The organism is Shewanella livingstonensis (assembly GCF_003855395.1).
GTDB lineage: Bacteria > Pseudomonadota > Gammaproteobacteria > Enterobacterales > Shewanellaceae > Shewanella > Shewanella livingstonensis.
This window is the reverse complement of record NZ_CP034015.1, coordinates 630,001-687,671: the sequence shown is the minus strand read 5'-3', so window position 1 is coordinate 687,671 and position 57,671 is coordinate 630,001. Positions and strand designations below refer to the sequence as shown.

39 protein-coding genes, 2 rRNA genes and 3 pseudogenes (2 of these 44 only partly in view) are annotated in these 57,671 nt (G+C 42.0%); 19 read left to right on the top strand and 25 right to left on the bottom strand.

The genetic code is table 11. The annotated features are described in order from the left end of the window. The 13 genes from EGC82_RS03100 to EGC82_RS03040 form a co-directional block, all read right to left on the bottom strand. Positions 1 to 891: the 5' portion of a GspE/PulE family protein gene (locus EGC82_RS03100; RefSeq protein ID WP_124729451.1), read on the bottom strand. It extends 870 nt beyond the left edge of the window; 891 of the gene's 1,761 nt are visible here — the first part of the coding sequence; its start codon is at positions 889 to 891; the stop codon falls past the left edge of the window. Further along, complete coding sequence (locus EGC82_RS03095; protein WP_124729450.1) at positions 888 to 2,261, bottom strand: tetratricopeptide repeat protein; 1,374 nt, start codon at positions 2,259 to 2,261, stop codon at positions 888 to 890. Before EGC82_RS03095 ends, EGC82_RS03100 begins: the two co-directional genes overlap by 4 nt. After that, positions 2,258 to 3,202, bottom strand: a complete 945-nt coding sequence (locus tag EGC82_RS03090; protein WP_124729449.1) for an ExeA family protein — start codon at positions 3,200 to 3,202, stop codon at positions 2,258 to 2,260. The genes EGC82_RS03095 and EGC82_RS03090 overlap by 4 nt, the downstream gene beginning before the upstream one ends. 51 nt (positions 3,203 to 3,253) lie before the next feature. Continuing rightward, a complete protein-coding gene (gene mshL / locus EGC82_RS03085) occupies positions 3,254 to 4,924 on the bottom strand; it encodes a pilus (MSHA type) biogenesis protein MshL (RefSeq protein WP_124729448.1) in 1,671 nt (556 codons plus the stop codon). 13 nt (positions 4,925 to 4,937) lie between these two features. Further along, positions 4,938 to 5,240 (bottom strand): MSHA biogenesis protein MshK, encoded by a 303-nt coding sequence (locus EGC82_RS03080; protein ID WP_164839082.1) that lies wholly within the window; start codon positions 5,238 to 5,240, stop codon positions 4,938 to 4,940. Between the two features lie 4 nt (positions 5,241 to 5,244). Then, positions 5,245 to 5,901, bottom strand: coding sequence for an MSHA biogenesis protein MshJ (locus EGC82_RS03075; protein ID WP_124729446.1), 657 nt, complete (start codon positions 5,899 to 5,901; stop codon positions 5,245 to 5,247). Continuing rightward, positions 5,898 to 6,518: a fimbrial assembly protein gene (locus EGC82_RS03070; protein ID WP_124729445.1), complete on the bottom strand. Its 621-nt coding sequence runs from the start codon at positions 6,516 to 6,518 to the stop codon at positions 5,898 to 5,900. Before EGC82_RS03070 ends, EGC82_RS03075 begins: the two co-directional genes overlap by 4 nt. Then, complete coding sequence (locus tag EGC82_RS03065; protein WP_124729444.1) at positions 6,515 to 7,396, bottom strand: biogenesis protein MshI; 882 nt, start codon at positions 7,394 to 7,396, stop codon at positions 6,515 to 6,517. Before EGC82_RS03065 ends, EGC82_RS03070 begins: the two co-directional genes overlap by 4 nt. A 297-nt stretch (positions 7,397 to 7,693) precedes the next feature. Beyond that, entirely contained in the window at positions 7,694 to 9,604 is a 1,911-nt protein-coding gene (gene csrD, locus EGC82_RS03060) for an RNase E specificity factor CsrD (RefSeq protein WP_124729443.1), read from the bottom strand. 195 nt (positions 9,605 to 9,799) lie between these two features. Next, on the bottom strand, positions 9,800 to 11,047 hold the full coding sequence (locus EGC82_RS03055; protein WP_124729442.1) for a malic enzyme-like NAD(P)-binding protein: 1,248 nt from the start codon (positions 11,045 to 11,047) through the stop codon (positions 9,800 to 9,802). A gap of 431 nt (positions 11,048 to 11,478) precedes the next feature. Continuing rightward, positions 11,479 to 11,691 carry a 50S ribosomal protein L31 gene (gene rpmE, locus EGC82_RS03050; RefSeq protein WP_124729441.1) on the bottom strand — a complete coding sequence of 71 codons (213 nt, stop codon included), beginning with the start codon at positions 11,689 to 11,691 and terminating at the stop codon, positions 11,479 to 11,481. A gap of 145 nt (positions 11,692 to 11,836) precedes the next feature. Beyond that, a complete protein-coding gene (locus EGC82_RS03045; RefSeq protein ID WP_124729440.1) occupies positions 11,837 to 13,087 on the bottom strand; it encodes a FimV/HubP family polar landmark protein in 1,251 nt (416 codons plus the stop codon). 286 nt (positions 13,088 to 13,373) lie between these two features. Then, positions 13,374 to 14,186 (bottom strand): FimV/HubP family polar landmark protein, encoded by an 813-nt coding sequence (locus EGC82_RS03040; protein WP_124729439.1) that lies wholly within the window; start codon positions 14,184 to 14,186, stop codon positions 13,374 to 13,376. Between the two features lie 82 nt (positions 14,187 to 14,268). Between EGC82_RS03040 and priA the strand changes: the two genes are divergently transcribed. The 8 genes from priA to EGC82_RS03000 all read left to right on the top strand — a co-directional run bounded on the left by priA (position 14,269) and on the right by EGC82_RS03000 (position 23,256). Then, positions 14,269 to 16,464 (top strand): primosomal protein N', encoded by a 2,196-nt coding sequence (gene priA / locus EGC82_RS03035; protein WP_124729438.1) that lies wholly within the window; start codon positions 14,269 to 14,271, stop codon positions 16,462 to 16,464. Between the two features lie 180 nt (positions 16,465 to 16,644). Continuing rightward, positions 16,645 to 18,390, top strand: a complete 1,746-nt coding sequence (argS, locus tag EGC82_RS03030; RefSeq protein ID WP_124729437.1) for an arginine--tRNA ligase — start codon at positions 16,645 to 16,647, stop codon at positions 18,388 to 18,390. A 2-nt stretch (positions 18,391 to 18,392) separates the two neighbouring features. Continuing rightward, the gene (locus EGC82_RS03025; protein WP_415837610.1) at positions 18,393 to 18,992 is read left to right on the top strand and encodes an SPOR domain-containing protein; all 600 of its coding nucleotides are present in this window, start codon (positions 18,393 to 18,395) and stop codon (positions 18,990 to 18,992) included. Between the two features lie 180 nt (positions 18,993 to 19,172). Then, positions 19,173 to 19,697, top strand: a complete 525-nt coding sequence (gene hslV, locus EGC82_RS03020; RefSeq protein WP_124729435.1) for an ATP-dependent protease subunit HslV — start codon at positions 19,173 to 19,175, stop codon at positions 19,695 to 19,697. 25 nt (positions 19,698 to 19,722) lie between these two features. Further along, positions 19,723 to 21,048 carry an HslU--HslV peptidase ATPase subunit gene (hslU, locus tag EGC82_RS03015; protein WP_124729434.1) on the top strand — a complete coding sequence of 442 codons (1,326 nt, stop codon included), beginning with the start codon at positions 19,723 to 19,725 and terminating at the stop codon, positions 21,046 to 21,048. Between the two features lie 152 nt (positions 21,049 to 21,200). Next, positions 21,201 to 21,587, top strand: a complete 387-nt coding sequence (locus EGC82_RS03010; RefSeq protein ID WP_124729433.1) for a gamma-butyrobetaine hydroxylase family protein — start codon at positions 21,201 to 21,203, stop codon at positions 21,585 to 21,587. A 127-nt stretch (positions 21,588 to 21,714) separates the two neighbouring features. Beyond that, entirely contained in the window at positions 21,715 to 21,936 is a 222-nt protein-coding gene (locus EGC82_RS03005; RefSeq protein ID WP_124729432.1) for a hypothetical protein, read from the top strand. 825 nt (positions 21,937 to 22,761) lie between these two features. Next, positions 22,762 to 23,256 carry a super-infection exclusion protein B gene (locus EGC82_RS03000; protein ID WP_164839081.1) on the top strand — a complete coding sequence of 165 codons (495 nt, stop codon included), beginning with the start codon at positions 22,762 to 22,764 and terminating at the stop codon, positions 23,254 to 23,256. Positions 23,257 to 23,835: 579 nt separating this feature from the next. On the opposite strand, the gene acnB is transcribed toward EGC82_RS03000, so the two are convergent. Continuing rightward, positions 23,836 to 26,433 (bottom strand): bifunctional aconitate hydratase 2/2-methylisocitrate dehydratase, encoded by a 2,598-nt coding sequence (gene acnB / locus EGC82_RS02995; protein ID WP_124729430.1) that lies wholly within the window; start codon positions 26,431 to 26,433, stop codon positions 23,836 to 23,838. A gap of 402 nt (positions 26,434 to 26,835) precedes the next feature. Between acnB and hxpB the strand changes: the two genes are divergently transcribed. After that, positions 26,836 to 27,495, top strand: a complete 660-nt coding sequence (hxpB, locus tag EGC82_RS02990) for a hexitol phosphatase HxpB (RefSeq protein WP_124729429.1) — start codon at positions 26,836 to 26,838, stop codon at positions 27,493 to 27,495. A gap of 271 nt (positions 27,496 to 27,766) precedes the next feature. On the opposite strand, the gene EGC82_RS02985 is transcribed toward hxpB, so the two are convergent. From EGC82_RS02985 to ampD, 8 genes and pseudogenes are all read right to left on the bottom strand, one after another. Then, the gene (locus EGC82_RS02985) at positions 27,767 to 30,031 is read right to left on the bottom strand and encodes a patatin-like phospholipase family protein (protein ID WP_124729428.1); all 2,265 of its coding nucleotides are present in this window, start codon (positions 30,029 to 30,031) and stop codon (positions 27,767 to 27,769) included. A 108-nt stretch (positions 30,032 to 30,139) separates the two neighbouring features. Then, complete coding sequence (locus EGC82_RS02980) at positions 30,140 to 34,603, bottom strand: EAL domain-containing protein (protein ID WP_124729427.1); 4,464 nt, start codon at positions 34,601 to 34,603, stop codon at positions 30,140 to 30,142. A gap of 401 nt (positions 34,604 to 35,004) precedes the next feature. Then, positions 35,005 to 36,435, bottom strand: coding sequence for a dihydrolipoyl dehydrogenase (gene lpdA / locus EGC82_RS02975; RefSeq protein ID WP_124729426.1), 1,431 nt, complete (start codon positions 36,433 to 36,435; stop codon positions 35,005 to 35,007). A 199-nt stretch (positions 36,436 to 36,634) separates the two neighbouring features. After that, positions 36,635 to 38,617: a pyruvate dehydrogenase complex dihydrolipoyllysine-residue acetyltransferase gene (aceF, locus tag EGC82_RS02970; protein ID WP_124729425.1), complete on the bottom strand. Its 1,983-nt coding sequence runs from the start codon at positions 38,615 to 38,617 to the stop codon at positions 36,635 to 36,637. 11 nt (positions 38,618 to 38,628) lie between these two features. Continuing rightward, complete coding sequence (gene aceE, locus EGC82_RS02965; protein ID WP_124729424.1) at positions 38,629 to 41,295, bottom strand: pyruvate dehydrogenase (acetyl-transferring), homodimeric type; 2,667 nt, start codon at positions 41,293 to 41,295, stop codon at positions 38,629 to 38,631. 72 nt (positions 41,296 to 41,367) lie between these two features. Continuing rightward, positions 41,368 to 42,119 (bottom strand): annotated as a pseudogene (gene pdhR / locus EGC82_RS02960) (pyruvate dehydrogenase complex transcriptional repressor PdhR). Positions 42,120 to 42,789: 670 nt separating this feature from the next. Continuing rightward, entirely contained in the window at positions 42,790 to 43,641 is an 852-nt protein-coding gene (ampE, locus tag EGC82_RS02955) for a beta-lactamase regulator AmpE (protein ID WP_124729423.1), read from the bottom strand. Between the two features lie 137 nt (positions 43,642 to 43,778). Beyond that, entirely contained in the window at positions 43,779 to 44,333 is a 555-nt protein-coding gene (ampD, locus tag EGC82_RS02950; protein ID WP_124729422.1) for a 1,6-anhydro-N-acetylmuramyl-L-alanine amidase AmpD, read from the bottom strand. A 528-nt stretch (positions 44,334 to 44,861) separates the two neighbouring features. On the opposite strand from ampD, the gene nadC reads away from it, so the two are divergent. The 10 genes and pseudogenes from nadC to EGC82_RS02900 form a co-directional block, all read left to right on the top strand. Then, on the top strand, positions 44,862 to 45,740 hold the full coding sequence (gene nadC, locus EGC82_RS02945; protein WP_124729421.1) for a carboxylating nicotinate-nucleotide diphosphorylase: 879 nt from the start codon (positions 44,862 to 44,864) through the stop codon (positions 45,738 to 45,740). Between the two features lie 991 nt (positions 45,741 to 46,731). Next, positions 46,732 to 47,175 carry a pilin gene (locus EGC82_RS02940; protein WP_124729420.1) on the top strand — a complete coding sequence of 148 codons (444 nt, stop codon included), beginning with the start codon at positions 46,732 to 46,734 and terminating at the stop codon, positions 47,173 to 47,175. Between the two features lie 103 nt (positions 47,176 to 47,278). Then, positions 47,279 to 48,985, top strand: coding sequence for a type IV-A pilus assembly ATPase PilB (pilB, locus tag EGC82_RS02935; protein WP_124729419.1), 1,707 nt, complete (start codon positions 47,279 to 47,281; stop codon positions 48,983 to 48,985). Between the two features lie 132 nt (positions 48,986 to 49,117). Then, positions 49,118 to 50,380, top strand: coding sequence for a type II secretion system F family protein (locus EGC82_RS02930; protein WP_124729418.1), 1,263 nt, complete (start codon positions 49,118 to 49,120; stop codon positions 50,378 to 50,380). Between the two features lie 32 nt (positions 50,381 to 50,412). Beyond that, positions 50,413 to 51,339 (top strand): prepilin peptidase, encoded by a 927-nt coding sequence (locus tag EGC82_RS02925; RefSeq protein ID WP_124729417.1) that lies wholly within the window; start codon positions 50,413 to 50,415, stop codon positions 51,337 to 51,339. After that, positions 51,336 to 51,965: a dephospho-CoA kinase gene (coaE, locus tag EGC82_RS02920; protein WP_124729416.1), complete on the top strand. Its 630-nt coding sequence runs from the start codon at positions 51,336 to 51,338 to the stop codon at positions 51,963 to 51,965. The genes EGC82_RS02925 and coaE overlap by 4 nt, the downstream gene beginning before the upstream one ends. Next, positions 51,958 to 52,692 carry a cell division protein ZapD gene (zapD, locus tag EGC82_RS02915; RefSeq protein WP_124729415.1) on the top strand — a complete coding sequence of 245 codons (735 nt, stop codon included), beginning with the start codon at positions 51,958 to 51,960 and terminating at the stop codon, positions 52,690 to 52,692. The genes coaE and zapD overlap by 8 nt, the downstream gene beginning before the upstream one ends. Before the next feature lie 42 nt (positions 52,693 to 52,734). Then, a complete protein-coding gene (gene yacG / locus EGC82_RS02910; protein ID WP_124729414.1) occupies positions 52,735 to 52,947 on the top strand; it encodes a DNA gyrase inhibitor YacG in 213 nt (70 codons plus the stop codon). Positions 52,948 to 52,983: 36 nt separating this feature from the next. Beyond that, a complete protein-coding gene (mutT, locus tag EGC82_RS02905) occupies positions 52,984 to 53,382 on the top strand; it encodes an 8-oxo-dGTP diphosphatase MutT (protein ID WP_124729413.1) in 399 nt (132 codons plus the stop codon). Positions 53,383 to 53,566: 184 nt separating this feature from the next. After that, positions 53,567 to 54,100, top strand: a pseudogene (locus EGC82_RS02900) (IS630 family transposase); the annotation flags it as partial. A 67-nt stretch (positions 54,101 to 54,167) separates the two neighbouring features. Here the strand turns inward: EGC82_RS02900 and EGC82_RS02895 are convergent. The 3 genes and pseudogenes from EGC82_RS02895 to EGC82_RS02885 all read right to left on the bottom strand — a co-directional run. Continuing rightward, positions 54,168 to 55,139: pseudogene (locus EGC82_RS02895) on the bottom strand (IS630 family transposase). A gap of 230 nt (positions 55,140 to 55,369) precedes the next feature. Then, a 5S ribosomal RNA gene (rrf, locus tag EGC82_RS02890) occupies positions 55,370 to 55,485 on the bottom strand. 147 nt (positions 55,486 to 55,632) lie between these two features. After that, positions 55,633 to 57,671: ribosomal RNA gene (locus EGC82_RS02885) — 23S ribosomal RNA — on the bottom strand (it continues 866 nt past the right edge of the window).

Sequence of the window (57,671 nt, the reverse complement as noted above, 5' to 3'; positions counted from 1 at the left end):
ATCTAGCGTGCGCAGTCCGGTGGTTTGATCTAATAATCGCATTACCACAGATTCACCATGGTAAATCGGCATAGTCGACATTCGCACATCGATTTTATGACCTTTTATTTCCATACGAAAACGGCCATCTTGTGGCATACGCTTCTCTGAAATATCCAAACCCGCCATCAATTTAAGCCGTAACACTAAGGCCGAGGCGATATTCACTTCACTTAATGTATTTTCATGCAATTGGCCATCAATACGCTGACGGATCCGCAACACTTTCTCACCAGGTTCAATATGAATATCTGACGCACGCATTTGCACTGCATCTTCAAAAATAGACTGTAATAACTTAACCACTGTGGTTTCGTTATCACTGTCACTTTGAGTCAAATTAGCTAAATCGAACATGTCATCGGCGGCATATTCTTCATCTAACTTGCCGGCAATCTCTGCAATTTGCCCGGTACGGCGATAAAGATTGTCAAATGCATCGAGTAATTGTTGTTCTGGCGCTACCGCAATCATTAACTGTTTCGGGGCAACTAATACTTCAATATTATCGATAGCCTGCAAGTCGGCAGGGTCGCTCATAACCACTAACACATGGTCCGCATGGCTCTCAACAACTAAAGCACGATAACGTCGCGCCTGCACTTCAGGGAGAATATTGACCACTTCGGCGGCAATAGGTCGACGACTAATATCCAGGTACGGTAAATTAAGCTGATGAGATAAAAACTTAAGTAACTGATCTTCAGTAATACTGTTTAAATCAATTAATGTACGGCCGAGCTTTTTACCCGAATTGCGTTGTTCCGCTAATGCTTGTTGTAATTGATCGTCAGTAATAATCAGCTCTTGAACAAGAAGATCTCCTAACCGCATCTTTAATTTAGGTTTCATCGGTTTTCTCCTAGCTGATCTAAACGCTTTTCAATAAATGTCATGGCAGAAGTGGATAACCCTTCATAACTTAATGCTGATCGGTAAGCCTGGGCAGCTTGTGAATATTTTTTCTGCGAATCTAAGGCATAACCTAAACCCATCCACCAGCGAGACTGAGTCGACTCGGATACCAATAGGTTACGGTAAGCCGCTTCTGCTAAAGCAAAGTTTTTCGAATTTTGGGCCAAATCGGTTTGGGCGATCCATTTATCACGAGCCCACGACGACTTATCGGGGATCATTGCCACTGTCGACAATGCTTCATTATAGGCTTTTATCTCAATTTGAATCCGCGACAGAATCACATAAAACTCCCATTGTTGCGGAAACATACTAATGCCACTTTCGAGCAATCGCATCGCCGTTGTGGGATTATTTTGCGCATAATAAATTTCAACCAGTTGCTTACGGGCATTATGTAAACTCGGTTGTAAAATAATCGCTTCTAAATAGTAACCCGCGGCATCATCAAGTCGCTGTGCTTGCTCGGCATCCATCGCTTTGCGGTATTGCAACTGTGCCATTTGCGCCTTGGAAAGAACCACTTCTTTTATCGTCATATCCACAGGCTTTTGACTAACAACAGCGGCTTGCGCTACTGAACCTGAAAATTCTGCTGCTGTTAATACTGGATTAGTTTCAAGGCTATTTGAGGCACGGTTAAGTGGTGCAGTATTATTAGCTATCTGATTAGATGTTGCCTCGTTAGCTGCAGGCGCATTCGAACTTGAAATACGGGTTTTGTCGGTGGCAGTTTCGGTGGCGACTAATATCGGTTGTGCTTTAACTGTTTTAGGCTCTTTAACGCTAGCTTGTTGTTCAGGCATATCATTTGTTACGGCTTTAGCCACTAATGCAGTGCTCTTGACTGGTGTATCGAGCTTGGATATTTGATCCTCTGTCTGAATGCTGCTGTCTTGAATTATTGCAGCCGTATTCACTTCAGTTGATGCTTGAATGGGTTTTTGAATTGGCGTAGGTGTTGAGCTTAGAGCCTGCTGAGGTAGAACAATCTCACCGCTATTATTATTTTGTGGCGGACTCAGCACTAACGATTTAATGTTATTTTCTGTTGCTGTGTCTATGGCCGCTGAGTCACTGGCTATTTGTAGGTTACTTTGGCGGTACATAGACACACCAAACCATAATGTAGGGATCAAGAGTACTGTAACAATAATAAGGCCAATGAGTGGTGAACGAGATTGAGTAACAGATTGATACTGAACTTGTGGACGCACGAATTCACCCACTGGTGGTGTCGATGAATTTTCAGTTCCTGGTTGCTGACGCTGCTCTAAATCATTCAGCATCTTAATAATAACGCTCATTTAATCTCGCTTATTTGTGTCATCCATTCACCACAACAATTATCGTCATTCAATCCGATAATCAACATCACAGCCGCGAGCAGCATAATTATCAGCATACTGACACGAGAGAACCTCACTTTGTGTTGTAAGTTAATATCTTCAGTATCGACTATTGCAGCAAGACAATGTCGAGGTAGTACCTTTTTTTGACCCTGGCCATAACATAGCAATAAACTCTTATGTGCCAATATATTAACCAAGCGCGGAATGCCTCGAGCCGCTTTTGCAATGCGTTTAATATCCGCAGTGCTAAACAGTTCAGGCCCTTGATAACCGGCTATAGCAAGTCGGTAACCAATATAAGCTTGTATCTCATCCCATGTTAACGGGCGTAAATCATAACTAAAGGTAATGCGTTGTCGTAATTGTCTAAATTTAGGTTGGGCTAAACGCTCATCTAATTCTGGTTGACCAAATAGTACCACTTGCAATAATTTACGACTTTCGGTCTCTAAATTAGTAAATAATCGTAACGCTTCAATACTTTCATCAGGTAATGATTGCGCTTCATCCAGCACTAACACCACATGAAAACCTTGATGATTTAATGCTAATAAACGTTCATGGATAAGCCTTGTTAGTTGTTGCTGATCGACTTTATTGGGTAATGCTAAGCCAAGCTCTCCTGCTACGGCCCAACGTAATTCTTTAGGATTCAAATAGGGATTGGGTAAATAAGCACAGTGATATTGAGTCGGCAAATCGTTCAACAACTTACGACAAACTAAGGTTTTACCAGTACCCACTTCACCAGTAACCTTGATAAAACCTTCACCGGTTTGTAATGCTGTTTGCAGCACTTGCAACGCTTCCACATGCGGCGACAACCCAAAAAAGAAACTCGTATTTGGGGTAAGCGTAAAGGGCAATTGACTTAAGCCAAAGTGCTGCAAATACATAATTACTGGCTATCCCTTATCAATTTCAACCGCCACACTTATCAACCGCGACTACTTAGAAGGGTACCAACGTTCGATTAAATCTTGCGAGCGCTTTAATTCATCCTTCCATGTGTCACCACCCACAACCGTTGGCTTTAACATAATAATCAATTCTGTTTTCTTTTTAGATTTAGTGCGACTAGTGAATGCTTCGCCCAGAAAAGGTATATCACCTAGTAAAGGTACTTTAGACACGGTTTCAATATTTTCACTCTTCATCAAGCCACCAATCACCACCACATCACCAGAAGCGGCGCGGATAACAGTATCCGATTCACGGATCTCACTTTGTGCTAACGGTAGCTCTAAAGTTGAATCACTGATTTTAATTTCTTTGGTTTGTGAGGTCACGTCAATCACTGAAGGATGGACATGCAATATTACGTTGCCATATTCATCAATCTGAGGCGTCACATCTAAAGCAATGCCTGAGAAAAATGGCGTTAGCTCAACCTGTGGAGTGGTAACCGGAGTCGTACCGGCTACCGTTGTTGAAGATACATCGGTGACAAAGTATTCGTCATTGCCGACTTTAATAACCGCTTTTTGGTTATTAGAAGCCGTCACTCGAGGGCTTGAAAGTACATCAACATCACCTTGAGTATCGAGCAAATTAATAATGGTACTGAAATCGCTGCCGGTAAAGTTAATCGACGTTACACCGCCTATCGCAGATGTAATGGCATTACTTAACCCTTGTCCTGCTGAGGTACTAAAATCAACGTTGGTACTGCCAGCATGACCTAAGACATTTTCCCATTGGATCCCTTGCTGGTAACCATCCGATAAGGTCACTTCTATAATTTTTGCTTCTAAAATCACTTGGCGCTGTAAATGGCTTTCTGCAATTTGTAAGAAACTACGAATTTGACGTAATTCATCAGGGAAAGCGCGAACGGTTACAAGTCCTGCTTGGGGGGTCACTACAACTTGTCGGCCACCACCGGTTTCCCCCATAATGGACATTAATGTGGCTTGTAATTCGCCCCAAAAATCAGTCTTGGTTGTTGAACGAATAAACGTGCCATTGGTATTGTCACTACTGTTGGAATTACCATTGCTACTATTGTTACTCGAACTACTGTTATTACTCGAGCTACCATTGCTGCTACTGCCATTACTTGAATTACTATTTTGATCTGAAATTCGACCAGAGCTAACCGAAGTTAATGACAACCCTTCACGCTGCATGTAGATATAATTTAGAGGAAAGGTTTCTGTTCTCATTCCCGAGGGGAATACGCGTAAAATACGACCTTCTCGATTCACTTCGTAACCGTAAATGTCCTCAACAACTTGAATGGCTTCTGCCAAGGTCACCGCTTTTAATGATAACGATATTTTACCTTGCACATCAGGATGTACCGCCACGCTTAATGGCGTGTCTTTTACCAAGCTTGGAAAAAACACTCTAGCATCAACTTCGTTTGCTGACACATCAAAACGACGCTCCGCAGGTAAGGCCCTTGCTGATTGGTTCAACACATTCGTGCCATTAAGCTCACGTTGAACATCATCAGGCATTGCCGCTGGAGGTGGCACTACAACTTGGCTAGCTTCAGCTTGCTGTCTTGACTCATTCAAAGCCGCTTTTGCGTTTTGTGGATCCGGCCTGTCCGTCGTTTGGCAAGCAACTAAGCACAGCGACATCAGAGGAGTAACGTATTTAATCACATTCATTTTTATTCTTATCCTATCGCTCTGTTATCGACTGAAATAGCTGAAGTTTTCTTCCATCTGACAAGGTAACATAGTCTTTATTAATCTTTGATACTCGTAATCCACTACCGCTAACAGTGTCACCTACCGATAAAATAATATTATTAATGACTGCGTAGCTATGTTGACCACTAACAATACTGTTTAATACTAAAGATTGATTATCGGTTTTAGCCATAACAGCAATAAAACCCTGACCTGGTAAGGTTGGATCACGTAATGTTTGTGCGTTAGCGACCGACATTAATAGCATCATTAGGCAGGATGCATACGCCATAGAATTAATCTTGTTTGGCAACACTGATAAAGTCCTTATTCACACTCAGTGTGTAAAGTTCTAATTCAACTAACGCACCGGGATGAGATTCAACACGGTAATCCAAACGCTTCCAATACAGTTTATCTGGCATACTCTCAACGGCTTTTATAAACGCTAAAATCGAAAAGTAATCGCCTTGTAATATCAGCTTAATACCATGACTGTAAAGATTAACTTTACTGCCATCACCCACCTGTAATAAGGCTTTAGGCGCTATAGAAGCAAACGAAAGTAACGAGACACCTTTCACATTACCCAGTAAATTCGCTAATACCGTTGGCATATAGTCGGCGGGCACCATATCAACCATTTGGTTAGTTAAATCGGTATCAATCAATTGCATCTGCTCGGTAATCAACTGTAACCGTTGCTGATAATCTTGATTAGGATCAAGTTGCAAACGTTCTTCATAGAGCGCCACTTGTTGTATAGAAATCGAATTTTCCTGCTGCACTGCCTCAAGTTGATTTTGCAAACCTTGTTGCTGTTTCCAAAGCGACTCTAATGGCATATATAACAACATTCCCACCACAACGAATAGAGCGAGCGCAATCAATATCCGCTCTCGTTGACTTAACTCATTAAACTTTGACGACCACACCTGCCATTGCTGCTTCATTGTGCCGGCTCCTTAGCAACGGGTTGGCTTATCAATTTAAACGCCAATGGTTGTGCTTCGCCGCGATCCATTGTCATCGCTGAAAAAGCATAACCCTTTAGCGTTGAAGTGGTTTTGAGTTTATCTATCCAAAGTGGAATACTTTGTGGATTACGACCATAACCTTCAAACTCAATGCGCTGAATATCAGAGTTTTGTTGTTCAATAGTAATGTGACTTAACCACACACTAGAATCCGCCACGGCAGCCAAATCGGTCAACATTGGCGAGTAGCCTTGGCTAATCAGAGTATTGCGCTGACTAAGCTCATCCTTTAACATTTTTTTAAGATCTAAACGCTGTTGTTCAAGCTCGACCTTCGCGACTAAATCTGCATTAGGCTTACGTTCAGCGATACTTTGCTCTAACTGCACTTTCTGATTATTGAGACGATTTTTATCACTACTTGCCTGCTGACTTAAGGTTTGCAATTCATTAGCATGCCAAAATCCTGCAGCATAAAGTAGCGCGCTACACACGGTGAAAAAAGCCAATGCAAGCATCATTCTTAAAAAGGTTAGCCTTTGTTTTTTCGGCAATAGATCGAGGCTATATAAATTAACGCCAGTTTTTATCACGTTTCACCTCGAGCTAATTCCTGCAACGCTAACTGAGCCAGTAAACTCGGCACGCCACTATGAGCAACGGCAAGCACTTTTTGATTAAAGTTAGCGCCGACGAGATTGGCCAATGATGAACTATCACCCTCTGCCAGAATACTAATCGACCCCACTGGGGCTTGACGCAGTTGGCTTTCAAAATAGTCCATAGACCGTTGAATCTCCAAACTAAGATTATCGGCTAAGCCTTGCTTTAACTCTTCTAAAGTCGCTTTATTCAGGTGATTAAAACCTCTCACACGACGTTGCATTAACACTTCACCAGCCTTAACAACCAGCAACAGTAATTCTTGTTGCGGCAAGTGAGCTACCAGCATATGAGCCATATTGTCGTGGGCTAACACATGGCTTAATGCCAGTTCCTCAATGCTGATGCCGGCGACCTGTAACCCATTGTCGTCACAAGCACTCGCCAGCTGAGTTAAAAACTGACGGCTACTAACCACCACATTCACTTTGGTACTGGAGATAAAACTAGATTCAAAATAGTCCAAATAGATATTAGTAACCGGCTCCGACACCATATCTTTAACAGACCAGATCAATGCTTGGGTTACTTCACTAGGCTCAACATTAGGTTTTTCAACTTGTAACAATTGATAATATTGTTGCGACAGTACTAATTGCACCCGCACTCTACCAAACTGGCTTTTCAGTGCATCAAAGGCTTGAGACCAATTATTTTTTTGTACTAAAAACTCACTGATGACAGGTGCTAATTGTCCTTGCTGGGGTTTACACGCCCACAAGGAATTACCGGCGATAAATACGCCTACCTCACCCGTCAACTGCGATGTTTGCCAAAAGGCTAGTTTACTCAAAAAACCATTGTCCATTGCGTGGCCCATATTCGCTAACTTATTAAGTATTTAAGATTATTAATTGGAGATATATCATCAAAAAGAGACATTATTAATCTAATGTACAAACATATAATATCAACACCACTCGCTTAAGGTTCACTGTCTTTTTTAGTATTACCAGTCAAATTTATCACAATTAAGCTTTGTTACTGATTAGTTAATACTGTAACTCATCATTAATATAACGCACATTAGTTTAAGATAGAGAGCAATCTGTTGATAAACAAGGTTTAAGGTAAATTAATTACTGTAAACATAGCACTTTAACACTTAAATTTCAGATCTTTGGCCTAAAAAGTCACCCTGTGCAGCACTCACACCGAGAATTTTTAACGTTTGCCATTCTTCGAAACATTCAACGCCTTCAGCAATCACCTTCACTTCGGCTCGATAAAGGCCACCAATTAAACTGCGTATAAATAATTGATTTTCTGAACGTTGATGTACCCTGCGCACGATAGAGCGATGCAGTTTAACTAAATCGAAGTGATACTCCTGAATATAGTGAGTCCCTACAACAGATTGGCCAACATTATCTACAGCCAATTTAGCCCCCATTTTTCTTAGCATATCGAGAGTTTTAAGTAATGAAGTATTTTTCTGATTTTTGACAATAATATCTTCCGACACTTCAAAAATAAGTCGAGCCGCTAGAGGTCGATGTTCTAATAAGGTCGATTGCAACCAACGAACAAACGCCCTACTGGTTAAACTATCAAGACTTAAATTAATACTGTAAACCGATAAATTATAAGACATTAACCTGAAAAGCACTTGTTCCAGTACTTGCCGTTCAATCTGTGGCATCAATCCACATTTATTAGCCATCGGAATAAACAATGTTGCGCGTACATCGTTACCTTGCAAATCACGGGCACGACTAAATATTTCATAATGCATTGTCTGGTTATCACTGTCGACAATAGCTTGCTGTAAGGTAAAAAATCGTTTTGATACCAATGCATTCTCAATAAAACTGCGCCATCTAACTGAGCCTTTGGCTATTTGCTCATCCAATGCGCCTTTATCGTACATAAACCAATTATTAACACGTTGTAATTGTGCTGCACGAAGGGCCATTTCAGCTTCTTCAATCAGCTGGACTTGTAAGTCTGCCGCTTTAAAGAAAGCACAGCCCAAATGTAAAAAATTATCTGGATTACCAATGCCATGAAAAGGTAAAGCAAGGCAGGTTTTGAGTATTCGCTGCGCTAATTGATCGGCTTCTAACTGCGACAGCTGTGGTACTATAATGACTAATTGCGAATAACTACGTCGTGCAAATATACTGTCAGTGTATTGAGCTAGGGCAGCTGTAATAGCTTCCGTTGTTAGTGAGAGCATAGCCTTAACACCACTTTCACCGTATTGGTCTTCGACTAAATCAACGTCATCAAATTCAATTAACATCAATACACCATGAGCCACCATTTTTTGATTATGGCTGAGTCCATCAAGGCGATTTTGAAAGAATATCGGATTACCGATTTGGGTTTGTTTATCAAGAAAAGTATCTTTGCGGATAAATTGATCTAAGCGGCCGCGCTCTTTATGAGCATCATCAAGATCGGCGAGCAATTTACTGATCGCACGATTAATCATCCGCGGTTTACCGTTTGTTGGTACATCAGCAGCTTGCTTTAAATGGCCATCTAAAATGAGCTTGCTGCGCTGTGCAAGCTGCTCTATTCCATCTAACTCTCTTGAGTACCAACCATAACCAAAACGGACAAAAATCCCAATACTACTAAAACCAATCACAAGAATAATTAACTCATGCCAGCCCAAATTATGTAAAGAAAATGGCGGTGGTAAAGTCAACGACATTAATAATTTACCATGACTTAACTGGCTCTGATAAAGAGTCAAACTGTTTTTAGATGTATCGGCTTGATCGTGATGAAATTGATAAACGACTTGAGGGCCTTGCGACAGAGAAAAATCAACTGCTTTATAAGCCGTCAGTAAAGGAGGTAACCAAGTAGAAAATTGATTACTACCATGTTGTTGATAATCAGCCACTAACATGGTCTCTAATTCGGCCACTTTTTGTTGCTGAAAAGTGTAGGTCAACTGAGTAAAGCCCATCACCGCACACAGTAAAAATACAAAAGCCACTGCAGCTAATGAAAGCAGCCAAAAGCTAGTTAATTTTTTAGTAAGGATCTTGGTGAGTTTCATTTATCCGCTATCCTGCTGGATTTATTTATTTTATTAATGACTCAAATAATATTCAGTATAACGATTGTGCTCGACAAGTTCACTAATCGTTTTTAATCACCTTTATCTAACACTAATAAAAAAGGGGCAAAAGCCCCTTCGGTTAACAATAACATAGCTCATTAATCTCTATTTTTGATTAATAAGCACTACCGCCTACACCTGATATTCAGCCGGCAAAGTGATTATTTTTGCCACACCAGAATCAATGGCGGCTTGCGATACCGCTCGAGCAACCAGCGATAATAATCGTGGGTCCATTGGTTTTGGTAACACATACTGTGAACCAAAGCTCAACGATGAAACATTAGGATAGGCAGCTAACACCTCGGCAGGAACTGGCTCTTTAGCCAAATTAGCGATGGCATATACAGCAGCCAGCTTCATTTCATCATTTATGACCGAGGCGCGAACATCGAGTGCACCACGAAAAATAAACGGGAAGCACAACACGTTATTCACTTGATTTGGATAGTCACTACGACCGGTTCCCATGATTAAGTCTTTACGGATATTATGAGCTAATTCAGGTTTAATTTCAGGATCGGGATTTGAACAAGCAAAAATAACTGGGTTTGGTGCCATTAACGCAATATCGTCAGCAGTTAATAGGTTCGCACCTGACAGCCCTAAAAACACATCGGCATCCTTCATCACATCTTGCAAGGTGCGTTTGTCCGTGTTGTTGGCAAATAATGCTTTATATTCATTAATATCTTCACGGCGAGTATGGATAACACCTTGCCTGTCGAGCATGTAAACATTTTCACGTAATGCACCACACTTAACAATCATTGTCATACACGCAATCGCAGCTGCGCCCGCGCCTAAACAAACAAATATAGCATCGTCAATTTTTTTACCTTGAATTTCCAGAGCATTTAACATACCTGCAGCGGTAACAATAGCAGTGCCATGTTGGTCGTCATGAAACACCGGAATACTACAACGCTTAATAAGCTCTCGTTCAATTTCAAAACATTCTGGCGCTTTAATGTCTTCTAAGTTAATGCCACCAAACGTATCGGCAATCGATTCAACGGTATTAATAAAGTCTTCCGTGGTGCGGTGTTTCACTTCAATATCAATCGAATCAATATTCGCAAAACGCTTAAACAGCAACGATTTGCCTTCCATAACAGGTTTTGACGCTAACGGACCTAAATTACCGAGTCCTAAAATAGCGGTACCGTTGGTTATCACCGCAACCGTATTACCTTTATTGGTGTATCGATAAGCGTTTTCAGGGTTAGATGCAATCTCTCTAACAGGCTCTGCCACACCAGGACTATATGCCAAAGCAAGATCATGGCTTGATTGAGCGGATTTTGTTAGGCAAACAGCTGTTTTACCTGGTACTGGGAATTCATGATAATCGAGAGCTTGTTGACGAATATCTGACATTTTATACATCCTGAAATGCGCTATTTAATAAAGAAAAGTATGCCTATCAGCAGACCACTGCTGATAATGCTAATCACCGAAAATTTTAATAACGATACGCTAATCCAGTCATGATATGAATCAAAAACTTATAGTGGGATAGGTTGGAGGCAGATAAGCACGCTAAGTTTTGTTAATCTAACTAACTGAACATGAATATATATAAATCAATAAGTTAAAAATGTAGGAAAATAACAAGATTTAAGAGGATAAAGGGTTTCTAGCAGCGTTATTTGCAATTTATTTTGCTTAAATAACAATAAATAGACTTTTAGGCTTTGTTGAATTGTTTACTACCAAAAAATAAGTTTCCACTACAGCACAATGTTATTCATCGGCTTTAAAAACAAAAAAGGTGCCATAGGCACCTTTTTAGAGTCATTACAGTGTAATTACTTTTTACCAAGAACACCAAAACGCTTGTTGAACTTGTCAATACGACCACCAGTATCAACAATTTTCTGAGTACCAGTGTAAAATGGGTGACAAGCACCACATACGTCCAAATGCAAATTTTTACCTGCAGTTGAATTTACTTTGATGATGTTACCACAAGTACAAGTTGCAGTAATTTCAGCGTAATTTGGGTGTATATCTTTTTTCATTTGGAGTTACCTTAGATTGAAGGCCATGTCGCTCTCCCAACCCGAAGTTGAGTACCACATGCAGTTAATAACAATATGTTTTAGGCGCAAGATAATACAGGGTCTCATGTATACAAACAAGTAGAACTTCTAATCGATACTATGATTACCGATGAGTACGCTCTAGTGCCTCATAAGTAGCTCGAGCTTTGGATGGACTTTGATATTGCTTCAAAATCACACCGGATGGGCATTTTAATTTGCTATCTGACATTAATAAGTAAATTTTCTTATCGGCAAACGCATTTGGGTTTGCATCATAAATAGCCAGCATTGCACCATAGACACTGATTTGCCATTGTCGATAATACCGATCAGCCACTCGCCATAAGGTATCTTGAGGATATTTATCCATTAAACATGCTTTGCCCTGTTCAGTAACTTGCATGTTTGCCTTGGTAAGTAACGCCGTCTTCTCTAGGGTTTTTACTGGTGTTAGTTGAGGCAGTATCTGGGTTTTATGAATAGCCGCTAATAGTTGATCGCTTTCAGATATTTTATTGTCGCTTGGATTAATAGAGTCATAATCCGTTACTGGCTCAGGCGCGGTAACAGCTGAATTAACGGCTAATGCAAAGGAAGAGTTTTGTTGAGGTTGCCCCCGTTGACTGGCTACTAAATTATCAAATGTTACTCTATCAACCATTACATTTTGATAGCGGGACAGTGTCTCTATTGATGGGCAGCTTAATATACTGTCTAATTGTAATAGGCTAATTTTATGTTGATAAAATGCTGATGGATTCGTTTGATAAAGAGCTAGCATTGCGCCATAAATGTTTGAATTCCATTGCTTACGATAACGAACGGCTATTTTCCATAACGAATCATCGGGTAAGTGGATAATCTTGCAATTGCTCAGTACCGCTTGTGTTGGCGCCATGTTAACTGGAGAGATGGGCTTACGATTGATTGGTGTAGGTATTGATGTCGATAATGTCGCAGCCGATTTCATCGTTTTTATGGCCACTGGCTGATAACGACTCTGAGCCACTGCTTGAGTAAATAACGGTACGGGTGAATATTGAAGCCATTTAGCATTACGGTATTCCGATACAATTAATGCTGCATCAGGATCGCGGATTTTTTCTGTTCCGCTCAACACAAAAACATCACTATTACTTTGTTCAACAGTAAGCTTTTCTAGCACGATATTATCGCGATAAATTTGACGTAAATAAAAAGTTAACCGCGATAAATCATGATGATCAGTTATAATGTTAACGGTTAACTTAGGTGTTTGACCACTTTCAAATGGAGTAGTATCAATACTGATATGACTAACTTCAGCAATAACAGTTGAAACACTGCTAACAGCGAGTAATGCTAATATTGCTAGCATTTTAAAGCTTTTCATCAAATCAATCCTTTCGCTTATAAACCGCTTCAACACAGCGTAAAATCACGCCCAAAATCCATTGTACTCAATACACTTCTTATTAATATTATTATGTCTGCTTAATCTTAACTGGCTGTAATTTATGGTTATTACTTGCATTTTTACTCTTACCATTACTCTAATGTAAAAAAATTAACGCAAACAACTATATAAATTAACATGATCAGCTGCAACCAATTACTGACAAACAAGAGTAATTACTCGATCTAATGCTGTCTTTAATCAATATTTATGATCAATCGCACTATTTAGCAGCATGTTTAGCTTCAATCGCCTCAAATACTTTTTTATCGACCGCTTTATTATCATATTCAACTAAAATAGCGGTTGATGGGCAATTTAATGGTACATCTTTAAGTAATAAATGAATTTTTTGCTTAGAAAAAGCTAATAAATTTGCTTCGAAAATAGCTAGCATGGCTCCATAAACACTGGTATGCCATTGTTGTTTATAACGATTCGCAATTCGCCATAAGGTATCGCTATTATCTCGCTCAATAATACAACTAGCCTGTTGAGTCGATTCAACGATTAATGCTGACGTTGCTGTTTGTGTTGGCTGTGATGGAACTTGAGGCAATTGTTTATCCGCTTGTCGACTTTGAGCGGTACTCGCCACAGGAGTATTTGAGACTGGCGAACCACGTTGATCATCCATATTAGAGATTAAAGTAGCACTCTTAATCGAATACTGTGCTTCGAAAACAGCCATTACCGCTAATGTCACCGCTCCTGCCGTGGTGTCTTCTGTAATAATTAACTGCGCATTTGGGTCGCTGATAATATCAGTGCCATTAAGTTGCAATAGAAAACGATTAATCCCTTGCACCGCTAACTTCTGCTGCTTAACGTTACCATTATCTAATTGGCGAATATAAAAACCGAGTCGCGACACATCATCATTTTGTGCCACAAGATTAACTTTTAATTGCGGTAGTGTATTTAACTCAAATTGGCGACTGTTGATACTGACATGATTCACTTGAGCCGATACGGCTGCAATATAGCCCAATAATCCAAAGACTAGGATGATGACCTCAATAAGTCCTTTACGCATGTATGTTGCCCTATCTCTTTGATGACACTTAGAGGTAAACTGATTAACAATCCACTATAGAATTGAACAATGATGAAACCTTATGCCCGTGTTTGTTGAAGTCGCCCTACCTGTTCCATTGCGCAGAAATTTTAGTTACCGCGTAAAAGAGCAACAACAAGCGGGATTACAAATAGGTCTTAGAGTTAAAGTTCCTTTTGGCCCTCAACAACTTATCGGCTTAATTACTGCTATTACTGATAGCTGTGACTTAGCACCACATCAAATAAAATCTGTCACAGCTGTATTAGATGATGCCCCATTGTTACCTGATTCGCTATATAAATTAACCCTGTGGGCAGCCAGATATTACTTTACCACTCAGGGACAAATGCTTAGCCAAGCGCTGCCTGTAGCATTGAGGAAAGGCCTGGAAGCAACGCCTCAAGCGGTGATTGAATATCACTTAAGCCAACAAGGACGCAGTGCCGATGTAAGCGTACTAACCCGTGCTCCAGCACAGAAAAAGCTTTACCAACTTTTGCTTGAAAAGCCGATTAGCCACGATGAGTTTACCACCCAACAATTAAGCAAACCGGCGCTAAAGGCATTAGAGCAAAGAGAGTGGATTAATAGACAAGAAAAAGTGCTCAGCCATGATTTAAGTTGGCGTCAACAGCTAATCATGAATGAATCGCCACATAAACTTAACAAGCAACAAGCCGTTGCCGTGTCGGTGTTGACTCAACAGCAAGGGTTCCATTGCACCTTATTAGAAGGGATTACAGGCTCCGGTAAAACCGAAGTCTACCTCACCTTGCTGGAGACTATTTTACAACAAGGTAAACAAGCGCTCATTCTCGTTCCCGAAATAGGCTTAACCCCACAAACTATTAATCGCTTTAAACGCCGTTTTGAAGTCAATATTGCCGTGATCCATTCAGGCTTAACCGATAATCAACGCCTAGAAGCTTGGCGACAAGCGCGTGTAGGTGAAGCGGCGATTATCATTGGCACTCGCTCTGCGCTCTTTACCCCTATGGCATTTCCTGGATTAATTATTCTCGATGAAGAGCATGACAGTAGCTTTAAACAGCAGGAAGGAGTGCGCTACCACGCCCGAGATTTAGCGGTAATGCGCGGACACCTTGAGGATATTCAAGTAGTTTTAGGATCGGCGACGCCATCATTAGAAACCTTACAAAATGCCTTATCCGGACGCTACCATCACCTTGAATTAAGTGAGCGCGCAGGCGCGGCTCAAAAGGTTAAGCAAGGGATTATCGATATTACCTCGCAACCACTCAAAGCAGGAATGTCTACGTCATTGATTAACGAAATGCGCATGCACCTTGATGCGGGTAATCAGGTACTGTTGTTTTTAAACCGTCGAGGCTTTGCACCCGCACTACTGTGTCATGAGTGTGGTCACTTACATGAATGCGATCGCTGTGACGCCTTTTTTACCGTTCACCAAGGCTTAAACGAAATATGTTGCCATCACTGTGGCAATCAATACGCTATTCCGCGCCAATGCCACCAATGTGGCAGTACTATGCTTATGGGCCACGGTTTAGGTACCGAGCAATTAGAACAAGAAATAGTAAAACTGTTTCCCAAATATCCCGTTGTCCGTATTGACCGAGACACAACGCGTCGTAAAGGTTCTCTGGAGCAGCAGTTACTCGGTATTCATATGGGAAAATATAAAATCCTAGTTGGCACGCAAATGTTGGCAAAAGGTCATCACTTTCCTGATGTTACCTTAGTGGGTTTACTTGATGTTGATGGCGCGTTATTCAGTGCTGACTTTCGTGCCCCTGAGCGTTTTGGCCAGTTATACACTCAAGTATCGGGCCGTGCTGGTCGTGCTGACAAACCTGGCAAAGTTCTATTACAGACTCACCAAAGTGATAACCCCATTTTACGTGATTTATTAAAGCGCGGTTATGGAGAGTTCGCTCGTAGTCAATTAAAAGAGCGCCAGCAAGCATTATTACCACCTGCATGGCACATGGTATTAATCCGCGCAGAAGCACATTTAGCTGAAGATGCTGATGCTTTTTTAGCCCGCACCAGCGAGTTGTTACCACAAGATCAAGACTTTGAAATCATCGGCCCCATTCCGGCGCCGCTTGATCGAAAAGCAGGAAAATATCGACGTCAATTGATACTGCAAGCCAAAAGTCGTCAGCGTTTACAGACCGAATTTGAGCGAGTACTTACACTAATTGAACAAATACCAGAAAGTAAGCGTTGCCGCTGGAGCATCGATCGTGATCCACAAGATTTGATGTAATGGCTTGTTCAGGGAGAAGTAAACCGGCTTTATATCTGTCATAAACGTCCCTTAAGTTTATATTCGACATAAAAAAACCAATATTTCCGTTAAAGCAGATAGCAATCACCCCCCATAAACGGCTAAAATATGCGGTTCCGTCATGTCATTCATTTAACGAATTAGTGCAAGCAAAAGCCCATGAAATCACATATTGAATCTTTACTAGAACAAACCATCGAATCCTTCAAGCAGCAAGGAATTGTGCCGGCAGATTTTCAAGCTCGCATTCAGGTAGATCGCACTAAAGATAAAAGTCATGGTGACTTGGCGACTAACCTTGCAATGATGCTGACCAAAGTAGCCAAAAAAAATCCACGTGAATTAGCACAGCAGATCATAGACACCTTGCCAGCATCAACTTATGTGGCCAAAGTAGAAATTGCCGGTCCTGGGTTTATTAATTTCTTTATCGATGACAATGCATTAGCTAATCAGCTACAGCAAGCACTAAGCAGTGATCACTTAGGTGTAGTATTACCAACCAAGCAAACCATTGTGGTTGACTATTCTTCGCCAAACCTAGCCAAAGAAATGCACGTAGGCCACTTACGCTCAACCATCATCGGTGACAGCGTGGTGCGCGCACTCGAGTATTTAGGTCACAAGGTTATCCGTCAAAACCACGTAGGCGACTGGGGCACTCAGTTTGGTATGCTACTGGCATTAATGGAAGAGTTACGCGCAACCAATGGCGAACAAGCCAAAATGGAATTGTCTGACTTAGAAAGCTTTTATCGTGCAGCTAAAGTACGCTTTGATGAGTCAACCGAATTTGCCACTCGTGCTCGCCAACTGGTTGTTGCATTGCAATCGGGTGATGAGTACTGCAATAAATTATGGCGCGAGTTTAACGATATCTCATTAAGTCACTGCCATGATGTTTATCAGCGTTTAGGGGTTAGCTTAACCCGTGCTGATGTGCATGGCGAAAGTGCTTATAACGCAGACTTAGCTCAAGTGGTTAACGATCTTGATGCGCAAGGTTTACTAGCCGAAAGTAATGGCGCTAAAGTGGTGTTTCAGGAAGCATATCGTACCAAAGAGGGTGAACCTCTGCCGGTTATCATCCAAAAAGCGGATGGAGGCTATTTGTATGCAACCTCTGATCTTGCCGCCATGCGTTACCGCTCAAATGTGCTAAAAGCTGATCGCGCCTTATATTTTGTCGACTTACGCCAAGCACTGCATTTTCAGCAAGTGTTTAGCCTCGCTAAATTAGCTAAATTTGTACGCCCAGAAATGTCACTCGAGCATACCGGCTTTGGCACCATGAATGGTGCAGATGGCCGTCCATTTAAAACCCGTTCTGGTGGTGTGGTCAAATTAGTTGATTTACTCGACGAAGCCGACGTACGTGCACTTGAACTTGTTCGTAGCAAAAATCCAGATATGGACGAAGCTACACTGACAGAAATAGCTCGCGTAGTGGGTATCAGCTCAGTCAAATATGCCGACCTATCAAAAAACCGTACCAGTGATTATATTTTCAGTTTTGAGCAAATGTTAAGTTTTGAAGGCAATACTGCGCCTTATTTATTATATGCATATACTCGTGTTGCCGGTATCTTCAAGCGCGCTACAGATATTGATCTTAGCCAAGCGAAGATAGTGCTCGAGCATGAAAAAGAAAAAGACTTAGGCACTAAGTTAGCGCAGTTTAGTGAAGTATTAACTCGAATGACGGATAAAGGTTTACCTCATGTATTATGTGGTTACCTTTATGAGCTTGCTAGCGAGTTTTCAAGTTTTTATGAAGCGTGCCCAGTGCTTGCTGCCGATACTGAAGCGCAAAAACAGAGTCGTTTATTACTGGCACAACTCACTGCTAAAACCTTAAAAACGGGCTTGTCGCTACTGGGCATTGAAACCCTAGAGCGGATGTAATCATGAGTCGTGACTACGCAAATCGCAAACCCAATGCGGGCACTAAAGCCCGCGCGCCACAACGAAAAAAAGCGCCTAAGCGCCCTTTTCCTTATTTGGCTGTTTTTGTCATACTCATATTGTTGATCGCTTTTGGTTATTTCTTATGGTCGATAAATGGCAGCTCCGACTCATCAGTGGTTACGGAGCCGATCCAGCAACCGAAAAAGAAAACGGTATCAACCGCGACCGTAGAAGCGCCTAAAAAAGTGGTCAAGAAAGATCCTAATGCACTGCCACCGAAGCCACAGGAAGAATGGACTTATCTGGAGGAGCTTGAAAACAAAGAAGTTGAAATAGACTTGCCGCAAACTGGCGTAGTATCCAGTGGCATCTATCAAATGCAATGTGGATCGTTTAGACAAGAGTCACAAGCCAATGAAATGAAGGCCAGAATAGCCTTCCAAGGTGCAGAGGCTCAAGTACGCCGCAGCGAAGGCACCAATGGCGTTTGGTACCGCGTGGTATTAGGCCCGTACCCAAGCAAACGTGATGCTGAACATAATCGTCATAAGATGCAAAACGCCGGCTTAAACGGTTGCATCATTTGGTTATGGGAATAACTGGCTCGTCGGCACTAATATCTACATCATAAATACAAATCATATTAGCCCTGCTCACTCGAATAGGGCTTTTTGTTAGCCATCGCTTGATATCTATCTTTTTGACCCCATATCCATTTTAACAATCAACAATTGCATTCACCCTAATGACCCGTTGATGTATTAGGAAGAGGATTAACCGTGACTACTATCGTATCCGTTCGCCGCAATAATCAAGTTGTCATCGCTGGTGATGGCCAAGTCTCTCTAGGTAATACCGTGATGAAAGGTAATGCACGTAAAGTGCGTCGCCTATATCACAATAAAGTTTTAGCTGGTTTTGCTGGCGGTACTGCCGATGCATTTACTCTTTTTGAGCGCTTTGAAGCCAAGCTCGAAATGCATCAAGGCCATTTATTAAAGTCGGCCGTAGAGCTGGCCAAAGATTGGCGCAGTGACAAAATGCTGCGAAAACTCGAAGCGATGTTAGTGGTTGCAGATGCTGAATCATCATTAATTATTACTGGTAATGGTGACGTTGTTCAACCAGAACATGACTTAATTGCAATCGGCTCTGGCGGAAACTATGCCCATGCATCGGCCTTAGCATTGCTGCAAAATACCGAGTTAAGCGCAGAAGATATTGCCGAAAAATCGTTAACGATTGCTGGCGATATATGTGTGTTTACCAACCAATTTAAAACCATCGAAAAGTTAGACTACTAATTCGAGCGTCAATAAAGGAACCGTTATGTCTGAGATGACACCTCGTGAAATTGTTCACGAACTAGATGCGCATATTATCGGCCAACAAAATGCCAAACGCTCGGTTGCAGTCGCACTTCGTAATAGATGGCGTCGTATGCAATTAGAGCCTGCACTTCGCCAAGAAGTGACCCCAAAAAATATTTTAATGATTGGCCCAACCGGGGTCGGTAAAACTGAAATTGCCCGTCGTTTAGCTAAATTAGCTAATGCACCGTTTATTAAAGTTGAAGCGACTAAATTTACTGAAGTAGGTTATGTCGGTAAAGAAGTTGAACAAATCATTCGAGATTTGACTGACTCAGCCGTTAAAATGACCCGCGAACAGCAAATGAAAAAATGCCGCCATCGCGCCGAAGAAATGGCCGAAGAACGCATTCTAGATGCCTTACTACCTAAGGTAAAAGATGACTGGGACAGCGAAAAGAAAGACGACTCGAACACTCGTCAGATTTTTCGTAAAAAGCTTCGCGAAGGCCTGTTAGACGATAAAGAGATTGAAATCGATATCGCTGCACCACAAATTGGTGTTGAAATTATGGCGCCTCCAGGCATGGAAGAAATGACCAATCAGCTACAAGGGTTGTTTCAAAACCTTGGCCAGAGTACTTCTAAGCGTAAAAAGCTTAAAATCAAAGATGCTTACAAGCAGTTAATCGAAGATGAAGCTGCAAAACTAGTTAATCAAGAAGACTTAAAAGAACAAGCTATCGAGCTGGTTGAGCAAAATGGCATTGTGTTTTTAGATGAAATTGACAAAATTTGTAAACGTGGCGAAAGTTCAGGCCCCGATGTCTCTCGTGAAGGTGTACAGCGTGACTTACTACCATTAGTCGAAGGCTGCACGGTTTCGACTAAACACGGTATGGTGAAAACAGACCACATTTTGTTTATTGCTTCTGGTGCATTTCAGATGTCTAAACCATCTGATTTAATCCCCGAGCTTCAAGGTCGTTTACCTATTCGTGTTGAATTAGACGCCCTTACCGCAGCTGATTTTAAACGTATTCTAACCGAGCCATTTGCATCACTCACTGAACAGAGTATTGCATTAATGAACACTGAAGGTGTGACCATAGAGTTTACTGAATCTGGTATTGATCGCATCGCAGAAGCCGCATGGCAAGTAAACGAGCGTACTGAAAACATTGGTGCTCGTCGTTTGCATACCGTGATGGAAAAATTAATGGAAGATATTTCATACGATGCTTCTGAAAAGTCAGGCTCTAAATTTATCATTGACGCTGAGTATGTTAACGACCACCTTGATACCTTGGTACAAGATGAAGATCTAAGCCGCTTTATTTTGTAGTTGATGCTATACCCTTTATGTTTATATAAAGGGTTATTAGATATCATCAGCTCACATCACGAACTGATATAACAACAATAGGATTAACAGCAAAATCGCGTATGATGATAATCTGCGATTTAGCGTTAATCCTTTTTTTTATAGGTATTCCCATGACCCAATCAACGCCTACCGTCACAGGCATTAAGCTTAAGCGTCAATCTAAGTTACTCGAAGTAACATTTGATAACAGCAAAACTTATAATATTAGCTGTGAAATGTTGCGAGTGTTTTCACCTTCTGCCGAAGTGCAGCGTTATGGTAATCCAATTTTGGTTACCCATAAGAAAGCCGTCAACATTAAAGCCATGGAGCCTGTGGGCCATTATGCAGTAAAAATCATCTTTGATGATGGTCACGATACGGGTCTGTTTTCTTGGCAGGTGCTACATAATTTATGCACAAACCAAGCTGAGTTGTGGCAACAGTATTTAGCAAGATTGCGTGCAGAAAAGGGTTCACGAGAAGCATTGATTGATATGAATATTAAGTATTCATGATGACGGTACGTTTTAACGATAGACGTTAATTTCAACACTATATTTGCATATCTTTACTCATTGCGATCAGCAATTGACATTCAAACGATTATGCTTAGTCATAGTCTTCACTCGTACCGAGGTGTGTATGAAACAGTCAATTCAATTTCCGATGATTAAAGTGTTATTGGTCGGATTCGCTATTATCAGTTTAAGTGCTTGTGCCCCACGTGCTCATCATGGACACGTAAAAGCACCTACTAATAAAACGACGGTAACTAAAGTGATCGTTGTTAAACCAGCGGCATATCGAATCGTTAATGTTAATAACGTTCATCAAAAGGATGTTGTTATCATTCTAAAGCGTTAAATGACTCTACTATAAGTGCCAGCTATTTTGCTGGCATTGTTGAATGATGAACTTAGTTAACTCGTGTTAACAATGGCCTGCAGCCACTAACGTCGTGGCGCTTCGCCCACACCAGACCAAGTGCCAAAGTTGCATTTCTGGCAATAATTTAATCCAAATAAATCTCATTAACCTCGTCATCCCGACAATGCTTTTGAGCCGGGATCCAGGTGTTTGCACTTATGTCGTTTTGTACTTATGGCCTGCGGCCACTAACTTCGTGGCGCTTCGCCCACACCAGACTAAGATAGCAAGGTTCCACCCTGCAGCGGCGAAAAAATTGCGACGGAAATTTATCCAGCTTTGAACTTCGTCTGAGTGCTCTTCGGCCACCTCTTTATGATAAAGAATGAAAATGCTAACGCTTGCGATGGGGCGTCCCTTCACCTCTAAAGCTAGCTCGCCATCCATGGTTAGCTCACGTCATTTTCTTCAACGTCCTCAAGTTCAGTTTTGAATTTGTATATTTTCAAGTCAAGTAAACTAAAGCATTTATGCCACTTTATGAGGCAGAAGAGTATATAAGGTGAAGGATAATAATCTCGTGATGGGTAAAATAAGATATACAATCAAACATTAAAAGTGTAATCAGGACAAATAATTAGCTGGAATATTATACAAAATGCTACTACCGCAAAAAAGTAAATTCCTATAGCATATTATGTTAAGTAAAAAGTTACCCTATTAATTTGAATGTGACATCGTCCAAGTCTAGGCTATTTATTCCCAGTAAACAGGGCTACGCGTAAATACTCAAACGTGATGTGCCTTAGGAAGGAAAATTCAATGCAATTCAATAAAGTCTTAGAATGGTTAAAGCTATCATCTAAACAAGCGTTTATATTGTTTTTTATTTCTTCAATACTTTTGTTTGGCCAAGAATCCTTACACAAAACATTAGGGTTATTCGTGGTAAAAGAAGCTGCAAAAACTTGGATAGGTATTGTGTGGCTGATTTCCATAGCAACTATATCTGCAGATATAGTTGTACCTTTATATGCTTGGGTTTCGAAAAGAATCAAATGGAAATTTAACCTAAAAAAATTACAAGCGCGGTTGCGCAATTTGTCAAATGATGAAAAAGATTTTTTAGCGTACTATTTACAGTATGACACCAGAACGCAGGTTGCTGAAATTTCAAATGGTACGGTTAATGGGCTAATTGCTTCAAAGGTTATTTTTCGAGCGTCGAGCGTGGCTCATTTTGGCTATGATTTTCCTTTTAATATTAATCCGTGGGCATGGGAGTATTTAAGAAAATATCCAGAATGTTTAAACTAGCTTGTAACAAATAATAGTGTATACATAGGGCCGACATAAGCTTGCAAGTTGCTTAGCATTTTAACTTCCATGCTTGGATTCGTTAACCCATACAATTGTTAATCTAAACATGCTCAGATAAAGCTCTAGTCCTAAAAAGCTTTTGTCCATAAATGAGTTAGATTCCTTGATTGAAAAAGCCTAAATTCAACTCTGGACTTGAGGCCATTGAAGAAAATAGCGTGAGCTGGCCATGGATGGCCCGCTAGCTTTCGCGGTACAGGATGTACCATCGGAAGCGTTAGCATTTTCGAATAAGGCCGAAGATGGTTATAAACTAAGTTAAAAGCTGGATTCAACCACGTCGCGAAATTATCGCTTTTCAGATAATTTTGATGTGGCGGCTGGGAGTTCCAAGAGGGAATAGCCGTTGATTTCCTCTTGGTCTGGTGTGGGCGAAGCGCCACGACGTTAGTGGCCGCAGGCCATATCTTAATACACTTTTGTCTAAAAATAAGTTACCAACACCATGATTTTACGCCAACAAAAATGCCAGCATTTCTGCTGGCATTTTTAATTCAACGATTAACTAGTTCAAGCTTAAAGCGCGGTTTGGAAAATCACGCTGTCGGCTTTCTTAGTGTAAGAATCGATTTGATCGAAGTTCAAGTAACGATAAGTATCAGCTGCAGTTGCATCTAATTCTTTAGCGTAGTTTTGATACTCTTCAACTGAAGGTAAACGACCTAGTAACGCTGCTACAGCGGCTAACTCAGCTGATGCTAAGTAAACGTTTGCGCCAGTACCTAAACGGTTAGGGAAGTTACGTGTAGACGTTGATACTACAGTAGCACCTTCTGCAACACGTGCTTGGTTACCCATACACAGAGAACAACCAGGGATCTCGATGCGTGCGCCAACACGGCCGAAGATTGAGTAGTAACCTTCTTCCGTTAATTGATCGCGGTCCATCTTAGTTGGTGGTGCAATCCATAAACGAGTTGGTAGCGTAGTAGCAAACTTCTCTAACATTTTACCAGTCGCACGGAAGTGACCGATGTTAGTCATACAAGAACCAACAAACACTTCGTCAATCTTAGTTTGGGCAACGCTTGATAATAATACTGCATCATCAGGATCGTTTGGCGCACAAAGGATTGGCTCTTTGATGTCGTTTAAGTTAATTTCGATAATTTCAGCATATTCTGCATCTTTATCAGCTTGCATCAATTCAGGCTTGGCAATCCACTCTTGCATGGCGGTAATACGACGTTCAATAGTACGACGGTCGCCATAACCTTCTGCAATCATCCACTTTAACATCACGATGTTAGAGGTTAAATATTCAATGATTGGCTCTTTGTCTAACTTAATGCTACAACCTGCAGCTGAACGCTCGGCAGATGCATCAGATAATTCGAATGCTTGCTCAACTTTAAGCTGTTCAAGACCTTCGATTTCTAATACGCGGCCAGAGAAAGCGTTGATTTTGCCTTTTTTCTCAACCGTTAGCAGACCCATTTCAATTGCTTTTAATGGGATAGCATGGACTAAGTCACGTAAAGTGATACCCGGTTGCATTTCGCCTTTAAAGCGAACCAATATTGACTCAGGCATATCAAGCGGCATCACACCTGTTGCAGCAGCAAATGCCACTAAACCAGAACCGGCTGGAAACGAAATACCAATAGGGAAACGAGTATGTGAATCACCACCAGTACCTACGGTATCGGGTAATAACATCCGGTTTAACCACGAGTGAATAACCCCGTCACCTGGACGTAAAGCAACACCACCACGGTTCATAATGAAATCCGGTAGTGTGTGGTGAGTGGTAACATCCACTGGCTTTGGATAAGCCGCTGTGTGGCAGAATGACTGCATGGTTAAATCAGCACTAAAGCCTAAACAGGCTAAGTCTTTTAACTCATCACGTGTCATTGGGCCGGTAGTGTCTTGTGAACCAACAGAGGTCATCTTAGGTTCGCAGTACTGGCCAGGACGAACACCTGATACGCCACATGCTTTACCGACCATTTTCTGGGCTAAAGTAAAGCCTTTGTTAGATGCGGCAATATCTTGTGGGCGAACAAATACTTTTGATGCTTCAAGACCTAAGGTCTCACGGGCACGGTCAGTAAGACCACGACCGATGATCAATGGAATACGACCACCAGCACGAACTTCATCTAATAACACTTCGGTTTTTAATTCGAATGTTGAAATCACTTCGTCTGTACCGTGACGCTTAACTACACCTTCATAAGGGTAGATATCGATCACATCGCCAGTGTCCATTTTATCAACGTTTAGCTCTATCGGTAATGCACCCGCATCTTCCATAGTGTTGAAGAAAATAGGCGCAATTTTATTACCTAAACAGAAGCCACCTGCACGTTTGTTAGGTACATAAGGAATGTCATCACCCATGAACCATAACACTGAGTTAGTAGCAGATTTACGTGAAGAACCGGTACCGACAACATCACCAACGTAAACTAATGGGTGACCTTTGCCTTTAAGGGCTTCGATTTCTTTGATTGGACCCACAACACCTGATTCATCAGGCACAATACCGTCACGGGCATTTTTTAGCATAGCTAAAGCGTGCAGTGGGATATCAGGACGAGACCATGCATCTGGCGCAGGTGACAAGTCATCAGTGTTAGTTTCACCAGACACTTTAAACACAGTTAATGTCACTATGTCGGTCAATTTAGGACGATTTAAGAACCAATCTGCATTGGCCCAAGCATCAACGACTTGCTTAGCAAAATCGTTTCCTGCTTGCATTTTTTCAACAACATCGTGATATGAATCAAACATCAACAATGTATTGGATAACGCTTTAACAGATAAAGGTGCCAAGGCGGCATTATCTAATTGGTCAATTAGCGGGTCAATGTTATAACCGCCTTGCATAGTACCAAGCAGTTTAATAGCGTGTTCGGCACTTAAAATTGGAGATAACACAGTGCCTTTAGCGACTGCATCAAGGAAAGCGGCTTTAACATAAGCAGCTTCATCTACTCCTGGTGGAATACGATTTTCGAGCAAGTCGAGGACGAAAGCCTCTTCACCTGCTGGAGGTGTTTCAACTAACTTAACCAGTTCAGCCACTTGTTGTGCATCTAATGGCTTAGGGACTACACCCTCTGCAGCACGTTCTGCGACGTGTTTACGATATGCTTCTAGCACGGCAACATTCCTCTTTGTTTGACGCCTAACGGCGAAACTCAGCGTCATTATGATTACGCTGATAATTCCACTGGTTCGGGCTTGAAATCCGACCTTCAGTATACTACAGCTTTATAAAAGTATGAATCAGCTCACACTCTCCGAGGTATGAAATCAACTCGATTTATCAACCTAAAAATCAATTTAGCGCTAAGTTGAATAAAATAAAATTAGACAATAGTTTGAAACAGCTGAAAAAACGCATAAATACATTAGCTTATACAACACCCGCTGATTAAACTATATACAAATAAATCTCTTACTTTTTAAATGAAATATTTTTTAAAAACTCTATTTTTATTGCACCCTATCAACAACAAAGCAATAATTAGTGTTTAACATTGTGCCGTTTATGGAGTCAATATTGTGTCAAACCAAATAAAAGCCGTTATTTTTGATATGGATGGGATTTTAATTGATTCCGAACCGGCTTGGCAATTGGCCGAACAGACGGTCCTAAATAGCTTTGGGCTAAACCTCAGCCTTGAAGACGTGGAGCAAACCACAGGCTTACGTATTGACCATGTTGTAAGCTATTGGTATCAGCGCTTTGCTTGGCCAAATTACGATAACACTGCGACCGCAAATAAGATTGTTAATGAGGTTGTCGCCCAAATCAACGCAAATGGTGTGCCTATGCAAGGCGTCATTGAGTCGCTGAATGCGTGTAAACGTTTAGGGTTTAAAATAGGGTTAGCGACCTCGTCTTCGTCATTAATCATTGAAGCCGTATTGCATAAACTCGCCATTGGTGATTATTTTGATGCCATTGAGTCTGCTGAAAATCTAGCTTATGGTAAACCTCATCCTGAAGTTTATTTGAATTGTGCCACTAAGTTGGGCGTCGCGCCGAGTCAATGCATTGCTATTGAAGATTCGTTTAATGGTTTAATTGCCGCGCGGGCTGCCAGTATGCAAACCGTAGCAATTCCTGCGCCCCATACTGCCACCCAAACTAAATGGGTAATTGCCCATCATCAGCTAGCTCACGCAGGATTATTACCCGCGCTACTAGGGGCCTAGGCCGCTACGCTGCTAAGGTCCTAGACCGCTACGCGGATAGTGCGCTCCGCTTCTAGGGCGGACTTCGTCCTGCTAGGGACAGCTTCGCTGCGAGGACGATAACAAGCGATAACAGCGAACGCTGCGCTCACGGATAGGGCACTCTAGGCTTTTGGCTCGACTGTTATCTCTCGTCATCGCTTGCCACCGCCCGTCACCAAGATTTTATAGCCTCTAGCCGCGTAGCGTCCTAGCAGCGAAGCGCTCTAGGCTTTTGGCTTAGATAGACGGCCTAAAAGTTTTTACCAACAAATAAGTAGAATGCGGTTTCACCACTGTCAGTAAAACCAAACCCTAATGCCGCAGGTCCCCAGTCGGTATCGGTACCTAAATACAAACTACTGGCAAAAATCAAATCATCTACATCAACATCATCACGGTTAAACCACACGTTACCCGCTTCAAGGCTGGTGCCTAAATATAAAGGCAAGTCGGTGATCAGTACATCGCGGCCGAGATCATATTGGTAAATAGCCGCCGCAAACACTTTATGGGCGCCAACTAAGGTATCTTTACGATAACCAGATAAGTTTAAGAACCCACCCAAATCAGCAACGTGTAAGGTAAAGTCACCGTCATTCTCAACCGTAGCCAATTCCATTTTACCTACAATGGCATGATTACCGAGCTTTAATGCGCCTTTCCAGTCAGCTTCAAATTGCCAAGCTAAACCATCACTAAACGTGGTACCAGCGTTATTTATGCCGTTATAAGACTCATCTCTTAAATAACTAATAAAGGTGATTCGATTACCTTCTGTCGGGAAACTAATGCTATTTAAACTATCGTAGGCCACTTTAAAATAGCCGCCTGATGATGAGTAACTCAGCGAATCAATTAAGCCTAATTCACTACTAATACGACCATCTTCGGCGATAAAACCTACTTCAACGATACCATCAGAATTAAAATTATAACCAGTACCTAAAACGATTTGAGCGACGTTATTTTCTAGTTCAACATAACGGCTATCTTGATTAAACAAATCCCAGTTTTTCATTTCATATTGAAATCTGGCCAAACTGTAAAATGTTTGATCGCGATCCAATGGTTGATAAAACTCGGTGCCGACTAACTTTTTATACCCGAGTTCTAATTCATTACGCCACTCACCACCATTATTGGTTAAATCGGTCATGGTATAAGCCAAACTTAAGGTTATGGCAGAATCTAGTGTGAAGTCATCCTCCCAATTAAAACCCGCTTGAAAATAGTTCGGCCCCCATGATTTAGCTCGGGTAGTAATGGTTAAAATTCGACCTTGTTCAACATCTTCAAACTCAGCATCTACACGCTCAAATTTATTCAATGAATACACACGGTTTAGGGCAGAATCTAAATCCTCTTTACTCAGTACAACCCCTTCGGTGATCCCTAAACGCTCACGCAGCAATTTCTTACTGACCTTTGATTGATTATTGAACGCTATTTTATAAATTGGTTTTTGAAGCGGATCTAACCATAATAAACTTTGTTGTACTTTATTCGCTTGGTAGGCCAAATAAGCTTGTTCACTAATACCAAGATGCTCTAATTTTACCAACTCTAAGATAGCAGCATCTTCACCTAATTTGAGTGCCAAGGGCATAATTGAAAAGTCAGTAGTGCTTAGGCTATCAATGGCGGGACGAATTAAAATATCACTTGAGGTGAGTAAGGTTGTTTGGCGAGCGGTGCTGGCTTGAGTCAAAATAGTTGACAGTTGCTCTAATACGGCAATAGTGCTGTCTAAGTTTTCTTGCTTAGTCAGTGGCGAACCAATATCGACGGCAATAATAATATCGGCGCCCATGGCTTTCACCACATCGATAGGCATATTATTAGCAATCCCACCATCAACCAATAAACGACCATTAATCAATGCTGGTTGCAATGCTCCTGGTACAGTAGCTGAGGCTTGCATCGCTTGTACTACACTACCACTCGACAACACCACCGCTTCACTGGTGGCTAAATCCGTCGCCACCGCTCGGTAGGGAATAGCAAGTTCATCAAAGTCACCAAACTGCTCGACTAAGCCGGTAGAGTGACGTAATAGTTGTGACATGCTTTGACCACGTAACAGGCCACTGGGTGAGGTTAAGCTGTTATTGTTATAGCCCACAGTGAGTGGAATATTAAACTGATCGCGTTGTTGTTTATCACGGTAACTTAGTTTATCTCGCGGAATGGTGTCAGAATAGCCTTTAGACCATTGGCCGTTAAGCATAATTTTTTCTATCTGATCCGCGTTGTAGCCTAAAGCATACATGCCAGCAACATAGGCGCCGATACTGGTGCCCGCAATATAATCTACAGGAATATGATATTTTTCAAGTACTTTCAACACACCAATATGTGCAGCACCTTTTGCCCCACCACCACTAAGCACTAAGCCAATAGTGGGTCTTTCTTTAGCGGCTTTTTTTGCAGCGTAGACTGGTTGCACAGCCAAGCTCAAGCAAATACAGCTAGCCAAAAACCAGGTAGATAAGTTAAGGCGCAAAATTGTCTGCATAAATCATTCCGAAAGTAAGTAAAAACAACTTAGTCTAACAAAATTTAACCAATACCCATACTAATGGATAGTAGCAAGCAGATAACAGTGCCATAACAAAATAGCGCATTACTCATTAATCAACATTAGACGTTTAAAATCGAGCTCAAGATCCGCTTTGGGCATCGGCTTAGCAAAATAATATCCCTGGATAATATGACAGCCACGTTCAACGACTTGTGCAAGTTGTTCCGGTGTTTCAACGCCTTCAGCGATAACATCAAGAGAGAGGTTTCGTGCCAGTTCAATAATACTGCTCACAATAGCTTGATCAGCTTGGTGATTATTAATATCAATTAAAAAAGAGCGATCAATTTTCAGAACATTAACTTGGAATGAACGTAAGTAAGCCAGAGAAGAATAACCGGTACCAAAATCATCAATCGCCACATCAATACCTAACTGCTTTAATGCGAGTAAATGCTGACGGGCAATATCAATTTCTTTTATCAATACACCTTCGGTAATCTCTACCGATAAATATTTTGCAGGCATACCAGTTTGATGCAATGTCATTGTTAAAAATTCGATAAAATCTAGTTGCCTAAAATGCATTGCCGATACGTTAACCGATACTTTTACTTTGCTTTGATACTTTTGATGCCACTGAGCACCATCGAGACAAGCTTGGGTTAACACCCAGCGATCAATCTCGACAATTAAGCCACAAGATTCTGCAATTCCGATGAAAATATCGGGCTGAACCATGCCATCTGTTGGATGCTTCCAGCGGATCAGTGCCTCAACACCCACGATGCTATTTTGTTTATGAACGTCAATCTGCGGCTGATAATACAACTCAAACTCATTGCACTGTATCGCTCGATGCAAATCTGCTTCTAAACGCAAATGGTATAACGCTTCTGCATTTCGCTCTGCTGAATAATATTGGAAATTACCTCGCCCCTCATCCTTAGCATGGTACATGGCTAAATCGGCATTTTTAATTAAAGTTTCCGCGGTTTGATCATCGTCAGACCAAATACTAATGCCAATACTGGTCGAAATAAAAAACTCTCGTCCATATAACTTAAAGGGCATTTCGATTTGTTTTAATAACTGTTTTGCAATGTGGTTAATGGTATCAACGTCTTTTGCATCACGCAGTAAAATAACAAACTCATCACCACCAAAGCGGCACAGCAAATGCTCTTCAGACAAACAAGCTTGCAGCCTACTTGCAGCTTCAATTAATAATGCATCACCCATACTGTGGCCGTATGAATCATTAACATGTTTAAATCTGTCGAGGTCTAAAAACAGCAGTGCTAAGGTTTCTTTATGCTGTTTTGCCGTTTCAATCACTTGGCCTAATCGACGCGAAAACATCGATCTATTCGCTAACCCCGTTAACATGTCATTATTTGCTAAACGGCGCAGGTGCTGTTCATTATGTTTACGCTCTGTAATATCAGAAAACACCACCACATAATGTAACGATTGGGCATTACCATTGGTCATGGTTGATACATTCATCCACACTGGACAACGGCTACCATCACTACAATAAAACTCACTTTCACCGGTCCAGAAACGCTCTTTGTCAAACACATCCTCCATGTCGAAAGGTTCAACGGTTGTTGCTACCAAATCGACAAAGGGTTTACCGGCTAAATCACTCTTTTTAGCCGCTAGAATTAAATTAGCTGCTGCATTACTGATTTTTATGTTCTTTTTCATGTCTAATATCAACATGCCTTCGGAGGTATTTTCAAATGCTTGGGCTAATAAATTGGCTTCACTTTCAAGGGTTCTTTGTTGAGTAATATCGGTATACATCCCTGCAGCATAAATTAACCTTCCATTGTTAATATCTACCTCAATAGCGCGGCCTTTAATGCGTAACCAATGCCACTGATGATCATGCTGATTACGATATCGATACTCGGCATCAATCATCTCCACTTTACCGTTAACAAGGTCCTGCCACACAGATGTGATTCTCTCAACATCGTCTTGATGTATTGGGATATCTTCTAATTTAACGTTAATGTGCGTGTCTGGTCCTAATACCCCACCTCGGTTATCAAGTGACAGCACTTGTGTTGATGCATGCCATTCCCATAGGTCAGAGTCGCTGCCTTTTAACGATTGACGTAGGCGTTCGTCACTTTCAACCAATGCATGATTCATTTGCTTAAAACGATGAATTTGTCTCTGTCTGTATAACAATATAATGGCGGCTATCAGCAAAATGCTAAAAATCAATGCCCCAGTAAATTGTTGCGAGCGCCACCAAAACTGCTTTACCGTAAATCGATATTGAAATGGCTCATTCGACCACACACCATTTCTTTTATATAAAAGCTCAAGTGCATACGCCCCAGCGCTTAAACCGGTAATATTAATCTGTGACTGGCCCTCTAATAGCACGTAATTGCCAGAGTCTGCGCCATCTTTAACCAAACGATACTGTATGGTCATCGGCTTATCATCAAGGTAATCGAGTACGGCAATTTGAAAGCTAATTAAACTGGCACCGGGCTCTACTTGCGACAATTGACTTGGAATGAGATAAACCTCGGTATTGTTTTCATAAAACACCGATACAGATTCAAGTATCACTTTGTCATTAACAGTGCGCGGCGCCAGTTTATCGAGGTCGATTAACATCGCTCCGTCTGGTGTACCCACAAAAAAGCCTTTAGCAGGATCATAAAATTTTGCCGACTCATTAAATTCATCGGAAATAAAACCGTCTTTATGGCTATACGAACTGACTTTGCCTGTCGCCTTATTAACCTTAATAATGGCACTGGCACAGCCAACGATATGATCTGTTTCAGTATCTTGTAAAAAGAACACCACTTTACAATCGATCTTCCACTGTTGATCCAGCGAAATAACCTCATCGGTTTGAGTATTAAATTGATAAATCCCTTGCTGGGACGTACCTAACCAGATAACACCCGGTGACACTTGCATAAGACTATTCATGGTTGGGACATTAGTAAAATCAGCAAATACATCCACTTTAGAAATATATTCGCCAGAGGTCGTCAAATAGCCAAAATGTTTACCACCACTAATCCATAAATGCCCAGCATCATCCCTTAATAAAGCTTTATAAAAGGTATTACTCAATGACTGCTGCCCATCTGATAAAACTTGTAACGTTAAATCAGCATTACCATCTTGCCAATAATACAGACCCTTATTGGTGGTAAACCAAATGACATCTTTGTGTAGCTCATCACGATAAATCCCAATAACAATTCTATCGTTTAGTGACTCGTTACCACCGCTCCAAGTAGCGAAATCGGTACTGACATTAGTCTTTTTATTGACTACATATAAGCCACTGGTAGTGGCCAACACCAGATGCTGCGCGTTCAAGGATTCAATCCGGTAAATACTGTCGCTCAGTGCAAAACCTGTGGGAATAACCATGATTGAAGTTTGGTTCTGAGTGTTAACTACAGACAAACCACCATCGGTACCTAGCCACACCTTATCTCCTTCGCTGTATACCGACCACACCATTTCATTATCAAGCTGATAGGGTGGCTTTTTAGAATAATCTTCAATTAAAAAATGAGGTTTACCAGCAATCACCGCCAACCCATCACCTGAGCCACCAACCCACAATAAACCATTAGAATCGACCGCCATATCATGAATGTAGTCAATATTGGCTCGCTGCTTAAGCTCGTCTCGGTATACAGTTAATGTGTTGTTTTCTGGACTCCAAAATATTAATCCTGCTCGGCTTGAAATCCACAAATCACCATTAAGATCTTGTTCCATTTGATCAACATAATAAGGAATTTCAGGCACCGATTGCACGGTAAGCGTCTCAATATCGACCTTAAATAACCCTTTCGATGTCAGCATCCACACTCTTTGTTGTTTATCTTGGAACAGCTTTCTGATGGAATCATTTTTATCAGACCACGGAAATGTGCCAATGAAGGTTCCATCAGCCTGGTGCAGCTGAAGTTCGTGATTAGTCGAAAACAAATACTGGGAGTTGTGTAACTCAAGCGCATTGCGCCAAGGTAAATTGTGGTCTAATGAATGGCTTGGAGATAAAGACAATTGCTGAGAAGCATCATCAAAATAATACACTTGGCCAGAGTAAGCGAGCATCAGCAACCGTCCATCAAGCTGACGCTGAGTTGCCGCCACACGAATACTTTTATTGATATTAGTCGCATCATTATCTTCAGGTTTAAGCAATAAGCTGAAGTGATTGTCTAAAATACTGTAAAGATATAACGAGGAATTAGTACCAACAAGCAAATGGTCTTGGCCAGAATTAACTACTGTTGTAATCAGTTCATCATCAAGTACCGAATCAAACCCCACTTTATCAATACGCCTTACTTTACTATTACTAACGCGATAAAGACCTTGTTGAGTCGCTAGCCATACGTGACCATAACCGTCAAAACTAATGTCTTGAATAGTTGCATTAGCTAAACCATCTTTGGCGTTAAATACTCGCTGAACAATGTCTGCACTACATGCAGGTAATACCGTAAATAAGGATAATATAAAACAGCCTAGGCTTACCAATACAGCTCTGGTCATAAATTCAATTTATCCTTTACGTGATCAAATGCAGGCAAGCACCACACGTAGTAAAAACAGGTTTATCGTCATCCACACATTAATCATCTTGGTGTTGTGATATTTTTTGTTTCTGCAGCCAAAATCAACATCGGTTGTTGTCGTTATTCTGGACGATTAAAATGAGATTTTTATAAATAATATTAATGTTTTACCATTATTTTAATAGGAAAGTCACCCCCGAGCTAATCATAATTAGATTCACTTTCAATCTGACTAAATCGGCATGCTGCAAAATGTCCCTATAACTCAATAGGGCTTACAAACAGTTATAATTAAGACTAGCCTAAAATATCAAAAAAAAGACAAAAAAAAGCATTCCCAAATGGAATGCTTTTTTAAGGCTATTTAGTTAGCGTAAATTACTTCTTCTTAACCGCTTTAGGGTTAGGTAAGTCAGTAATTGAACCTTCATACATTTCAGCAGCCAAACCTATTGACTCATGTAATGTTGGGTGAGCATGAATGGTTAATGCGATATCTTCAGCATCACAACCCATTTCAATGGCTAGGCCAATTTCACCTAATAATTCACCGCCGTTAACACCCACTATAGCACCACCGATAACGCGATGAGTCTCTTTGTCGAATATTAACTTAGTCATACCTTCACTACAATCTGATGCGATTGCACGGCCACTTGCAGCCCATGGGAAAGTCGCAGTTTCATAAGCAATACCTTGCTCTTTAGCTTCTTTCTCAGTTAAACCAACCCATGCTACTTCAGGATTAGTATAAGCAATTGATGGAATCACTTTAGGATCGAAGTAGTGCTTCATGCCCGAAATAACTTCAGCAGCAACATGGCCTTCATGCACACCTTTATGAGCCAACATAGGTTGACCAACGATATCACCGATAGCATAAATATGCGGTACGTTAGTACGTAACTGCTTATCAACATTGATAAAGCCGCGCTCATCAACATTAACACCCGCTTTTTCAGCAGCTAAAGACTTACCATTAGGTGAACGGCCAATTGCGACTAAAACAGCATCGTAACGAACAGGTTCTGCAGGTGCATTTTTGCCTTCCATTGTCACGTAGATACCATCATCTTTCGCTTCAACTGCGGTCACTTTAGTTTCAAGAATTAGATTAAACTTCTTCTTAATTTGCTTAGTGAAAACGCGAACTACATCTTTATCTGCAGCAGGAATAACTTGGTCAAACATCTCAACCACGTCAATTTGGCTGCCTAAAGATGAATACACTGTACCCATTTCTAGACCGATAATACCGCCACCCATTACCAATAACTTACCAGGAACTTCTTTCAGTTCAAGTGCATCAGTTGAGTCCCAAATACGTGGGTCTTCATGTGGAATAAACGGTAATTTAATTGGACGTGAACCAGCAGCAATAATCGCTTGTTCAAACTGAACTACGGTCACGGTGCCATCTTCAGCGGTAACTTCTAAGCTATTAGGGCCGGTAAATTTACCGAAACCATTAACCACGTCAACTTTACGCATTTTAGACATTCCGCCTAAACCGCCAGTTAATTGGCCAATAACTTTATTTTTAAAGCTACGTAATTTGTCTAAATCAATCTTTGGCTCACCAAAAACAACACCATGGTCAGCAACCATCTTGGCTTCTTCAATGACTTTTGCTACGTGCAATAGTGCTTTTGAAGGAATACAGCCAACATTCAGACACACACCACCAAGGGTACTGAAACGTTCAACAATTATGGTGCCTAAGCCTAAGTCAGCAGCACGAAACGCCGCAGAATAACCTGCTGGACCTGCTCCTAGTACAACTACTTGAGTTTTGATTTCGTTGCTCATGATTTCCTCTAATCTTGTTCATTCCGTGTGGAAGACGGATCGGCCCAAATGTCGATGTCGCCAGCTTGAAACTTACGTTTCACTTCCAATTTCTTTCAATTGTGAACTAAAAAATTGGGATGGGCGCATTTTATACTCAAATCAATTTGTTTGAAACCGATCACAATAAAAAGGTCGCTCATATGAGCGACCTTTGTGGTTATAAAATCAATGTACGAATGTCTGATAGTATCGCAGACAAGGTGACACTAAAGCGTGCAGCCATTGCGCCATCAATAACGCGATGGTCATATGACAACGATAACGGCAACATTAATTTAGGTTCAAATTCTTTACCGTTCCACTTTGGCTTAATTTCAGATTTTGACACACCTAAAATCGCCACGTCTGGATAATTAACAATCGGCGTAAATGCTGTACCGCCAATGCCACCTAAACTTGAAATAGTAAAACAACTACCTTGCATATCAGCAGACTTCAGTTTGCCGTCACGAGCACGAATAGAAATGTCGGTTAACTCACGCGACAATTCAACAATGCCTTTCTTATCAACGTCACGTACCACCGGAACCATTAGGCCATTTGGAGTATCAACAGCAACACCAATGTGGAAGTACTTCTTCTGAATAAGTGACTCACCATCCGCACTCAAACTTGAGTTAAATACTGGGAACTCAGCTAATGCTTTAGCGACCGCTTTCATCATGAACACTAATGGAGTGATCTTATAATCCGCTTTCTTCTTCGCAGCAAGATCGTTCTGCTGCTTGCGGAATGCTTCCATCTCAGTGATATCAGCTTCGTCAAACTGGGTGACGTGTGGAATGGTTACCCAGTTGCGATGTAAGTTAGGACCAGAAATCTTCTGGATACGGCTTAATGGTATTTCTTCCACTTCACCAAACTTACTGAAATCAACTTTAGGCGCAGCTATAACGTTTAAGCCACCAGCACCACCAGAAACCGCTGTTGCAGCCGTAGCTTTAGGACGTGATAACTCGTATTTCACAAACGCTTGCACGTCTTCTTTCAAAATACGCGCTTTACGACCAGTACCCGATACCTTGCTTAAATCAACACCAAACTCGCGCGCTAAGCGACGTACCGCAGGCGATGCATGCACAACGCCGGTTGACGCAGTAACAGCAGCGCTAGGATGAAACGGCACTGGCGGAGCTGATGGACGACTTGCTGCCATTGCTGGAGCTGGTGCCGCGGGAGCTACTTCGGCTTGAGCAGGAGCAGCTTGCGCTACTGGTGCTGAGCTTGTGGTTTCAATGGTCGCAATTAAGCTACCTTGAGACACTTTATCGCCCACTTTAATGGTTAACGACACTAACTTACCGGCAAACGGCGCTGGTACTTCCATAGTGGCTTTGTCGGTTTCAAGCGTAATTAACCCTTGATCTGCAGTGATTTCATCACCCACTGCAACCAACACTTCAATAATATCAACATCATTGGCGTCGCCAATATCAGGCACATGAATCTCTTGTACTTGAGTTGTCACGGCTGCAGGAGCTGCTTGTGCCACTGGCGCAGCAGCTTGTGCCGCAGGTGCCTGAGCGGCTTGAGCAACCGGCTCAGGAGCAGAACCAGCAACTTCTAGCATAATCACCAATGAACCTTCAGACACTTTGTCGCCCAAGGCCACTTTAATCTCTTTAACCACACCTGCTTTAGGTGATGGTACATCCATGGTGGCTTTGTCAGTTTCTAAAGTAATTAGCCCAGTATCAACGTCAATGCTATCGCCAACAGCAACCAATACTTCGATGATAGACACATCAGTGTCTCCACCAATATCAGGTACTTTTACTTCAATCACTTCTGAGCTACCAACACTTGGTGCGGCAACAGGCGTCACTGGTGCAGGAGCTGCCGCTTGAGCAACCGGGGCTTCAGCTTTTGGCGCTGGCGCTTCGGCTTTTGCTGGTGTAGCGCTTGCTACACTCATCATCGCAATTAATGTGCCTTCAGACACAGTATCGCCTACCGCAATCTTTAACTCTGCCAAGGTACCAGCAAAAGGTGCTGGAATGTCCATGGTTGCCTTATCACTTTCAACTGTGATGATTGATGCTTCTTTTTCAAGAAAATCACCCACCGCAGCACAAATCTCAATAACTTGTACTGCATCAGTATCAATATTAGGAACCAAAACTTCCTTTAAATCAGCCATTTTGTATCCCCTTACGCGAACTGTGGGTTGATCTTGTCAGCATCAATGCCATATTCAGCGATGGCTTTAATTAACACATCAACTGGCATTTCATTACGCTCAACAAGTGACTTCAGCGCCGCAATAACAATAAACTTGGCATCAACTTCAAAATGATGACGTAAGTTTGCACGGCTGTCGCTACGACCAAAACCATCAGTACCCAGTACTTTATAATCAGTTGGTACGAATGCACGTAATTGCTCACCGTATATTTTCATGTAGTCAGTCGCCACAATAGCTGGCGCATCTGCAGATAATACCTGGCTAATATACGCTTGCTTAGGTTTAGCAGTTGGGTGCAACATGTTCCAACGTTCAGCCGCTTGGCCGTCACGTGTTAGCTCGTTAAAGCTAGTAACACTAAATACATCTGCACTAACACCAAAGTCTTTCGCAAGGGCTTGAGCCGCTTTACGAACTTCTTCTAAAATGGTGCCACAACCCATAAGCTGTACTTTACCCTTGCCACTACCAGCAACAGACTCAAGCTTATAAATACCTTTTACGATACCTTCTTCGGCACCGGCTGGCATTTCTGGCTGAACGTAGTTTTCGTTCATAGTGGTTAAGTAGAAGAAGATATCTTCTTGATTTTCGCCATACATACGACGAATACCATCTTGCACTACCACCGCAATTTCATAACCATAAGTAGGGTCGTAAGAAATACAGTTTGGAATAGTGTTAGCCAATACGTGGCTATGACCATCTTGATGCTGTAAACCTTCACCGTTTAATGTTGTACGACCTGAAGTACCGCCGACTAAGAAACCACGTGCACGCATATCGCCTGCAGCCCACGCCATATCACCAATGCGTTGGAAACCAAACATTGAGTAATAGATGTAGAAAGGAATCGTTGGCATGTCGTTAACAGAATAACTGGTTGCTGCTGCAACCCAAGATGACATTGCACCTAATTCGTTAATCCCTTCTTGCAATACTTGGCCGGTTTTATCTTCACGGTAGTAAGCAACTTGATCAGAATCTTGTGGAATGTATTTTTGGCCTTCGTGAGCATAAATACCCACTTGACGGAATAAACCTTCCATACCAAATGTACGCGCTTCATCAGGAATAATTGGCACAATACGCTTGCCAATCCCTTTGTCTTTTAACAATGCCGTTAATACTCGAACAAATGCCATCGTTGACGAAATTTCACGGCCGTTAGAGCCTTTTAAAATCGAATCAAAAATTTTCAATGAAGGAACGTCTAACTCTTCAGTGAACTTTTGGCGACGTTGCGGTAAATAACCTAACAATGCTTCACGACGACTCTTTAAGTATTTCACTTCTTCAGAGTCTGGGCCTGGATGATAAAAAGGTAAATCTTCTAACTGGTCGTCAGGGATCGGGATATTGAAACGATCGCGGAAGTAACGGATAGACTCAGCGCCCATCTTCTTCACGTTGTGAGCGATGTTTTTACCTTCGCCAGCATCACCTAAACCATAACCTTTAACAGTTTTAGCTAAAATAACCGTTGGACGACCTTTGGTTTTTTGTGCATGTTCAAGTGCAGCGTAAACTTTAACTGGGTCATGACCACCACGGTTTAAACGCCAAATGTCATCATCTGACATATTAGCAACCATTTCAGCCGTTTCTGGGTACTTACCAAAGAAATGCTCACGCGTATACGCGCCGCCTTTGGCTTTACAGTTTTGGTATTCACCGTCTACGGTTTCTTCCATTAACTGCAATAATTTACCGCTAGTATCACGAGCCAATAACGGATCCCAATAGCGACCCCAAATCACTTTAACCACTTCCCAGCCTGCGCCGCGGAATTCGCCTTCAAGTTCTTGGATAATTTTACCATTACCACGAACAGGGCCATCTAAGCGCTGTAAGTTACAGTTAACGATAAATACTAAGTTATCTAATTCTTCACGTGCTGCCAAACCAATAGCACCTAATGCTTCTGGCTCATCACACTCACCGTCACCTAAGAAACAGTAAACAGTTTGCTTAGAACAATCTTTTAAACCACGGTCAGTTAAATACTTCAAATAACGCGCTTGGTAAATCGCCTGAATAGGACCTAGACCCATCGATACCGTAGGGAACTGCCAATATGTAGGCATTAACTTAGGATGCGGGTACGAAGAAAGGCCTTTTCCATCCACTTCTTGGCGGAAGTTAGCCATTTGCTCTTCAGTAATGCGGCCTTCAAGGAACGAACGCGCATAAATACCGGGTGCAATATGGCCTTGAAAATACACCAAATCACCACCGTCATGCTCATTAGGCGCGCGGAAGAAATGGTTAAAACACACATCGTAAATCGTCGCGCTAGACGCGAAACTTGAAATATGGCCACCTAACTCTAAATCTTTCTTAGAACCGCGTAATACCATCGCCAACGCATTCCAACGGATAATAGCCCGAATACGGCGTTCCATTTCTTGGTTGCCTGGCATGTTTGGCTCTTGGCCTGCAGGAATAGTGTTTAAGTACGCAGTGGTTGCATTGTAAGGTAAGTGAGTACCGTTACGACGCGCTTTGTCGATTAGTTTTTCAAGTAAAAAATGTGCACGTTCAGGCCCTTCTTGCTCTAATACAGCTTGCAGAGCATCAACCCACTCTTGGGTCTCTGATGGGTCTAAATCTTGAAGCATATCTTCAGACATCTCGCAGTCCTTCTCTATATACGGATTATATTTCGGCTTTATTAGTTGTTGCTTGTTGACACAACAACTCAGTTACACGCCGCTCTTTAAACGGCGCAAACTACGTTGCAACCGACTGTCTTCTTTTCTTACTGACAACATGACTTCTTCGATATAGCTTAAGTGCTCATTCGAAGCTTCACGTGCAGCGTCTGGGTCCCGGCGTACAATCGCAGCCGTAACGCTCGTCTGTGATCATTTGCCATGGTGGAAGCTTCTTCGCGTCGGCTTAAAAGCTCCAGGTTTTGTGCTACATTTTTATGCAGCACAGGGGTTAAACTTAATACTAAATGCAGCATAGCAACATTGTGCGACGCCTCTGCAACCGCACGATAAAAACGTACAATGGCATCAGCTTGTGCTTCTACATTGATTGCCGTTTCTACTTCGTTAATGCGATTTTTAATGTTTTGCATGTCCGCATCAGTGCCACGCAGTGCAGCAAAATACGCCATCATGCCTTCAGTGGCGTGACGGAATTCAAGTAAGTCATACTGACTTTCAGAATCGTTATGCATTAACTCAACGATAGGATCGGCAAGGCTTTGCCATAGCTGTTCTTTTACATAGGTGCCACCGCCTTGACGACGCATGAGCAACCCTTTTGCTTCTAATTTTTGAATAGCTTCACGTAAAGAAGGACGAGACACTTCAAATTGCACCGCAAGTTCGCGTTCAGGAGGTAGTTTCTGACCCGGCTGTATACTGCCCTCTAGGATCATCCGCTCTAATTGCTCCATGATCACATCAGAAATTTTTGGCTGGTTAATCTTAATATAGGCCATCTGGCGATCAGCTCCCTAAACAAGCAATTGTCAATTGGTCTTACCAATTAATATGAGTGAGCGCACTTTATCAAATCATACAAGCCATGTCTAGTTATCAGCATATCGACAAAAGAACACCGCTTTGTTTAAAACGCTCAAGCCCAGAGCATAACTGAAATTTATCCTCAAGGGGTCAGACCATTTACCCGAAAGTGCTAGAAACAAGAAACTAGAACGCTACGCTGCTAGAAGCTATAAAATCTTAGCAGCGAAGCTGTCCCTAGAAGCGCAGCGACCCTAGCAGGACGAAGTCCGCCCTAGTATCTAGGAGCTAGTACCTAGAACGCTACGCTGCTAGAAGCTATAAAATCTTAGCAGCGAAGCTGTCCCTAGAAGCGCAGCGACCCTAGCAGGACGAAGTCCGCCCTAGTATCTAGGAGCTAGTACCTAGAACGCTACGCTGCTAGAAGTTATAAAATCTTAGCAGCGAAGCTGTCCCTAGAAGCGCAGCGACCATAGCAGGACGTAGTCCGCCCCAGTATCTAGGAGCTAGTACCTAGAACGCTACGCTGCTAGAAGCTATAAAATCTTAGCAGCGAAGCTGTCCCTAGAAGCACAGCGACCCTAGCAGGACGAAGTCCGCCCTAGTATCTAGGAGCTAGTACCTAGAAGCGCAGCGCCCTAAAGTCTAACTAACAAAACCAAAAATAGTTAATACCGAAACCAGGGTTAGCAACAACACAAAGTTACGTTTACTTAATGCCAACAATGCCAATGTAGACTGCACACTTAGCGGCGCGGCGCCAGCTTCTGGTAGAGACTCAGCGGCCACAGCTGTATAAGTCACGATGGTTTTAGCATCGATTTTAACGCTCAAACCATATTTCCGCCAAGCGCTTAAACCTTCACTAAACTGGCCACTTAATACATAACCAAAACTAAAGATACGACTTGGTAACCAATCAAATAACATCTGTAACGGATCAACTAATGGCATCTCAAGCTTATTCTTACTGTTGTACTCACTATAAAAACGCACTGTACAATATAAAATGGCACCAACTGGGCCTAAAAATATCAAATACAATGCCACAGCACCGTAATATCGGTAATTAATCCACGCTACTGTTTGGCCTACTTTGCGGCCTAAATCCTGTTCATCGACCACATCTAAGCAATCTGTGCTGTCTAATTCGCCAGCATAACGGTAACAGGCCTGTACATCACCGCGGCATGCCGCTTGAATATACTGCTTAAACACACTTCGCAATGTTTGGTGACTAAAACAAATAATGGCTATCAGTACCCAAAACAACAAGCTGAACAAATCAAACATGATGCCATCTAAGAGAAAGCTAATCACCAAGACAAATAAAGCGGGCAACACGATTGCCATCGCAACGCCAAATTCTGATTTAAGCGATTGGCTATCCCAAAACTGTTTTTGGTAACGTGTCATTAGGCTATCGAACTGCCAACCACTTGGCAGAAGCTTCAAACGCTCAACTAAAATTGCCACTAATAATGAAAATAACGCCATGAATATCCTTTTTACGTCAATTGCGTTGCAGCTGTAACCATTAAAGGTCAATGCTTACATGGGTAATGACTACAACGACTATTTAACAACGGTTCTTTAATAAATGCTGGAGCAAACGCCATCCCCATAAATGCTACCTATACAGCTGTAATGGCTTGTTTATACCGAGACCAATCAAAACTAAAACCAGGATCTGTTTTACGCCCAGGAGCGATATCACAATGGCCAACAATATTATTTACGTTAATCATAGGATACTGCGCCATTAACTCCAATGTTAATAGCATTAATTGCTGGTATTGCTCAGCGGTATAACCACTGCTATCGGTACCTTCCAGTTCAATGCCAATAGCAAAATCGTTACACCCCTTGCGGCCTTTGAACTCAGAAACGCCGGCATGCCATGCCCTGTCATCACAACTCACATACTGCACCACTTCACCATCGCGGCGAATTAAAAAGTGTGCCGAAACTTGCAAGTCTGCCAACTCAGCAAAACTGTCGTCAGCCTCAGTGTCTAAGCAGCCTTGAAAAAGTGCATCAATATGCGGTAAGCCAAAACAACCTGCGGGTAAGCTAATATTGTGGATCACCAATAAACTGACTTCATTATCTGGCCGTGAATTAAAATGAGGTGAAATACACTTTCTCGCGCTGGCTAACCAACCTTGCTCTAATAAGCCTTTTGGCATATAACTCCTTAAACACGATGACCTAAGTATTATCAATGTAAATTTAACCGGATTAACCAGCAATACCAACGCTGATTATCTCTAGGATCTAGAACGTGACTACGTCACTGCTAGAATCGCTGCGCTGCTAGGACGGACTGCGTCCTGCTAGGATCTAGAACGTGACAGCGTCACTGCTAGAATCGCTGCGCTGCTAGGGCGGACTGCGTCCTGCTAGGATCTAGAACGTGACTGCGTCACTGCTAGAATCGCTGCGCTGCTAGGACGGACTGCGTCCTGCTAGGATCTAGAGCGTGACTGCGTCACTACTAGAGTCGCTTCGCTGCTAAGATTTTATAGCCTCTAGCCGCGCAGCGTCCTCGTAGCACAGCGTCCTAGCCTCTAGGATTCTAGATGATTTAGCGATGTACATAAGTGTCAGTATATAGCCAAGTTATGGTAATCTTAACAAATGCTTTCTGTAACAAACACTCCGATAAACACGGAGATTGTTTAGCCTTATCACGCTCTTTAGCAAGGACTTTGCTTATGTTAGAAAACGACATCCGTCATGCTGTACAAACAGCACTTGATGAAGACCTAGGTCACACCGCCCATAATACCATTCACGATATGCTTAATGCCGATATTACCGCACAATTAATTCCTGCAGATAAACACGTTTCCGGCACATTAATTACTCGCGAAGATGGGGTTTTTTGCGGTAAAGCATGGGCAGAGCAGGTATTTAATCAACTCGGCAGTGAAGTTGTGCTGCATTGGCATGTAGATGACGGTGATTTAATTGTCGCCAATCAATTGCTATGCGAGCTCTCTGGCCCAGCACGCGCTATTTTAACTGGCGAACGTACAGCAATGAACTTCATTCAAACCTTGTCAGGGGTAGCCAGCTTAACAAAATTGTACGTTAATAAACTTGCAGGTACCCACACTCAATTACTCGACACTCGCAAAACCATACCCGGCCTGCGCACCGCCCAAAAATATGCCGTAACTTGCGGTGGCGGTAAAAACCATCGTATTGGTTTATTCGATGCATTCTTAATTAAAGAAAACCATATTATGGCGTGCGGCGGTATCTCACAAGCCATTACCGCAGCACGGGCTTTAGACGGTAACAAACCAGTAGAAGTCGAAGTAGAGTCACTTGAAGAGCTCACCCAAGCACTCGATGGCGGCGCCGATATCATTATGCTCGACAACTTTGACGTCACCATGATGGTCTATGCAGTGAGCCTTAATAATCGCTACAAGGACCAAGATAAAGGTGCCAAGTTAGAAGTGTCAGGTAATGTCACGTTAGACACCCTAGCCACCTTCGCCCAAACTGGAGTTGATTATATTTCAGTAGGCGCACTCACTAAACACGTTAAAGCGTTAGATTTATCGTTAAGATTGAAAGCGTGATGCTTAAGTCTGTTAGATTCTAGGTACGAGAGCCTAGGTGCTAGGGCGGACTGCGTCCTGCTAGGTCGCTGCGCTTCTAAAACAGCTTCGCTGCTGAGATTGAGATACTAGGGCAACTTTGCTGCTGAGCTTTTATAGTCTCTAGCCGCATAGCGCTCTAGCCTCTAGGCTTTTTGCTACTAGATTCTAGAGCGGACTGCGTCCTGCTAGGTCGCTGCGCTTCTAGGACAGCTTCGCTGCTGAGATTGAGATACAAGGGCAACTTTGCAGCTGAGCTTTTATAGTCTCTAGCAGCGTAGCGCCCTAGAACCTAGCAGCGTAGCGCTCTCGAATCTAGGCTTTCTGCAGCCATTTAAAGCGCCAACAAAACAACATTGTTACATTTATGTCAAAAAAATAACGCATAAAGCTAACATGTCAAAAATAATTTATCGTATAATGTGCGGGAAATGTGAAATTAGAGCATTTTTAGACATTTATTTTTTATTTGTCCGTTAAAAGTATTCCATTTTGTAACAGTTTATACTAACGTTTACAGTAGGCGAGTTGGCCTTTCGGCCATGTACTGTAATTGCGATATTGTAATTTATGTCAAAATACTAACAACTAATCAACATTTCATTATAAGCTAACGCAGTAAATGTTATTTTAAAATTGTTAGTATTAACGTATTTGCTCTAAGATTACCGCTCAGCCGAAATGTCATAAAATAAATAATCTGCTTGCATTATTTTGCGTTTAACATGGTTGTAGTATGTATATTATGCATTGCATATTAGAGATACAAATAGCCGTGGCCAGCACAAGCAATGTTAGCTGTATATAAATCGTGGTAGCCTAGTCTATAGTAACTAGCACCACATAATTGTGCTTTACGGTTTTAGGCAAATGGACTGCCAACTACTTCATTTACGTTACTAGGCTTAAGCTCTAGACTAAATAAGCAGTTATCGAGGATCGATACTACCCCGGCCTATTTTACGGAGAGAAAATGAAAAGTATCAACCAAATCAAAAACGCTAAGGGTTTCACCCTTATCGAATTAATGATCGTAGTCGCGATTATAGGTATTCTTGCAGCAATCGCACTGCCTGCTTATCAGGATTACACAGTTAAGTCACAGGTTAATTCGGCTTACTCTGAAGTGAGTTCAATTAAATCACAATATGAAGCAGTAATGAATGAAGGTAAAACACCTTCAATAACAAGGGCTGACATTGGCTTTGTTGGTCAAGTAACAGATGGCGGTCAATACTGCATCTTAAGTTTAGTTGCTGATAATCGTGGTCTTGAGTGCGAAATAACTAATGCTAATGCAGACAAAGCTTTAGGTGAAACAATTACTTTAGGAAGAGATGAAGACGGTATATGGACTTGTACTACTTCTGCAGATTTAGAGGCAAAGTTTATTCCAGGATCTTGCGTATCAGCATAATCGTTTAAACACTTAAAGGCAGCATTTAGCTGCCTTTTTTATCTTTAACTATAAAAATATATGTCATAATTTTAAATTTAATTAGGTTAACAGGTAAATAAGTATGTCGACTGCAGGATTAAATCTTGGCCTTTCCACATTATTCATAAAAAAAAACCTGTTAACAGAAGAACAGATTACGACTTCGATTTCGCAATCTCGTAAGACAAAAGTTTCGCTCGTTACCACCTTGATTCATTCAAAGTTGCTCTCTGCACGTGAAATAGCTGAATTATGCTATGAAGAATATGGCACACCGTTACTCGACTTAAGCGAGTTTGATCTAGCGTCTATAGTTGAAGAGTTGTTAAATAAAAAACTTATCGAAAAACATAAGTGCCTACCATTATTTAAACGCGGTAACCGTCTCTATATCGCAACGTCAGACCCCACAAACATTGCAGCCCTTGAAGACTTCCAGTTTAGTTTAGGTTTACATGCCGAAGCCATATTGGTTGAAGACGATAAACTCCTTAAAGCCCTAGAAAAAATACTCGAAGAAGATATTAGTGGCCTGGGGTTAGAAGGAATAGATGAGGAAGCATTAGCGGGAATAGAAGTCGCTGATACTAGCCATGACGATGAGCCGACTGGTGATAGCAGTGATGATGCACCTATTGTTATTTATATTAATAAAATTCTTACCGATGCTATCCGTAAAGGTGCCTCAGATTTACATTTCGAGCCTTACGAGAAACGCTATCGGATTCGCTTTCGTATCGACGGCATCTTGCATGAAGTATCCGAGCCTCCGGTTAACTTATCCAACAGAATTTCAGCTCGCTTAAAAGTCATGTCGAAATTAGACATTGCCGAACGCCGCGTACCGCAAGATGGCCGGATTAAAATGAAGCTGTCGCGCACCAAATCCATCGATTTTCGAGTTAGCACCTTGCCCACCATTTGGGGCGAAAAAATCGTAATGCGTATTTTGGATTCATCTTCCGCCCAGCTAGGGATTGAAAAGCTCGGTTACGAAGATGACCAACGACTATTGTACGAAGAAATGCTCGCCAAACCGCAAGGGATGATTTTAGTTACCGGCCCTACAGGTTCAGGTAAAACAGTCTCCTTGTATACCGGTCTTAATATCCTTAATACCGAAGAGCGTAATATATCAACCGCCGAAGATCCGGTCGAAATAAATCTCGAAGGGGTTAATCAAGTTCACATTAATTTAAAAGCCGGCTTAACCTTCGCATCAGCGCTACGTTCATTTTTACGCCAAGATCCCGATGTGGTGATGGTCGGTGAAATTCGCGATTTAGAAACCGCAGAAATCGCCATTAAAGCGGCGCAAACCGGCCACCTAGTGTTATCCACCTTACATACTAACTCGGCAGCAGAAACTCTAACTCGTTTAATCAATATGGGTGTACCAGGCTATAACATTGCCAGCTCAGTAAACTTAATTATCGCTCAACGTTTAGCAAGACGATTATGCCCAGCCTGTAAGCAAGTTGAAGATGTGCCTGTAGCTGAATTACAACGCCTAGGCTTTCAAGAGGCAGACATTAGCAAAGGCATTAGCGTATTTAAACCGGTTGGCTGTGAATTATGCTCTGGTGGTTATAAAGGCCGTGTCGGTATTTACGAAGTGATGAAAATGAGTGATGAAATAGCCCGTATTATTATGGAAGGCGGTAACTCACTCCAAATTGCTACCTTAGCCAAGCAGCAAGGCATGCGCGATTTACGTCAATCTGGGCTACTTAAAGTCATTCACGGTGTAACCAGTATTGCCGAAATTAACCGTGTCACCAGCTTTTAATTCGGCTAAAATTAATCGTCTAAAGTTAAACGCCTAAAGTTAAATCAATTATAATAATTCAACTGTTTAATTGATAATGCTATTAGCAATCATGATTTAGCGTGGATGCGGAACTATAAAAGGATTGGCTAAATGGCCACTGCAGCAGTAAAAAGAAAAGCGAAGGTAAAAAAGACTATCAAACACCAACCTAAGGTGTTTACTTACCAATGGAAGGGTGTTAATCGTGATGGTCAACGTACTTCTGGTGAGTTGAAAGGCTCCACGATTGCTGAAATTCGTAGTGTGTTAAAAGCCCAAGGTGTCACACCTAAGGGCGTACGTAAAAAATCGGCCCCTTTGTGGAAGTCTGAAAAAAGTATCACCGCGATGGACATTGCGATGATGACTCGTCAAATTGCTACAATGTTGTCTGCGGGCGTCCCGCTTGTGACTACTATTGAATTATTGGGTAGAGGTCATGAAAAGGCTAAAATGCGCGAATTATTGGGCACTATTTTATCTGATGTTCAATCAGGTATTCCACTTTCCGATGCATTAAGGCCGCACCGACGCTATTTTGATGATTTATATGTCGACTTAGTCGCTGCTGGTGAACATTCAGGCTCACTAGATGCCGTATTTGATCGCGTAGCGACATATCGAGAAAAAGCAGAGCAATTAAAATCTAAAATAAAAAAAGCCATGTTTTATCCGGCGGCTGTTGTCGTAGTTGCTTTTGCCGTAACTGCACTACTACTATTATTTGTAGTGCCTCAGTTTGAAGATATTTTTAAAGGGTTTGGTGCAGAATTACCAGCTTTTACTCAAATGATTATAAACTTATCCCGCTGGCTACAGTCGTCATGGTATTACTTCGCTATTGCAATTATTGCGGGTATTTGGCTATTTAGACGAACACATAGAAATTCACAGGCATTCCGAGATCGAGTGGATGTTGCGGTTCTAAAGATTCCTGCCATAGGCGATATTCTTCACAAAGCTTCAATGGCTCGTTTTGCGCGTACTTTAGCCACAACATTCGCAGCAGGTGTACCATTAATCGATGGTTTAGAGTCTGCTGCTGGGGCATCTGGTAATTATGTCTACCGTAAAGCATTGCTAAAAGTTCGCCAGGAAGTGATGGCAGGTATGCAAATGAATGTCGCTATGCTCACCACTGGCTTGTTTCCAGACATGTTAATTCAAATGGTAATGATTGGTGAAGAATCTGGCGGCTTAGATGAGATGCTTAATAAAGTATCAAACATTTATGAAATGCAAGTTGATGACGCTGTCGATGGGCTATCAAGCCTAATAGAACCCGTTATGATGGTAGTAATTGGCACTGTTGTAGGCGGTTTGATCATCGGCATGTATTTACCTATTTTCGAAATGGGTAATATTGTCGGTTAGTATTAAATAACTCTCAAAATAAAAAGAATAACATGACTGAATTTATCTCAACTTTTATTGCCACAATGACTCAATACCCTGGGGTCTTTGTGGCAATTAGCTTTATTTTTGCGGTCACCATTGGCAGCTTTCTCAACGTGGTGATCCACCGTTTACCGGTGATGATGAAACGTGAATGGCAAAGTGAATGTAATTTTTACTTAAATGAATATCATCCTGATATTGTCGAGCAAATAGGTAATGAGCGCTTAAATAAACCCATTGATGCTTTTCCTGCTAAATACAATATTGTAGTACCAGGTTCTGCCTGCCCTAAATGCAAAGCCAATATTAAACCCTGGCATAATTTACCGATACTCGGTTGGTTGATGCTTAAAGGTAAATGTGCCGATTGCAAAACGAGTATCTCAAGCCGCTATCCCATTATTGAACTATTAACCGGTGTATTAATTGCTGCATTAGCCTGGCATTTTGGCCCTACATGGCAGTTTGTCTATGCCAGCATATTAACGTTTGTACTAGTGGCGTTAACGGGTATCGATTTAGATGAAATGTTATTACCCGACCAGCTCACCTTACCTATCCTTTGGCTAGGATTAATCATTAACCTCAAGGGCATTTATACTAGCCCAGAAGATGCCATTATCGGTGCGGCAGCAGGGTATTTAAGTCTATGGTCAGTATTTTGGTTATTTAAATTAATCACTGGCAAGGAAGGCATGGGCTACGGTGACTTTAAACTATTAGCCGTTTTTGGTGCCTGGTTAGGCTGGCAAATGTTACCGCTAATTATTCTATTATCTTCACTAGTAGGCGCAGTAGTGGGTATCACCATGATAATGGCTAAGAAGCTCAACAAAGGTAATCCAATCCCCTTTGGTCCTTATATCGCTGCAGCAGGCTGGATAGCGTTAGTATGGGGACATGACATTCTTAATTGGTACCTTAGTACATTATGATGTTAAAAAAGTTTGTTGTCGGCTTAACTGGCGGCATAGCCAGCGGCAAAACCACCGTGGCTAACTTATTTGCAGAATATGGCATAGACTTAGTGGATGCCGATGTTATTGCCCGAGAAGTGGTCTCAATCGGCTCTGATGGACTCAAAGCGATAGCCCAACGCTTTGGTCAGTCACTATTACTAACCGATGGCAGCCTCGATAGAGCTGCTCTTCGAGCACAGGTTTTTAATAACCCAGAACAACGTCTATGGCTTAATAATTTACTCCATCCTATGATCCGCCAAAAGATGCTCGACCAAGTGCAAGCATCAACTTCGGCATATGTAATAATGGTAGTGCCCTTGCTATTTGAGAACCATTTAGATAGTTTAGTTGATACTACTTTGGTTGTAGATATTGCACCGGAGTTACAGATTTCAAGGACGATGCAACGTGATGGTGTCAGTAAACAACAGGTTGAGCATATTCTTGCAAGTCAAATGACCCGAGAGCAACGACTTGCTCAAGCTGATAACATTATTGATAATCAGGGAGAATATGAGCTGTTGCGCAGTCAAGTACTTGCTCTGCACCAACAATATTTACAACTGACAGCCGATCAAGAAACTAACGTTAATGACTGATTTAATTTATGAACAACCATTAAATGAAAAAATACGCAGTTATTTACGTATAGAAAATCTTGCCTTACAGTTGCAGCTCCATGCTGAACAAGATCATCAACATCAATGTTTTAATCCTCTATTCTCTCTTGCCGAACTCACTGAACGTTGTGATTATCGCACCGACATATTAAAAGATATCGAAAAACAAATTCAGCTAATTTCTCATTGGCGTGCTCACTCAAATGTTGATAAAGCTCAAGTGGATCAACTCACCCAAAGGCTTGTAGCCTTAAAGTCACCACTACAATCACAGGAAAGAATAGGCTGTAGCCTTAAACGAGATAAGTTTATCTCAGCTTTAAGGCAGCGTTTTAATATGACTGGTGCGTACTGTAACTTTGACTTTCCTCAACTGCACTTTTGGTTAGGCAAAGACTGGCAATATCGACAGCAGGATATTAGAAACTGGCTCATGCAATATCAGCCACTATTAGATCCAATAATGCTACTTCTAGAGCTCATTAGAACTACAGCAAATTTTAGTTTACGCCAAGCTCAAGTAGGCTTCTATCAAGGCGACTCATCTCAAGCTCTGTCATTAATTCGAGTAAAAATAAACTCCAACCAAAATTGCTACCCTACAATCAGTGGCAACCGAAATCGACATGCAATTCATTTTGTAGATTTTGATTTACATCGCCACACAGGTGAAACTGTTGAGTTCTCACTAGCAACCTGCACTTAAACCCTTTACCATCACTAGTAATATTAATTACTAAGAATCATTATGCCGTTAACAGTAGTAAACTGCCCAACTTGTAAAATCAAGGTTGAATGGAAAGATGAATCGCTATTTAAGCCTTTTTGTAGCGAGCGTTGTAAACTTATCGATCTTGGCGACTGGGCAAGTGAAAAACATGCAATCCCTGTCAAGGATAGTATCGATCCAGATATGTTTGATGATATTGGTTTTGATGAAGGTGACTTCTTCAAACAATAACCTCAACAATATAAGTAAAAAATATAAGAGGCAAACATGCAAAAAAGAGTACATGTTGCTGTCGGTGTCATCATAAACCAACACCAGCAAATTTTATTAGCCAAACGTCATGATCATTTACATCAAGGTGGTAAATGGGAATTCCCTGGCGGTAAAGTAGAACGCAATGAAACGGTAACTGCTGCGCTAATTCGAGAACTAAAAGAAGAGGTGAATCTGGATGTCAACAGCACAACCGCATTTATGGATATCAGCCATGATTATCCAGATAAACATGTGCTGCTTGATATTCATCTAGTAACAGACTTTAATGGTCATGCTACTGGTGTTGAAGGACAGCAAATACGATGGGTTGAACTACAATCGATAAACGAATATGAGTTCCCTGATGCTAACAAACCTATTTTAGATAAGCTGCTAACCCTTTCTTGGTAAAATATTAATAAGCTGTCTAATTACAGCTTATTAAAACATTCAAGCCACTCAAACACGCTCGCTTCATAGCGAAAGCCAAAAAACATAAATGCTATAAAGTATTAGTCGTAAAGCAATGGCTAGCAATAACACGCGAATAGACGAAAAAGCGAAAGCCTAGATGCTTCGCTGCTTGGACTAAAACCTTAACATCCCTGGCCATGTGGCGTTAGATCGCATTGATGTTTAGTTTCAAGATGAAGCAAGATTTGGTCAGCAAAATACTACAACCCGCATTTAGGCGACGAAAGCAACCCGACCGCAGGCAGTAAGACAATAACAGTTCGAATCAGCGTATTTATAGGGTGCTGTGTGTCCAGCTACTGGCATGACAGAGGCCATAATTGCCCCGCATGCCAACAGTGAGTATATGTCCGAGCATTGCAAATTAATTTAATAAGCAACCGAGTTTGCTCGCCATGCTTTAGTCATCATGGACGGCGCAGGTTGGCATCAACAAGCGCTGACAGAGGGATTTGATAACCTTAGTATCATTAAGCTTCCTCCCTATTCACCAGAAATCAACCCCATAGAACAAGTGTGGCAATGGCTTTGTCAGAATGAACTCGCTAATCGTTGCTTTAGTGGATATGACGATATTGTTGAGCAGTGCTCAAACGCCTGGAATCGATTTATTTCGGAGCCTGAAAGGGTAATTCGATTGTACTCTAGAGATTGAGTAAAACTGAACAATTAATGTAATTGTTATAAGACACTAATGATAATGACCTTTATACTAATCCGCATTAGACTTTGCCCATATTGGCCCAGTCTCTTGTACATAAACTTTTCACCCTGTCCTTGCACTGAATAAACGTATTCCAAGCACTGCAACACTGCTTAACGATATCGATATAACCATCAAAACACCTATTTGCTAAACAGTGCTGCCATTGCCATACCTGTTCTATTGGATTTAGCTCTGGAGAATAGGGTGGTAACTTGAGGAGCGATAAATGACTAAAATCTTTAGCTATATCATCCGTATGCCAGCCCGCGCCATCTATGATAACAAGAGCATATCTATCCGAATGGTTTGCTTTTGAAATTTGCTTCAAGTGTTGCCACATAGCCGCTCTATTAACAAAGGGAGTGACCAAAGCTTCTGTTGCCCCCGTTGCTGGGCAGGCTGCCCCAAATAGATAAGCATATTCAAATTGTTGCTGCTTTATAGCTCTGGGTCTAGAGCTTTTTAGCGCCCACAGTTTGGTCGTTGTATTTTGCTGGCCAAATCGAGCTTCATCTTGAAACCAAATATCGACAGTGTCTAAAGGAATATAAACAGGGATCGTTGCGATCGTTTTAGAAATGAGTTTTTTAAAATCTGCTTGAGCTTCTAAGGATTATTTTGGGTGCTTAGAGCGACTTGTAATCGAACTTAAACCAATACTTTTCAATATTTTATACACATGGTTTAGATGATAATGGTTACCAAGCTGCTGTTCTATATAGGATTGAATGTCTATACCCGTTAATAGTCCACCTAGTTCGGAGCGGCTTAATTCGTCTATATATTGATAGGGGACCTGCTTTTGCTGTTCGCCGAGTTTATGAGCATTTGTCGAGATCATGTTGGCTTTTAAACCATCAATGCCAGAATTTAAGTAGTTTTTAACCCATTCATTGACACTGCGACGACTTACCGTTAGTTGGCGAGCAACTTGAGCGCGATTGTGACATTCTAAGAAGCAAGAAATAGCCAAAATGCGAATACGCATACGGGCGTCTTTTTCTGACGTTGATAATTTATAGATGTGTAATTTTTCACTGAATAGAATAATTTGAAAATGATGAGTGTATTAGATAATAATTTAATACGGATTGGTCTTAGTCATCATGGACGGCGCAGGTTAGCATCATCTATGTTTCGATATGCTTAAATTACAGACGTAAAAAAGCCCGCTATATAATAGCGGGCTGTTTCACGACTCTTGCAAGTCAATTAGGCGCCTGGAAATGACCTACTCTCGCATGGGGAGACCCCACACTACCATCGGCGATACTGTGTTTCACTTCTGAGTTCGGAATGGGATCAGGTGGTGCCACAGCTCTATGGTTTCCAGACAAATTTGCATATCTAACACACTAATTCTTCATTAGGCATTAAATAATAATTCGGAAAGCTGATTGCTTCTATCTTACTTTGAGTCTCTTCACACCGTTTAAGCGCTTCATTCTAACACTAAGGTCAGTAAAACCCATCTGGGTTGTATGGTTAAGCCTCACGGGTCATTAGTACAAGTTAGCTCAACGCCTCACAACGCTTACACACCTTGCCTATCAACGTAGTAGTCTCCTACGGCCCTTTAGAGAGCTTAAAGCTCTAGGGATGACTCATCTTGGGGCTCGCTTCCCGCTTAGATGCTTTCAGCGGTTATCGATTCCGAACGTAGCTACCGGGCAATGCCATTGGCATGACAACCCGAACACCAGCGGTTCGTCCACTCCGGTCCTCTCGTACTAGGAGCAGCTCCCCTCAATCATCCAACGCCCACGGCAGATAGGGACCGAACTGTCTCACGACGTTCTGAACCCAGCTCGCGTACCACTTTAAATGGCGAACAGCCATACCCTTGGGACCGACTTCAGCCCCAGGATGTGATGAGCCGACATCGAGGTGCCAAACACCGCCGTCGATATGAACTCTTGGGCGGTATCAGCCTGTTATCCCCGGAGTACCTTTTATCCGTTGAGCGATGGCCCTTCCATTCAGAACCACCGGATCACTATGACCTACTTTCGTACCTGCTCGACGTGTATGTCTCGCAGTTAAGCTGGCTTATGCCATTGCACTAACCGTACGATGTCCGACCGTACTTAGCCAACCTTCGTGCTCCTCCGTTACTCTTTGGGAGGAGACCGCCCCAGTCAAACTACCCACCAGGCACTGTCCTCAACCCCGATAAGGGGCCAGAGTTAGAACATCAAAACTACAAGGGTGGTATTTCAAGATTGACTCCACTCAGACTAGCGTCCAAGCTTCAAAGTCTCCCACCTATCCTACACATGTAGGTTCAATGTTCAGTGCCAAGCTATAGTAAAGGTTCACGGGGTCTTTCCGTCTAGCCGCGGGTATACGGCATCTTCACCGCAATTTCAACTTCACTGAGTCTCGGCTGGAGACAGCGTGGCCATCATTACGCCATTCGTGCAGGTCGGAACTTACCCGACAAGGAATTTCGCTACCTTAGGACCGTTATAGTTACGGCCGCCGTTTACCGGGGCTTCGATCATGAGCTTCTCCGAAGATAACCCAATCAATTAACCTTCCGGCACCGGGCAGGCGTCACACCGTATACGTCATCTTGCGATTTTGCACAGTGCTGTGTTTTTGATAAACAGTTGCAGCCACCTGGTATCTGCGACTGCCGTCAGCTTAGGGAGCAAGTCCCATCACCAACAGCAGCGTACCTTCTCCCGAAGTTACGGTACCATTTTGCCTAGTTCCTTCAGCCGAGTTCTCTCAAGCGCCTTGGTATTCTCTACCCGACCACCTGTGTCGGTTTGGGGTACGATTCCTACTAACCTGAAGCTTAGAAGATTTTCCTGGAAGCATGGCATCAACTACTTCATCACCTTAGTGACTCGTCATCAGCTCTCAGCCTGTACATTAAAGTACGATTTCCCGGATTTGCCTAAGAAATCAACCTACCACCTTAAACGCGGACTACCAACGCCGCGCTAGCCTAGCCTTCTCCGTCTCTCCATCGCAGTTAGCAGAAGTACAGAAATATTAATCTGTTTCCCATCGACTACGCCTTTCGGCCTCGCCTTAGGAGTCGACTCACCCTGCCCCGATTAACGTTGGACAGGAACCCTTGGTCTTTCGGCGAGGGAGTTTTTCACTCCCTTTATCGTTACTCATGTCAGCATTCGCACTTCTGATACCTCCAGCGTGGGTTACCCCTTCACCTTCAACGGCTTACAGAACGCTCCTCTACCGCGCACTTCTAATGAAATGCACCCGTAGCTTCGGTGACTAGCTTAGCCCCGTTAAATCTTCCGCGCAGGCCGACTCGACTAGTGAGCTATTACGCTTTCTTTAAATGATGGCTGCTTCTAAGCCAACATCCTAGCTGTCTAAGCCTTCCCACATCGTTTCCCACTTAGCTAGTACTTTGGGACCTTAGCTGACGGTCTGGGTTGTTTCCCTTTTGACAACGGACGTTAGCACCCGCTGTCTGTCTCCCGAGTAGTACTCATTGGTATTCGGAGTTTGCAAAGGGTTGGTAAGTCGGGATGACCCCCTA

Excerpts from the sequence above, each read along its gene's own strand:
- EGC82_RS03095 (WP_124729450.1), bottom strand. The coding sequence starts at position 2,261 with ATGAGCGTTATTATTAAGATGCTGAATGATTTAGAGCAGCGTCAGCAA.
- EGC82_RS03090 (WP_124729449.1), bottom strand. The coding sequence starts at position 3,202 with ATGTATTTGCAGCACTTTGGCTTAAGTCAATTGCCCTTTACGCTTACC.
- mshL (WP_124729448.1), bottom strand. The coding sequence starts at position 4,924 with ATGAATGTGATTAAATACGTTACTCCTCTGATGTCGCTGTGCTTAGTT.
- EGC82_RS03080 (WP_164839082.1), bottom strand. The coding sequence starts at position 5,240 with ATGGCGTATGCATCCTGCCTAATGATGCTATTAATGTCGGTCGCTAAC.
- EGC82_RS03075 (WP_124729446.1), bottom strand. The coding sequence starts at position 5,901 with ATGAAGCAGCAATGGCAGGTGTGGTCGTCAAAGTTTAATGAGTTAAGT.
- EGC82_RS03065 (WP_124729444.1), bottom strand. The coding sequence starts at position 7,396 with ATGGACAATGGTTTTTTGAGTAAACTAGCCTTTTGGCAAACATCGCAG.
- csrD (WP_124729443.1), bottom strand. The coding sequence starts at position 9,604 with ATGAAACTCACCAAGATCCTTACTAAAAAATTAACTAGCTTTTGGCTG.
- EGC82_RS03055 (WP_124729442.1), bottom strand. The coding sequence starts at position 11,047 with ATGTCAGATATTCGTCAACAAGCTCTCGATTATCATGAATTCCCAGTA.
- rpmE (WP_124729441.1), bottom strand. The coding sequence starts at position 11,691 with ATGAAAAAAGATATACACCCAAATTACGCTGAAATTACTGCAACTTGT.
- EGC82_RS03045 (WP_124729440.1), bottom strand. The coding sequence starts at position 13,087 with ATGAAAAGCTTTAAAATGCTAGCAATATTAGCATTACTCGCTGTTAGC.
- EGC82_RS03040 (WP_124729439.1), bottom strand. The coding sequence starts at position 14,186 with ATGCGTAAAGGACTTATTGAGGTCATCATCCTAGTCTTTGGATTATTG.
- priA (WP_124729438.1), top strand. The coding sequence starts at position 14,269 with ATGCCCGTGTTTGTTGAAGTCGCCCTACCTGTTCCATTGCGCAGAAAT.
- argS (WP_124729437.1), top strand. The coding sequence starts at position 16,645 with ATGAAATCACATATTGAATCTTTACTAGAACAAACCATCGAATCCTTC.
- EGC82_RS03025 (WP_415837610.1), top strand. The coding sequence starts at position 18,393 with ATGAGTCGTGACTACGCAAATCGCAAACCCAATGCGGGCACTAAAGCC.
- hslU (WP_124729434.1), top strand. The coding sequence starts at position 19,723 with ATGTCTGAGATGACACCTCGTGAAATTGTTCACGAACTAGATGCGCAT.
- EGC82_RS03010 (WP_124729433.1), top strand. The coding sequence starts at position 21,201 with ATGACCCAATCAACGCCTACCGTCACAGGCATTAAGCTTAAGCGTCAA.
- EGC82_RS03005 (WP_124729432.1), top strand. The coding sequence starts at position 21,715 with ATGAAACAGTCAATTCAATTTCCGATGATTAAAGTGTTATTGGTCGGA.
- EGC82_RS03000 (WP_164839081.1), top strand. The coding sequence starts at position 22,762 with ATGCAATTCAATAAAGTCTTAGAATGGTTAAAGCTATCATCTAAACAA.
- EGC82_RS02985 (WP_124729428.1), bottom strand. The coding sequence starts at position 30,031 with ATGCAGACAATTTTGCGCCTTAACTTATCTACCTGGTTTTTGGCTAGC.
- EGC82_RS02980 (WP_124729427.1), bottom strand. The coding sequence starts at position 34,603 with ATGACCAGAGCTGTATTGGTAAGCCTAGGCTGTTTTATATTATCCTTA.
- lpdA (WP_124729426.1), bottom strand. The coding sequence starts at position 36,435 with ATGAGCAACGAAATCAAAACTCAAGTAGTTGTACTAGGAGCAGGTCCA.
- aceF (WP_124729425.1), bottom strand. The coding sequence starts at position 38,617 with ATGGCTGATTTAAAGGAAGTTTTGGTTCCTAATATTGATACTGATGCA.
- aceE (WP_124729424.1), bottom strand. The coding sequence starts at position 41,295 with ATGTCTGAAGATATGCTTCAAGATTTAGACCCATCAGAGACCCAAGAG.
- ampE (WP_124729423.1), bottom strand. The coding sequence starts at position 43,641 with ATGGCGTTATTTTCATTATTAGTGGCAATTTTAGTTGAGCGTTTGAAG.
- ampD (WP_124729422.1), bottom strand. The coding sequence starts at position 44,333 with ATGCCAAAAGGCTTATTAGAGCAAGGTTGGTTAGCCAGCGCGAGAAAG.
- nadC (WP_124729421.1), top strand. The coding sequence starts at position 44,862 with ATGTTAGAAAACGACATCCGTCATGCTGTACAAACAGCACTTGATGAA.
- EGC82_RS02940 (WP_124729420.1), top strand. The coding sequence starts at position 46,732 with ATGAAAAGTATCAACCAAATCAAAAACGCTAAGGGTTTCACCCTTATC.
- pilB (WP_124729419.1), top strand. The coding sequence starts at position 47,279 with ATGTCGACTGCAGGATTAAATCTTGGCCTTTCCACATTATTCATAAAA.
- EGC82_RS02930 (WP_124729418.1), top strand. The coding sequence starts at position 49,118 with ATGGCCACTGCAGCAGTAAAAAGAAAAGCGAAGGTAAAAAAGACTATC.
- EGC82_RS02925 (WP_124729417.1), top strand. The coding sequence starts at position 50,413 with ATGACTGAATTTATCTCAACTTTTATTGCCACAATGACTCAATACCCT.
- coaE (WP_124729416.1), top strand. The coding sequence starts at position 51,336 with ATGATGTTAAAAAAGTTTGTTGTCGGCTTAACTGGCGGCATAGCCAGC.
- zapD (WP_124729415.1), top strand. The coding sequence starts at position 51,958 with ATGACTGATTTAATTTATGAACAACCATTAAATGAAAAAATACGCAGT.
- yacG (WP_124729414.1), top strand. The coding sequence starts at position 52,735 with ATGCCGTTAACAGTAGTAAACTGCCCAACTTGTAAAATCAAGGTTGAA.
- mutT (WP_124729413.1), top strand. The coding sequence starts at position 52,984 with ATGCAAAAAAGAGTACATGTTGCTGTCGGTGTCATCATAAACCAACAC.